This window comes from Saccharopolyspora montiporae (assembly GCF_015209505.1).
Taxonomy (GTDB): domain Bacteria; phylum Actinomycetota; class Actinomycetes; order Mycobacteriales; family Pseudonocardiaceae; genus Saccharopolyspora; species Saccharopolyspora montiporae.
Window position 1 is genome coordinate 1 of record NZ_JADEYC010000020.1, and the last position, 48,602, is coordinate 48,602.

Consider the following 48,602-nt stretch of genomic DNA (forward strand, 5'->3'; position numbering starts at 1 on the left):
TGCGCGACTTCGTCGCCGCTTGGGACAAGGTCATGAACCTCGATCGGTTCGACCTGGCGTGATCCCGGCGTGCGGTCCACCCGCGGGTGGACCGCACGCCGGGATCACGCCAGGTCGAACCGATCGAGGTTCATGACCTTGTCCCAAGCGGCGACGAAGTCGCGCACGAACTTCTCCCGGGCGTCGGCGGAGCCGTAGACCTCGGCGACGGCGCGGAGTTCGGAGTTCGAGCCGAAGACCAGGTCGGCGCGCGTCCCGGTCCACTTGACGCGGCCGGTCGAGTCGTGCGCCTCGAAGGTCGTCGAGGTCTCGTCGGTCGGCTTCCACGTCGTGTCCATGTCGAGCAGGTTGACGTAGAAGTCGTTGCTGAGCGCACCCGGCTGGTCGGTGAGCACGCCGTGCGGCGAGTCCTGGTAGTTGGTGCCCAGCACGCGCAGACCGCCGAGCAGGACGGCCATCTGCGGCACGCTCAGCGACAGCAGGTTCGCCTTGTCGATGAGCAGGTGCTCACCGGGCAGCGCGACGCCCTTGCCGAGGTAGTTGCGGAACCCGTCGGCGGCCGGCTCCAGGTGCGAGAACGACTCCGCGTCGGTCTGCTCCGCGGTCGCGTCCCCGCGGCCCGGGGTGAACGGGACCGTGATGTCGGAACCGCCGGCCTTGGCGGCCTGCTCGACACCGACGACACCACCGAGCACGACCAGGTCGGCGAACGAGACCTGCTTGCCGCCCGCGGCGTTGAACGCCTGCTGGATGCCTTCCAGCGTGCCGATGACAGCCGCGAGCTGCTCGGGCTCGTTGACCTCCCAGCTGCGCTGCGGCTCCAGCCGGATGCGGCCGCCGTTGGCACCGCCGCGCTTGTCGCTGTCCCGGTAGGACGATGCGGCCGCCCACGCGGTGGAGACCAGCTGGCGCACGGTCAGCCCCGACTCGGCGATCTTGCCCTTGAGCTCGGCGATCTCGGCGTCACCGATCAGCGCGTGATCCGGCTTGGGGACCGGGTCCTGCCAGATCAGCTCCTCGGACGGGACCTCGGCCCCGAGGTAGCGGTCGATCGGGCCCATGTCGCGGTGGGTCAGCTTGAACCACGCCCGCGCGAACGCGTCCGCGAACTGCTCCGGGTTCTCCCAGAACCCGCGCGCGATCGGCTCGTAGATCGGGTCGACCTTCAGCGAGAGGTCCGTGGTGAGCATGTTCGGCGCGATCTTCTTGGTGGAGTCGTGCGCGTGCGGGACGGTGCCCTCGCCCGCGCCGTCCTTCGGCTTCCACTGCCAGCCGCCGCCGGGGCCCTCGAACAGCTCCCACTCGTAGCCGAACAGGTTCTCGAAGAAGCCGTTGCTCCACTGGGTCGGCGTGGAGGTCCAGGTGACCTCCAGACCGCTGGTGATCGCGTCGGCGCCCTTGCCGGTGCCGTAGCTGCTGCTCCAGCCCAGGCCCTGCGCCTCCAGCGGAGCCGCCTCGGTGTCCGGGCCGAGGTTGGAGTCCGGGGCGGCGCCGTGCGTTTTGCCGAACGTGTGGCCGCCGGCGATCAGCGCGACGGTCTCCTCGTCGTTCATCGCCATCCGGCCGAACGTCTCGCGGATGTCCCGCGCGGCGGCGACCGGGTCCGGCTTGCCCTCCGGGCCCTCCGGGTTGACGTAGATGAGACCCATGTGCGTCGCACCCAGCGGCTGCTCCAGCTCGCGCTGCTCACCGCCGGAGATGCGCTGGTCGCTGCCGAGCCAGGTGGTCTCGGAGCCCCAGTAGACGTCGGTCTCGGCCTCCCAGACGTCCTCGCGACCGCCGGCGTAGCCGAAGGTCTGCAGACCCATCGACTCCAGCGCCACGTTGCCGGTCAGGATCATCAGGTCGGCCCAGGACAGCTTGCGGCCGTACTTCTGCTTGACGGGCCACAGCAGCCGGCGCGCCTTGTCCAGGCTGACGTTGTCCGGCCAGCTGTTCAGCGGGGCGAACCGCTGCTGGCCGGCACCGGCACCGCCGCGGCCGTCGCTGACCCGGTAGGTGCCCGCGCTGTGCCAGGCCATCCGGATCATCAGCGGGCCGTAGTGCCCGAAGTCCGCGGGCCACCAGTCCTTGGAGGTGGTCAGCACCTCCTGGATGTCCTGCTTGACCTCGGCGAGGTCCAGGCTCTTGAACTCGGCGGCGTAGTCGAAGTCCTCGTCCATCGGGTCGACCGCGGGCGAGTTCTTGGACAGGATCTTCAGGTTGAGCCGGTTCGGCCACCAGACGCTGTTGCTGTCCCCCTGGGTCGGGTGCGGCAGGCCGCCGCCGTGCGCAACCGGGCAACCGCCGGTCGTGGTGTCAGGGCTGTCAGTCACCGGAAATCCTTTCGGGATCATGGGCGTGTTCAGGAACGGATCCGGGCGTGCATGCCGGGCACAGCCCCCAGAAGACGACCTCGGCCTCGTCGATGGCGAAACCGCGGGCGTCGGATTCGGTCAAGCAGGGCGCGGCGCCCACGACGCAGTCGACGTCGGAGATCACGCCGCACGAGCGGCACACCACGTGGTGGTGGTTGTCCCCGACGCGGGCCTCGTAGCGCGCCACCGAACCCGTCGGCTGGATGCGGCGCAGCAGGCCCACCGCGGTCAGCGCGCGCAACACGTCGTAGACGGCCTGGTGCGAGACCTTGGGCAGTTCTCCGCGCACGGCGTTGATGACCGAATCCGTGTCGGCGTGCGGATGCTCGTGCACCGCGGACAGCACTGCTACCCGGGGGCGGGTCACGCGCAGCGCGGTCTCGCGGAGCATGCGCTCGAAGTCCGCAGTCGTCGGCATGCGCCACAGCTTGCCGGATAATCTGGAACTAATCAAGTCTATCCGGGCGCGCAGTGGCGAACCGCGGACGCGAACCGGCTGCGGCCCCCTGATCCGCCCGGGAAACCGAGGCCGGCGGGTCAGCCCGGGTGGGTCTCGCCGCCGACCGGGGCGAGGACTTCGCCGGTGTAGTAGCTCGACAGGCGCTCGGACGCGAAGAACACGTAGGACGGAGCGATCTCGTCGGGATGCCCCATGCGCTGCATCGGGGTCTGCCCATCCTTCCACCTTCTCTGTGCTGAACATGGAGGGGATCAGCGGTGTCCACACCGGACCGGGCGCGACGCAGTTGACGCGGATTGCGCGGGAGGTCAGCGACTGGGTGAAGGTGTGCACGGCGCCCTTGCTGGCCGAGTAGTCCATCAGCCCGCCGTTGCCGCGCAGCCCGTTGACCGAACCGGTGTTGATGATCGCCGAACCATCCGGGAGGTGCCGCAGCACGGCACAGCCAGAAGACGGCGTACACGTCGGAGGTGCGGTCGAACCGCTCGGTGGTGATCTCGGCCAGGTCGGTGCGCGGCGCCTGCGCACCCGCATGGCTGACCAGCACGTCCAGCCCGCCCATCCGGTCCACGGCCTGCTGCCCGACGTCCTCACCCGCGCCGGCGTTCGGCAAACGCGGGGCTCCCGCCGCCGCCGACCGCGCCGCGCCCGCGGTGCGGGACGAACACCAGGTCAGGAAGCTGCGCGTGCGGCGTGTCGGTAGGCTGACGGTCCCCGAGGCGCGGAGGGAGACCGTTGAGCTCGACCAGCGATGAGTCCGCCGAAGCACCGGATGCCCGGCCCGCGGCCGTCGAGCCGGGCGACCACTCATCGGCACCGGTGCGGGTGTGGCCGCCAGCTGCGCTGGGCCTGGTGATCAGTGCGCTGTGCGCGGTCGGGTTCGCCGCGCTGGCCGGCCAGGTCTCCCGACCGGGCCGGGTGGTGCGGTTGGACCACGGCGTGCTGAACGCGGTCGCGCTGCGCCGGTCCGAGCCGCTCGTCGACGTGTGGGCGGTGCTGACGTGGGTCGGCGACGGGCTGGTCGTCGTTCCGCTGGCCGTGCTCGTGGGCGCGCTGCTCGCCCGCGCCGCCCGCTCGTGGTCGCCGTTCCTGCTGCTGGTGCTCGCCTCGGCCGGGATCGGGCTGGCCGTCGAACTGCTCAAGCGAATCATCGCCCGGCCGCGTCCGCCCGTCCTGGAACACGTGTCCGTGGAGGACGGGTTCGGCTTCCCGTCCGGGCACACCGCGCACGCCGTCGCGGTCTACCTGATGATCGCGCTGCTGGCGTCGGCGATCCTGCGCTCGGGGTGGGCCAGGGCGGCCATCGCGGTCGCCGCGGTCGCGCTGGTCGGCACGTCGATGCTCTCCCGCGTGGTGCTCGGGGTGCACTCCCCTTCCGATGTGTGGGCCGGTCTGCTGCTCGGCGTGGGATGGACCGTGCTGCTGCTGAGCCTCTGGAAGCTGGTCGAGAGCGGTCGCCGGGCCCGGCGCGAACAACCTGGCCCGGCGGGCTGAACGACTCCGCGTTCCCGTGCCTCGTGGCTGAGCCATCGGCGCGGTGACGCGCAGGTACCGCGACGGGTTGACCGCCGCCCTCCGGGGTCCACGCAGCGCTCGGCGGACCGCGAACGGCTTCACCGCCGTCGATCTGGTCTCGGCGCCCGTCATCGCCCTCAGCGTGGTCGCCCTGGCGGCCCTCCTGCTCTACGCCGACCGGGCGCCGGCGCTGCGCAACCGCGTCGCCCCGCGCATCCCAGCCGGCGCGGCGCCGGTCGTGACCACCACCGTGACGGCCAGGAGCAGGCGTCCCGGCACCCACCCGCCGTCGTCGCCATGCCCCGGTCGGCCGCCTACCTGGGAGCGGCCGCTTGCCTCGTTCCCGCCGCGGTCATCCTTCGCCACGACCCTCCGACGCGCCTGGCCCGTCGACCCCCGCAGGAGCGCGCAGCACCGTCAGCGTTGACACGTCCGCACAGCTCGCCGAGATGCCGCCCTCATGGCTGGGGCGGTATGGCGATGCCGTAATCGTTGATCTTGCGATAGATCGTCGCTCGCGAAATCCCGATGGCGCGCGCGGCTCTGCTCCGGTTCCCGCCGTGTTCGGTCAGGCTCGCCACGACGGCGTCGCGCTCCATGGATTCAAGCGGGGTGAGCACGCGCCGGTTTTGGCTGAAGCACTGCGCGGGGAGATGTTCGGCAGTGATGAGCTGGTCGTTGGTCTTGCGGGCGACGGATCCGATGACGTCGGCGAGCTCTGCGACGTTTCCCGGCCACGAACGGCGTTTGAGCACGTGCAGCGCGTCCGTGGTGAAGTTCGCACCCGCCCGTTTCGTCGCGCGCCGCAGCAGCAGCGCCGCGATCTCGTCGAGGTCGTCGATGCGGTGGCGCAGCGGCGGTACCTCGATGGTCTGCGTGAAGAAGTTCGCGATGTCGTCGAAGCCGTGGGTCGTGGGATGCGACCTCGTCGCGGCCACCCAGATGCGGCGGTCCTCGGTGGCGGCTTCCGTGAGGATGTGCCGCAGGCGTTCGCGATCGGAGGGACCGGCGTCATCGAGGTGGACGACGAGCAGGCTTCCCGAGTCCTGGGTCGCGGTGTCCTCGGCCGCCTTCCAATCGGCGGTGTTCACCGTGCGCATGTCGAGCGCGTGCACCTGCTGGGACGGGTTGTTGGAGCGGTGGATCGCCCGAGCCAGGGCGCTCTTGCCGGTCCCGGCTTCGCCACCGAGGAGCGCCCAGGCGTTGTTGCGGTAGTGCTCGTGGAGCGCGCGAGCGCACTTCTGGAGCGCGGTGCTCGATCCCCCGATCCCCGGCGGAGGCGGGGATGGCCGCGAAACGGCACCGGAGGCGAGGGCGGACTGCGCGTTGCGCTGGAGGCGTGCCACGGTGGCGAAGTTCTGGTCATCGAGGTTCTTGGCGTGCACGCGACATCGCTGCCCGTCGAGCAGTTCGATCTCGAACGGGCTGTCCGAACGGCGCGCGCTGCGTTCGCGGAGGCGCTCGACGAGCAGGTTCTGGTCTTGCGTGCTGAGGTCGGCCCTGGCCTGGTCGTTGACCATGAGCACGTCGTCGCTGACCGCCAGCACGGCGTCTTGGCAGCGACGGGTGATGCGCAGGTATTCCTGCAGCAGGTGGATGTCGTGGCCGCGGTGCTGGTGCAGCAGGGCGGTCTGGATGTTCTGGGCCGCACCGGTGGCCATGCTCAACAGCAACGGGTTCGCGTCCTTGGCGAAGCAGGTGATGTCGACGACGCCTGCTACCGACCCGGTCAACGGATCCAGCACCGGGACGCCTGCGCAGGTGAGTTCGATCAGCGGCCCGGTGAAGTGCTCTTGCTCGTGGATGTGCGCCGGTTGCCGGGCTTCGAGCGCGGTACCGATTCCGTTGGTGCCGACGAACTGCTCCGCATACGTGAATCCGGGGGCGAGGTAGACGCTGTCGAGGTGGTGGCGCAGGTCCGCTTTGCCGACGCGACGGTCGAGGATGCATCCCCGCGGGTCGGTCAGCACGACGGCCACCGGCTGGTCGGCGATCTGGTCCTCCAAACCGCTCATGAGTGGCCCGGCCGCGCTGACCAGCGAACCGTCCGCGTCGACGTCATCGCGGTACGGCACTTCCAGGCTGTCGCAGCTCACTTGCCATTCAGCGGATCGCTGCCACGAGGAGAAGACGAGTTGCCGGGTCTGGACGGATTCGTTGCTGAGGAAGCGTTCTCGCGCCTCGCGGTGGGCATGACCTGGTGTGGTGGGAGTGTCATGCCCCGGCGGAGACGAGCGGTCAGAACGGGTGCTCATCGCGAGACTCCTACGGGTGGCCACGGAGATGGCCGCGCGGTGCACCGGGCACCGCACGCCGACCGGTGTGACTCCGATCATAGTACGCGACCGAGGTCGCGCATTGTCTCATATTGAGATGTCGCCATGCGTTGGCCGCATGTGTAATTCGTGCCATACCGGGCGCCGCGACGACCTACCCGGATTCGCCGCACGCACGTAGGAGGCAGGGCGTGAGCCGACAAAGCTTGAGCAAAGCGCACCAGAAGATCACGGAACTGTCCTGGGAACCGTCCTTCAAGACCCCGGCGCAGCGGTTCGGCACGGACTACAAGTTCGAGAAGTCGCCGAAGAAGGACCCGTTGAAGCAGATCATGCGCTCCTACTTCCCCATGGAGGAGGAGAAGGACGATCGCGTCTACGGGGCCATGGACGGCGCTATCCGCGGGAACATGTTCCGCCAGGTGCAGGAGCGCTGGATGGAGTGGCAGAAGCTGTTCCTGTCGATCATCCCGTTCCCGGAGATCTCGGCAGCACGAGCGATGCCCATGGCCATCGACGCGGTACCGAACCCGCAGATCCACAACGGCCTGGCCGTGCAGATGATCGACGAGGTCCGGCACTCGACGATCCAGATGAACCTCAAGCGCCTGTACATGAACCACTACATCGACCCGGCCGGGTTCGACATGACCGAGCAGGCGTGGGCCAACAGCTACTCCGGGACGATCGGCCGGCAATTCGGCGAAAGCTTCATCACCGGGGACGCCGTGACGGCGGCCAACATCTACCTGACGGTCGTGGCCGAGACCGCCTTCACCAACACGCTGTTCGTGGCGATGCCCGGCGAAGCCGCGGCCAACGGGGACTACCTGCTGCCGACCGTGTTCCACTCGGTGCAGTCCGACGAGTCCCGCCACATCAGCAACGGCTACTCGATCCTGCTGATGGCGCTGGCCGACGAGGACAACCGCCAGCTGCTGGAACGCGATCTGCGGCACGCGTGGTGGAACAACCACTGCGTGGTCGATGCCGCGATCGGTACGTTCATCGAGTACGGGACCAAGGACCGCCGCAAGGACCGCGACAGCTACGCGGAGATGTGGCGGCGCTGGATCTACGACGACTACTACCGCAGCTATCTGCTGCCGCTGGAGAAGTACGGACTGGAGATCCCGCACGATCTCGTCGAAGAGTCCTGGAACCGGATCGTCAACAAGTTCTACGTGCACCGCGTGGCGCAATTCTTCGCCACCGGCTGGCCGGTCAACTTCTGGCGCATCGACCCGATGACCGATCAGGACTTCGAGTGGTTCGAGGAGAAGTACCCCGGCTGGTACGCCCAGTTCGGCCGCTGGTGGGAGGAGTACAACCGGCTGCGCTACCCGGGCCGCAACAAGCCGATCGCCTTCGAGGACGTGGGCTACGAGTACCCGCACCGCTGCTGGTCGTGCATGGTGCCGTGCCTGATCCGCGAGGACCTGGTCGTGGACAAGGTCGACGGGCAGTGGAAGACCTACTGCTCCGAGACCTGCCACTGGACGGATGCGGTGGCCTTCCGGCCGACCTACGAGGGTCGTGCGACCCCGAACATGGGACGGCTCACCGGTGTTCGCGAATGGGAAACCCTGTATCACGACTGGGATCTCGCCGACGTGCTGCAGGACCTGCAATACGTGCGCGACGACGGCAGGACGCTGATCCCGCAGCCGCACTTGGACCTGGACGACCCGAAGAAGCTCTGGACGCTGGACGACATCCGGGGCATCCGCTTCGCGAGCCCGAACGTGACGCTCAACGAGATGTCCGACGAGGAGCGCGAACAGCACGTGGCCGCGTACCGGGCCAACCCGAACGTGTCCGGCTGAGCGACATCCCGCGCGATCGCCCGTCGGCGGGCGATGCCGGGTGGCCGGCCGCGGCTCCGCCCGCGGGTGGCCACCCGGACGACCGGGCGAGCACGTCGCTGCCCAACGAGGAAGTGAGATCATGGGTGAAGCTCACCGCATCCGCTTCGAGCCGGTCGACATCGAGATCGAGGCGACCGAGGACGAGACCGTGCTCGACGCCGCGTTCCGGCAGGGAATCATGCCGCTGCACGGCTGCAAGGAAGGCCAGTGCTCCTCCTGCAAGTCGTTCCTGCTGGACGGCGACCTGCAGATGGACCGCTACTCGACCTTCGCGCTCGCGGACTACGAGAGCGAGGAGGGCTATGTCCTGCTGTGCCGGGCCCACGCCTACAGCGACCTGGACATCGAGCTCATCAACTACGACGAGGACATGCTCCGGGCCGGGCTCCCGGTCGTCACGGTCACCGCTCGCGTCGAGGCGATCGAGGCGTTGACGCACGACATCAGCCTGTTGCGGGTTCTGGTCAGCGGGCCCGATCAGTTGCGATTCCATCCCGGGCAGTACGTGGACATCGGGATCCCGGGCAGTCCGGAGCACCGATCGTTCTCCATGGCGAACCTCCCGAACGATCGCGACAGCGGACTCGATTTCATCATCAAGCGCTATCCCGGAGGGAAGTTCTCCGGTTTACTCGAAGGTGAGCTTTCCGCGGGCGACCCGCTGGAGATCACCGGACCGTACGGCACCTTCACCCTGCGCGCTTCCTCGGAACGCAGGTTGGTGTTCATCGGCGGTGGCGCTGGCATGGCACCGATCCTGTCGGTGCTGCGCCAGATCGCGGCCAAAGGCGGGTTCGACCGGGAGGTGGTCTTCTACTACGGCGCCCGCACCGAGGCCGACCTGTTCCTGCTGGATGAGATGCGCGCGCTCGACCGGCACATCCCGAACTTCCGGTTCGTCCCGTGCCTGTCCGACACCGCCGACGCGGATTGGGACGCGCTCGGTGTCGACGGTTGGTCCGGAACGGTCACCTCCGTCGCTGACGAATCCGAGGCGGCGCTGGCCGAATCCGATGTCTACATGTGCGGCCCGCCGCCGATGATCGACGCAGGACTCCAGGTCCTGGAGGCGAGATCGGTCCCGCAGGAGCAGATCTTCTACGACAAGTTCACCGTGTCCGCCGAGGCGGGATGACGAGTCGGCGCGCAGGAACCGACTGACTCAACGCTCCCGCCACGTTCACAAGGGATGGTCCGTATGGCGATCCAGGACAAGAGCAAGCAACGCAGCTTTCCCCAACCCGAGTTCACCGATGCCGAGGCCGGCGCGGTGGAGTTCCCGAGCTCGCAGAGCCGCAGCTTCAACTACTTCGCCCCGAAGAAAAAGCGGGCGACCGTCTACGAGGACGTCACGGTCGACGTGCAGCCGGACACCGATCGCTACCTCAGCCAGGGATGGATATACGCCTTCCGCGACGGCCCGGGTGGTTATCCGCTCGACTGGACGAATCTGAAGTCCTCCGACTGGCACGCGTTCCGGGATCCCAACGAGGAGTGGGAACAGACGATCTACCGCAACAACTCGAATGTCGTGCGGCAGGTCCAGAACAACCTGGCGAACGCGAAGACGGCCAACGCGTACGCGGGGTGGTCGCGCGGCTGGACGCGGTTCGTGGAGCAGCACCTGGGCGCGTGGATGCACGCCGAGAACGGGTTGGGCATGCACGTGTTCGTCGCGGCGCAGCGGTCCGGACCTACGAACATGATCAACACGGCCATCGCCGTCAACAGCGCGCACAAGCTCCGGTTCGCGCAAGATCTCGCCCTGTACAACCTGGACCTGAGCGAGTCCGTCGACGGTTTCGACGGGACGGCGCACCGCGACGTCTGGCAGTCGGAGCCCATCTGGCAACCGACCAGGGAACTCGTGGAGAACCTGACGGCCATCGAAGACTGGGGCGAGGCGCTGTTCGCGACCAACATCGTCTTCGAATCCCTGATCGGGGTGCTGTTCCGCAGCCACCTGGTGATGCAGATCGCGGCCCGCAACGGCGACTACGTCACGCCGACCATCGTCGGAACCGGTGAGAACGACTATGAGCGCGACCTGAAGTACACCCGCGAGCTCTGCACCCACCTCACCGGGGACACCGCCCACGGGCCGGCGAATCGCGAGGTGCTCCAGCGGTGGGCCGACAAGTGGACTCCGATGTGCCGCGATGCCGCGCACGAACTGCAGCCGATCTGGTCGCAACCGCAGGAGAAGGTCATCACCTTCCGGGATTCCTGGGACAAAGCTGTGCACGGCTTCCGCAGCATTCTGGCCACATTCGACCTCGACGAGCCGAAGGAGTTGACGGGATGAGCGCGAAGAGGAGATCGACCGGGAACGAGACGGCTTCGGACCTGTGCGGCGTCACGCTGATGAACAACCAGAACGGGCACGCGGTCGCCGAGATCATGGCGCGCAAGGACGACGTCTCAGTGGACCACCTGCCTTCCATGATCCGGGTAGACGGTCGAGGCACGCTGGTTTTCGACTTCGACGAGATCACCGAAGAGCTGGGAACCGAGTTCGACCAATCCGACTTCGAGGAGATCATGTCCACCCACTACGGGCGCATGGTGCACCTCGATGACAAAACGATCTTGTTCGCCAAACCCGAGGACGCCGCCGAGTACATCGATTTCGATCTGCAACCCGTCCGGTAGCGAACCCGCACCGGGAGCGGCCGCCGGACGGAGCAACCCCCGGCAGCCGCTCCCGGGGCCGAGGACCCCTTCCCCTCCCCTTCTTTGGAGTTGCGACGAACGATGCCACCGCGAATCAACACTCCGTTGCTCGAAGGAGTCTGGCAGGCGCTCGAAGGGGTCGGGCTCCAGAGTTGCGCGAACCCCGACCCGGCCGGGGGCCGTATCACCGCCCTGTCCGTCGACCGCGACGAGCTCCGGGTACTGCTGCGCGTATCTGCGGTCGTGCTGCACCGCGACGATGGCCGAATCCTCACCGAAGTGGAGGACGTGCGTCGCAGGATCCCGGGACTGTCCGGGATCAGCGTGGAGGTCAAACCCCACCTGGCCGCGTCCACGCCTTCCGGAGGAAAGGGGGCGCAGCTCTGCGGACTGCCTCCGCCCACCGAGCACGGGTCCTGCTTGAGCAGGGCTCAGCGCGACCGGTCCCTGCTGGGCTGGTTCGTCGAAGAGGCCGAACTCGGAGCTGCGCACCACTCGAACGCACGGGAAGATGAAGGCCCCACCGCACGGGTCCTGATCCGGGCCGGGCTCGCCGCATCGGTCGAGGAAGGAACCGGTGTTCCGCGCAGTCCGCTCGGCGCGGCCTGAGCGGAGAGGGCTCGTTCCTTCGCACGTTTCCGCGACATCACAGCTACACGAGAAGGAATGCGGTTATGCCAAAGGATCTTCGCTTCAACGTCGACGCGCGGAAGTTGCTCGTATCGGGGGTGGACGCGCTCGCCGATGCGGTCAAGGTCACCTTGGGGCCCAAGGGGCGCAACGCGGTGATCGAGAAGCTCACCGGCCCGCCCAGCATCACCAACGACGGCGTGACCATCGCGCGGGAGATCCAGTTGAAGGACCCCTTCGCCGACATGGGAGCCCAGTTGGTCAAGGAGGTGGCGAACAAGACGAACGGCGTAGCCGGTGATGGCACGACCACGGCAACGGTTCTGGCCCAGGCCCTCGTCCACGAAGGGCTGCGCGCCGTGGACGAAGGTTCCAATCCGATGGTGCTCAAGTCCGGGATCCAGCGCGCGGTCAACGCGGTGATCGCGAACCTGCGCGCCGAGGCGCTCCCGGTCTCGGGCAGGCAGGACCTGGCGCACGTCGCCACGCTCTCGGCCAACAACGATCCCGAGGTCGGCGAAACCGTGGCGGTGGCCATGGAGCACGTCGGCACGACGGGGGTTGTCACCGTGGAGGAATCCCCCGCGTTCGGTCTCGACGTGGATTTCGTGGACGGCTTCGAGTTCGACCACGGCTACATCTCGCCGTACATGGTCACCGACCAGGACCGGATGCAGACCGTCTTCGACGACGCCTACATCCTGCTGACCAACGAGAACATCGACCACGTCCAGGCGCTCATGCCCGTTCTGGAGCAGGTCACGCGCACCGGCAAGCCGCTCGTCGTGCTCGCCGAAGACGTCCGCGGTCCAGCCCTGGGAATGCTGGTGCACAACAACGTGCACGGCACGTTCCGCTCCGTCGCGGTTCGATCTCCCGGTTTCGGCCATCGGCGGCTCGAACAGCTCGGCGACATCGCGGCCTTGTGCGGCGGCCGCGTGATCAGCGCGGACGCGGGCCTGTCCCTGGACTCGGTGAAGCTGGAGCACCTGGGCCGGTGCGCGAAGATCACCGTCACGGACAACAGCACGACGATCGTCGGTGGATCCGGCGACGAGTCGCTCGTCTCGGCGCGCATCGAGCAGCTCAAGAACGAGCTCGAACGAGCCGAGAACCCGCACGATCAGGACACGCTGCAAGAACGGATCGCACGGTTGTCCGGCAGCGTGGCCGTCCTGCGCGTGGGTGCGGCCACCGAGGTGGAGCTCCAGGAAAAGCAGCACCGCGTGGAGGATTCGGTCTCGGCGACGCGTGCCGCTACGGAGGAGGGCATCCTCGCCGGCGGTGGCACGGCACTGGTCAAGGCCGGCGCCGCGCTGGATTCGACCGACGTCGGCGGCGATGTCGCTCTCGGTTACGAGATCGTCCGGCGCTCCCTGCCCGAACCGCTGCGCTGGATCGCCATCAACGCCGGTTACGACGCCGACGAGGTGCTCGAGCGAGTCGCCTCCTCCCCGAGCGGAGCCGGCTTCAACGCGCTGACCGGCGAATACGGCGACATGTTCGCCTTCGGGATCACCGATCCCCTCAAAGTCACCCGCTCGGCGTTGGAAAGCGCTGCCTCGATCGCCTCCCTGCTGTTGACGACCGAGACGCTCCTCGTCGAGGAGAACCTGCAGAACCCGGGGGCGATCACTGCCCCGGGCTTCGGGGACCTGGCCGAGGGCATGGTGCGCCCTTCCAACATCGCCTGAGCCGGCCGGCCGCCACCACCCGGAGCTGCCGGCCCCCGGTCGGCGGAAGCTCGTGGGGCTTCGGTTGTGTCGCGGCGACCGCAGCCCCACGAGCGCCACAACACCCTGAACGCCGCAGCGCCCACTCGGAGGCCATCATGAAAGCGATCCGTCTGCACTCCTACGGCGAGAAGCCGGCTGTCGAGTCCGTGCCCGACCCGGCCGTCGGGGCGCCGCTGGACGTGCTCGTCGACGTCGGCGCGGCGGGCGTGTGCCGCACCGATCTGCACATCATCGAAGGCCAGTGGGCGCAGAAGAGCGGCGTGGCGCTGCCGTACGTCATCGGCCACGAGAACGCGGGCACCGTCCGGGAAGTCGGCTCCGCGGTGAACAACGTGCGGCCCGGCGACAAGGTCATCCTGCACCCGCTGGTGACCTGCGGGCTGTGCCGGGCGTGTCGCAGCGGCGATGACGTGCACTGCGAGAACTCCACCTTCCCGGGGATCAACGCGGACGGCGGCATGGCCGAGATGCTGCAGACCAACGCCCGGGCGGTGGTCAAGCTGGACGACGGGTTGGCGCCTGCCGATGTGGCCGCGCTCGCCGATGCCGGCCTCACCGCCTACCACGCGGTGCGCAAGGCGCTGCCCCTGCTCTACCCGGGGGCGCACGTGGTGATGATCGGCGCCGGTGGACTCGGGCACATCGGATTGCAGTCGCTGGTGGCCCTCACCCCCGCTGAGATCACCGTGGTGGACCGTTCACCGGAGGCCCTCGAACTCGCCGCCGGGCTCGGGGCACAGCACACAGTCACCGCCGATGGCGGGCAGGTCGACGCCGTCCTGGACATCACCGGCGGCAAGGGCGCCCAGGTGGTGCTCGACTTCGTCGGGGAGAACGGCACGGAGGCCGACGGGGTCGCGATGACCCGCAACGCGGGCTCGTACTTCGTGATCGGGTACGGCGGGGCGGTCAACGTGCCCACGATCGACATCATCTCCCGCGAGATCAACGTGATCGGCAACCTCGTCGGCTCCTACAACGACCTCGAGGAGCTGATGACGCTCACCGCGCAGGGCAAGGTCTCGCTGCGCACCCGCACCTACCCCCTGGACGGAGCGCTCGACGCGCTCGCCGACCTCGACGCCGGGCGCATCCCCGGCGGCCGAGCCATTCTCGTTCCCTGACCGTCGCCACCACGGAGGACACCATGTACGCCAAGGACGGAGCCGAGTACTTCATCGTCGACAGCCACGTCCACTTCTGGGACGGGACCCCCGCGAACCAGGCCAACCGGTACGGCGAGGGCTTCCTGAACTGCTTCTACGACTACCACCGCAACCTGAGCCCGGAATCGGAGCTGTGGACGTTGGAGCAGTTCCAGAAGCAGACCGAGGACAAGGTCCTGCACGACCTGTTCGAGGTGGGTTACGTGGACAAGGCCATCATGCAGCCCACCTACCTCACGGACTTCTTCGTCAACGGCTTCAACACCACCGAGCAGGACGGTGCGCTCGCTGAGAAGCACCCGGACAAGTTCATCGTCAACGGCGCTTGGGATCCCCGCGACGGCGAACCCGGTCTCGCAGCGCTGGAGCAGCTCGCCGAACGCTGGCAGCTCAAGGGGATCAAGCTCTACACCGCGGAGTGGAAGGGCGAGTCCAAGGGCTGGAAGCTCTCGGACCCGTGGTCGTACCGCTACCTGGAGAAGTGCCAAGAGCTCGGCATCCGCAACATCCACGTGCACAAGGGACCGACGATCTACCCGCTGAACCGGGACGCCTTCGACGTCGCCGATGTCGACGACGTGGCCACCGCTTTCCCTGACCTGAACTTCATCATCGAGCACGTCGGGCTGCCGCGGCTGGAGGACTTCTGCTGGATCGCCACCCAGGAGCCCAACGTCTACGGCGGGCTCGCGGTGGCGATGCCGTTCATCCACAGCCGCCCGCGCTACTTCGCCCAGATCATCGGGGAGTTGCTGTACTGGCTGGACGAGACCCGCATCACCTTCGCCAGCGACTACGCGATCTGGACGCCGAAGTGGCTGGTGGAGAAGTTCGTCGACTTCCAGATCCCGGAAGACATGCAGGGCGAGTACGGGACCCTCACCACCGACATCAAGCGCAAGGTCCTGGGTCTCAACGCCGCCGCGCTCTACGACATCGAGGTGCCGGCCGGGATGCGCGCCGGCGAGCCCGAGGTGCCCGCTTCTCGCGATCCGATCGCTGCGGAGCGGAACGAGGGGGCGATGACGCCATGACCGCCGCGGTGAGCTTGAAAGGTGAGGTGTGGCGCGCGCTGGGCACCGTGCTCGACCCCGAGCTGGACCAGCCCGTCACCGAGTTGGAGTTCGTGGCCGAGGTGCGCGTCGACGGTGCCGACGTCGACGTCGATCTGCGGTTGCCCACGTACTTCTGCGCGCCGAACTTCGCGTTCTTGATGGTCGCCGATGCGCACGACGCGGTGAGCGAGCTGGACGCGACGGCGCGGGTGCGGGTGCGGCTGCTGGACCACTTCGCCGCCGAGGAGATCAACGCAGGAGTGGCGGCCGGGGACGGTTTCGACGCGGCCTTCCCCGGTCTTGCTACCGGCGAACTCGCGGAACTGCGCACGACGTTCCTGCGCAAAGCGCATCTGGCCTACCAGGAGCAGCTCGCGCAGCAGCTGCTGCGCGACGGGGTCGCACCCGAGGAACTGGTGGCCCGGCGGCTCGCCGAGGTCCCGGCCGGTGCGGCGTTGGAACGGCTGCGCCGGCGCCGCGACCAGCTCGGGCTGCCCTCCGGGCCGGATGCTCTGCTCCTGATCGACGAGCGAGGCGATGCCGTCGACGTCGAGGAACTGCCGGTGCGGCTACGGTTCGCCCGCACCACGCGGGTCAGCATCGAGGGGAACGCCGGCTGGTGCCGCGGTCTGCTGGGCACCCGATATGGGCGTTCCGCGGGCTGAACCCGATCAGCCGCCGGAGCCGTAGGGCCTGGTCAGGATCTCCAGGTTGTGCCCGTCCGGATCCTCGAAGTACAGGCCGCGGCCGCCGTCCCGGGTGTTGATGCTGCCGGGTTGTTCGTGATGCGGGTCCGCCCAGTAGGCGACACCGCGGTCCTGCAGCCGGTCGAAGATCGCGTCGAACTCGGTCTCGCTGACGAGGAAGGCGTAGTGGCTGGAGACGACGTCGCCGCAAGTGTCTTGGAAATCGAGGGTGACGTCGTTGCCCGTTCGGACCGTCGTGAACGGTCCGAAGGTTTCCGGTGCCGGTAGCGCCAGCACATCGGCGAGGAAGCGCGCGGACGCGTCCTTGTCCGTCGCGGAGATGATCGTGTGATCGAGTTGCACCGACATGGTCGACCCCCTGGTGCCGCGGGTGCGCTTGTTCCCAGCGTAGGAGCTTGCGCACCCTCGATCGAGGGGTGCGGCGCGCTCAGGCGGGCAGCGGACCCGGCGGGGTGAGGGCGGACAACCGGTTCCGCACGCGGTCGAGCAACTCGTGCAGCAGCCCGTTGATCCGGTGCGGGTGTTCGACGATCGCCATGTGCCCCGCGTCGTCGAGCATGGCCAGGTCGGCCCCGGGGATGGCCCCGGCCAGCGCAGTGCTGTCGTGCGGGGCGATGGTGTCGTCGCGCCCGGCGCCGACGACCAGGACCGGGATGCTGCCGAGCCCGGGCAACGCGGCGAACTTGTCGTGCGTGAGAAATTCCGGGATCAGCGCCAGCAGCGCTTCGATCGGACGCGCGCGGGTCAGCTGCAGCACGAAGTCGACGACCCCGGGCCGCAGGTGCGCCGGGATCCGGGTGCGGGACAGCAGCCGGGCCGCGTGGCGCAGCACGTGGCAGCAGCTGCGGGTGACGCCCATCCGCGCGAGCGCGCGCAGCACCAGGTTGGCGATCTCCGGCGGGATGACCAGTCGCGCGTTGACCGGGCCGGCCGAGGTGGTGACCAGGGCCGCACCGGCCACCCGCTCGCCGACGAGCTCGGGGCGCTGCTCGGCCAGGGCCATGATCGCCATCCCGCCCATGGAATGCCCGATGAGCACCACCGGACCGTCCGGGCAGGTCTGTTCGAGGACGGCGGCGAGGTCGGCGCCGAGCTGGTCGATGGTCATCGACGCCAGCGATCCGGCGTCGGACCGGCCGTGGCCGCGCTGGTCGTAGGACACGAGCCGGAGGTGCTCGCCGAGCGCGTCCCGCTGGAAGCCCCACGCTTCGCGGTCCATCACGTAGCCGTGGCAGAACACCGCGGTCAGCGGGGCGTCCGGATCCCCGTCGACGCGCGCGTGCAGGAGCGTGCCGTCGGGGGCCCGCACCACGACCGGTCCGGGTGGATCCGGCGCGGGGGCGGGTGGAACAGACGTGCGGGCGGCGGGATCCACCCGCCGCCCGCGGCGTCGAAAGGAGGTGGTGGTCCGCCGGAGCCGCTGGGCTCCGGCGGTCACCGCCCGCCGCAGTGCAGCGGCGGACCGAGGCGGGGTCACCAGGGGCTCACGCCGCCGTAGAACTTGTCCGCGGAGAGCTCGTGCTGCTTGCGGTAGACACCGTCGCCGTCGAAGCTGCCCTCGCCGTTGGTGTTGCCCTCGATGGTGGTCACGGTGTCCCCGTTGACCTCCTCGACGATGGCGATGTGCGAGCTGGAGCTGGCGCTCTCCGGGCCGGTGCCGAACAGCAGGACGTCGCCGGGCTTGGCGTTGGACAGCTCGTCGCTGCCGTAGGCGGTGCCCTTCTCCTGGCCCTGGGTGTAGACGTTGCCGGTGAAGGCGTATTCGTCGTTGTTGACGTCAACGCCGCCCTGGCTCCACATCTCCATGGCGAACAGCGAGCACCAGACCACGCACTGCGAGGAGTACGGCGAGCAGTTGTCACCGGTCTCCTCGGTGCCGATCTCGGCGCGGGCGGCTTCCAGGATCCGCTCACGCTTGGCGGCGTCTTCCTCGGCGGCCTGCTTGGCCGGGTCCGGCGCAGGGGCCGGCGCGGGAGCCGGGGCCGGGGCGTTCTGCCCGCCGAACAGGTCCTGCAGGAGGCTGGTCGACAGCAGGCCCAGCGCGGCCGGCTCGGCACCGACGTTCGGGGCGGCGCTCTGCTGCGCGGCGGCGGGTGCGGGGGTCTGCGCCTCAGCGGCGCCGGCCACCAGGGGCTGGCCGATGCCGGCGAAGACGCCGGTGGCGGCCAGGACGGTCATGGCCTTGCGCGCAGTGCTCTTGGTGCGGCTGCGGGCGGGTTTCGCGGAAGAGGACTCGGGCGCGGCGGTCAGGGCGCGCTCGCCCTCCGTGCGGAACTCGGGCATGATCACCTTTCGGATCTCGGGGGAGGTTCGGCCACCAGCCCGCCGGGGGTGCGGACTCGCCTCTCGGGGGTTGAGGCCCGGTGACCGAACCGGACGTTGCGAACGTAGCGGAGCGTCACCGGCGCATCAACCAATCACCTGATCAGGAGAGTCGAAAACCGAAACCGGCCCGGTGATCAACACATACCGTGTCCACACTTCGGTGATCGGCTCCGGGCGGCGCCGATCGGCGTTCCGGCACCGGTCGACACCCGGCGCGTCCGGCGTTCTCCCTGGTCACCCTCTTCCGCGTCGCGATCACCCGGTGTGGCGTCCTCGATCCGGAACGGGATGGTCCTGGAAAACTCCCAGGTCAGCCGGGAGGCCCCCGAAGATCCACCGGGCCTCCGGGTGAGCTCCGGCACAACCCCGGAGCGCACCGGACGAGTCGGACTCGCGACCGGGATGTCAGCCCGCACCGGCATGATCCGGACCCATGACCGGGATCGAGCGCGGCACCCCGCCGCTGACCGCCGACGAGCGGACGAATCTGGAGAGCTGGCTGGACTTCTACCGCGCGACGCTGCTGCAGAAGTTCGAGGGGCTGACCGAGGAGCAGGTCCGCACGGCGGCCGCGCCACCGTCCCCGCTCACGCTGCTCGGCCTCGTGCAGCACATGGCCGAAGTGGAGCGGAACTGGTTCCGCCGGGTGCTGCTCGGCGAGGACGTCCCGCCCGTCCGGCCGAAGGACGGCGACGGCCGTCACGACGGCGGGTTCGCGCTGACCGAGGACGTGTCCGCCAGGACCGCGCGCACGACCCTGCAGGACGAGATCGCCCGGGCCCGGGCGAACTGCGCCGGGTGCGACCTCGCGCAGACCGGTTCGTTCGGCCGGGGCGCGGTGTCGCTGCGATGGATCTACACGCACATGATCGGCGAGTACGCGCGCCACTGCGGGCACGCGGACCTGCTCCGCGAACGCATCGACGGCACCACCGGCGTGTGACGGCGGTGGTGCCCCCACGGGCGGTTTGCCGGCCTGAACCTGCCGACACCCCGGCCCGGCCCGGACGCCCCGTCGATCGCCGAAGCCGGGGCCGGTCGGTTGCTGGGCTGAGTCGGGTAGGGATGCGCCGCGCGGCGCCTCAGAAGTCGATCTCGGCGCGGTGCTCGTCGGCGAGTTTCTGCAGGTGGTCGACGCTGTCCGAGCGTTCCAGCGCCGCACCGCGCAGCTTGTCCCAAGCGTCGACGAACAGCTCGAAGTCGTCCTGGTCGTCGAGGTAGAGCCCGCCGGCGACGTGTTCGACGAAGGCGAAGTCCCGGGTGCCGTCGGCGAAGCGCATCAGCGTGAAGTCGTTGGGGATGTGCGCGAGTCGCGCGGTGAACGGCAGCACGTGCACCGAGACCTTCGGATAGCGCCGCTCCAGGTCCAGCAGGTGCTCCAGCTGGTCGAGCACGACGGAGGGCTTCTGCCCGCCGGGGATCCGCAGGAACGCGCCCTCGCCGAGGATGAAGCGGTAGGCCGGCGGGCGCGGGAGGTCGAAGACCTGCTTGCGGTCCAATCGGTTGCGCAGCAGCGAGGTGACGTCGTAGGAGCGGTTCTCGCCGAACTGCGTGAGCATGTAGTGCTCGGACTGCAGCGGCCCCGGGATCCGCTCGCCGTGCCAGCTCAGGATCTCCGAGGCCGCTGGTTCGAGGTCGGTGAACGTGCGGAACCACTGCGGCACGGCCGAGCGGTAGCCCGACCACTGCCCGCGCTGGGAGGTGTTGGCGCGGGCCAGATCCCGCATGAGGTCGGCCTCGGAGGGCGCAGCGCCGAACGCGTCGAGCATCCGGTTGAGGTCGGCCATCTTCACCGCGACCGCACCCGACTCGATCTTGTTGACCTTGCCCTGGCCGCAGGCCAGCAGTTCGGCCACGTCCTGCTGGGTCATCGCGGCCGCGATCCGGGCCCGCCGGAGTTCGTTGCCGAGTTGCCTGCGGCGCGAGGTCACCGTGCTCGGCACTGGCCCCTCCGCTTCACGCTGTCACTACCTGCGGTGTCCCGATCACTCTAGTGCACCGCGCGCGGTCGTGTGCGGACGTGGAACCTCACCGAACGTGAACAAGATTATTCGATTAAGCCGAAGAAGAATATTCCCGTGTCAGGCCCCGTCGAAGCGCCCGGACCGCGCGGCACCCAGGAAGGCCTGCCAGGAACCGGGGCTCACGGCCAGCCGCACGTCCCCGGTCCAGCGCTTCGTGTCCCGCACGCCGACGGCGTTCGGACTGGTCAGGTTCACCTCGACACAATTGCCACCGTTCGGCCCGCAGGCCCGCGCGGTGCGCCACCCGTCCGCCCGGAACCCACCGGTGCCGTATTGCGAGCGCTCCCGTTGCATCTGTCCTCCGTCCCAGCGACTCGACAGTGATCATCATGGCACCCTAAGATTAATCTCAACAACACGGGAACGCATCTCGCCGCTTGCCGGGCGCCGCCTCGCGGGACAGCGCCGGGTCGGCGCCGCTACGTGATCAGACGCCACGACGAGAGGGTTGTGTTCGCATGCACCCGTTCCACTGGGTCCCCGCAGACGGTCAACGGCACGCCAGCTGCGACCAGCGCCCCAAGGGCGGATACCGCTCGGGCCAGCGCGTGACGACGCTGTGCGGGCGCGGAGTCCCCGCCGAAGCGGGCGATGTCGCCTGGCTTTGGGAAACCTGCGGCGACTGCAACGTGCATGCACACCGCATGGCGGCCGCCCCACTCCCCCGCTGAGCCGCACCCGAACAACGAAACGCCGCCCCGTACGCCCGTTTCCGGGCCGGGGCGGCGTTGTCGCGTTCTCGCCGGGAAGCGGTCAGGGCTTGTATGCGACTCCGGCCCACACCACCGAATCGTTGGGCTCGTCGAAATCGATCACCGGGGCGTTGTCGTCGCTCTCCTCCGGATGCCACAGCGGAGTCCAGGTCGTGCCCGGCTCGACCAGCGGCAGATCGCCGAACAGCGCGTCGATCTCCTCGTGCGAGCGCCACAGCACCGGCGTGGCCGAATAGTCGTACATGCGGCCGAAATCGGCCATCTCCCGAACCCTGCTCTCCGGGACGTCGTCATCGGTGCCGTGCGAGATGACGAGGTACGAGCCGGAGTTGAGCAGTTCCCGGTACCGGGCGACGACCTCCGGCCCGCAGTCGGTGCCGTCCGCACCGGGCTGCGTGACGTGCAGGACGGCGATCAGCAGCAGCGCCACCGGCTGATCCGGGTCGATGACGCCGCTGGCCGCGATCTGCTCCCACAGCTCGTCGGGATCGCGCAGGTCCGCCTGCAGCACCGCGTGCCGATCGGTGACCTCCTGCTGCTCCAGCAGGATCCGGGAGTGCGCGACGGCCACCGCCTCGTTGTCGATGTAGACCACGTGCGAGTCCGGCGCGACTTCGTCGGCGACCTGGTGCGTGCTGCCCATCGTGGGCACCCCGGAGCCGATGTCGACGAACTGCCGGATCCCGCGCTTCACCAGGTAGCGCACCACCCGGTACAAGAAGAGCCGGTTGGCGAGCGCGGCGGGGCGCACGAACGGGTACCGCTCCAGCGCCTTCTCGCCGAACACCCGGTCCACCGCGTAGTTCGCATTGCCGCCGAGGTAGTAGTCGTAGACCCGCGCGACGTTCGGGTGGTCCAGATCCACGCCCTCCAGCGGGAACGCCTCCGACTTCGATTCGCCCACCGCGCTCTCCTCTCCTGCGGGCACCGCTCGTGCTGCACTGCCGGTGATGATCCGGGTGCCCACTGTAGGCGGCCGAACACCGCAGGTGGAAGGCGCCGCGATCCGCCGATGACCTGCGGCCCGACGTTCGGGAGCGCCGCGGTTCACCGCATTCGCGGCGGTATTGCGATCACGTCACGTCCCGGCGTCGCGGGAGTGGCGACGCAGGCGCGGAGCGGCGAGTGCCGCCGGGGCGTCAGGACTTCGCCCGCTCGGCGTTCTCCTTGACCCGGGCGGATGCCTTGAGCCGCGCCGCCTCCTTGCGGACCTCGGCCTGGGTGGCGCGCTCCTGCTGCAGCCACTCCGGCATCTCGTCCTTGAGCTCCTTGATCTGCTCGGTGGTCAGCGGGTCGGTGAGACCGGCGCGGGCGAGCCCGCCGATGGACACGCCCAGCCGCGCGGCGACGATCTGCCGGGGATGCGGCCCGTCGCGGCGCAGCTCCTGCAGCCACTCGGGCGGATCGGCCTGCAGGGCGTTGAGCTCGTCGCGCGTGACGACCCCCTGCTGGAACTCCGCGGGGGTGGCCGGCAGGTACACGTTGAGCTTCTTCGCCGCCGTGGCCGGCTTCATGGTCTGGGTGGTCTTGCGCGACGCCATGCCCCCAGGGTACCGACCGGGAACGTCCTGCTCGCAGCCACGCCCGGTATCCTCGGCGGTGTGCAGGAAGCCGCCACCGAACCACCGTTCGCCCTCGCCTGCGTGCCGGGCGTGACGCCCGACAAGTGGCTGCGCAGGTGGTCGCGGCGGCGCCCGCAGGTCCCGCTGGAGCTGACCCAGCTGCCCGCGGCCGATGCCGCGGACGCGGTGCGCGACCGGACGGCGCACGCCGCGCTGCTCCGGCTGCCCATCGACCGCACCGGCCTGCACGCCATCCCGCTGTACACCGAGACGACCGTGGTGGTGGCACCCAAGGAGCACGTGGTGACCGCGGCCGAGGAGCTCACCGCCGCGGACCTGGCCGATGAGATCGTGCTGCACCCGCTCGACGACGCCCTCGACTGGACCGGACCGCCCGGGCTGCCCGCCATCGAGCGCCCGGCCACCACGGGTGATGCCATCCAGCTCGTCGCCGCCGGGGTGGGCCTGCTCGTCGTACCGCTGTCCCTGGCGCGCCTGCACCACCGCAAGGACCTCACCTACCGCCCGCTCACCGACGCCCCGCAGTCGCAGGTGGCGCTGTCCTGGATCGAGGGCGAGACCACCGAGCTCGTCGAGGAGTTCATCGGCATCGTCCGGGGACGCACCGAGAACAGCACGCGCGGGCGCCAGGAGCAGGGTGCGTCCGCCCAGCCCCCGGCAGAGGGCACCAAGAAGCGCACCGGCGGCAAGTCGGCAACCGGCGGGGGCAAGAAGCAACCTCCGGCGGGCAAGCGCCGCGGCGGCCCGGCACGCGGCGGCAAGCGGGCCCGCCGACGTTCCTGACCGGCCGGCCGCGGCGGGGCAACAGCACGCGTGATCGCCGCTGGATCGGGCGTTCCGCCCACCACGGCATCCCGCTGACGGCGGTGACCGACGTTCCGCGCTGACCGTTGCGGGGCGGCCCGCATCGCCCGGCGAACGCGTATCGTGTTGATCACGTCATCGGCCGTCACCAACCGGCTCGGAGGAAGTCCGTTGCCCCACGAGAACAAGCACACGGGCGATGCCGACAAGCTGGTCCAGGCCGACACCGTGCAGGGCGGTGTGCACTTCCACGACCACCGCACCCGGGTCCGGCGCCGGACGTGGCTGGTGGTGTTGGTATGCGTGCTCGGCCTGGTAACCGCCTCGGCCGTGGTGCTGATCCGGTTCCAGCAAGCGCCTTCTACGGGGGTGGCACCGGGGCAAGCCCAACCCCGTGGTGCTGGTGTTCCGCACGGCGAAGAACCCGCTACGTCCGACGAGGCGTTCGTGCGCGCCGGTGATTGCCCGGCGCCCGCGGCCCCGGCCCGAAAAAGCGACCAGGGCCGGTTGTTCAACTTCATGCGGACCAACGACGACACGGTGGTCCAGAACAACCAGACAGCGGACTTCGAGCGCAGCCGCTGGATCGGCATCGGTGGCCGGGCGCAGGGACAACCGGTCGCCGCGTGCGGCGCGAACGACCGCATGGTGGTGCTGGCGATCGCCGAGGGCGAGCTGAAGATGCACTCCGAGATCACGGAGCACGACGGCGAATCATTCAACTCGCCGGAAGCCCCCCGGTGGAACGCGGTACCTGCCCCGCGAGGCAGCGGTGGCCTGGTAGGAGTACCTGCTGCCGTCCGTGACGCCCAGGGCGCGTTGGCGATCGTCGCCAAGGGCAACAACGGTTCCGTGTGGGAGAGGCGGCAGAACCAACCTGACGCGGGCTGGATCGAACTGCCGCGCCCGGTGGACGACGATCCCGCGATCCCGGCGGAAGACGATCCTTCCATCGTGCTGGACAGCGAGAATCGGCTGCGCGTCTTCACGGCGGCGCGAGGAGAAGCACGAGCGTACACCCAAGAGCCGGGTTCCCGAACGTGGCAGCGATCCGCAGACCAGCCCGGCACGATCGACGATCCCGCGTCAGACATCCGCACCACCCCGTCTGTGAGCCAGGACGGGAGCGGATGCCTGCACCTGTTCGCCGTGACGGGCACCGGCACGATCGCGAGGACCAAGGAGAACGACTGCAGCGACGCGACCTGGGGCGACTGGACCGACATGGGGATGGGGCATTCCGGCAACCGCTTCGTGCAGGAGAGCCCGATCACGACCCGCGGCCCGGATGACGACATCGTGGTCTTCGCCGTGGACTCCGCGCACGAGTTGTTCGAGAGCCGGCAGGACCTGGGCGCGGAAGGTGAATGGAAGCCCTGGACCACGCACGACGACGTCGTGCAGCACCTGGTGGCCGTGACGCCCGATATTCAAGACAAGCTGGTCGCGCACGGGCTCGGCGCGGACGACGACGGGAACGTCAGCCTCTGGGTTCAAAACCAGGACCCGGAATCGGAGGCAGGCGACTGGACGGAGTGGTCGCGGCGGATCAGCGGTGCAGGAGTTCTGCACTCGGATCCGAACTGCATCCCCCAGGAGGAGTGCTGATACGCGGAGGCGGGTGAACCCGCGGGCGACAGCCGCGATGCACCCGAAGGGATGGCACCACTCGGACGCGGTTGTCCGCGATGGCGATCGGGCTCGGGCCCGGAGGCCGCGTTGCGCAGCATCGACGAGATCGTGCTTGACCCGCTGGGCGACTCCCTCGACCGCGCCCGGCCGCCCGTCATCTGTCCACATCGGACGCAACTGGCCGCGCACTGCGTGAAACACCGCCGTCCGGGCGCAGATACGGACATCCAGCCGGACGAGCGAATCCGGCGAACGGGCCACCGGTGCAGCAGTACCGAACCCCTGACCTGCGCCACCCCGTTTCACCGCAGGCATGTTGTGGGTGCCGCCACACGACACATACCGGATGCGTATCGTGATGAGATCATCATTGGCTGTCACGGACAGGGGGCAGTGCGATGGCCAACGAGATCCACAACACGGGCGACGGCAACAGGTTCGTGCAGGCGGACACCGTCTACGGCGGCATCAACGACTACCGCCAGGTGCACACCCGCGGGCGGCGCCCCAGCAGCGGGAAGCGACTGGCCATGGCCTGGGTGTGCACGATCGGCCTGCTCACCTCCTCCGCGGTGGCCTTCGACCAGACCGCCTGGATGTTCCTGCCCGGGGCCGGCGCGGAGGAACGATGCCTCCTGCCTTCAGCCCCCGTGCGCTCGGACAAGGACGCCTACCTGACCAACTTCGCGCGCAGCGTGTCCGGCACCGTCCTGCAGAACAACCAGACCCAGTACGGAAGCGATCGCAGCGGGTGGGTCGACATCGGCGGCCGGGCCGAGGCGCAGCCGGTGGCCGCCTGCGACGCGCGGGGGCGAACGGCGGTGCTGACGACCGGCGGCGGAGCACTGCAGATCAACCCGGACGTCGGGGCGCGGGTCAAGGGCGAGTCGGTCGGCCCGCCCGACCGCGTGCAGGGAGTGCGCGACCAGTGGCGATCACTGGGTGGGCTCTCCCTGGTGGGCGAACCCACCGCGGCCCGGGACGCCGAGGGACGGCTGGTCGTGGTGGTCCGGGACAGCGGCGGGTCGCTGTGGGAGACGCATCAGCACCTGCCGGGCATGGACCACTGGAGCGAGTTGACCGAACTGCCCGGCGACCCGGTGCGCGATGATCCGGTGCTCCGCGCGGACGGCAACGGCGACCTGCACAGCTTCGCGCTGACCGCGCACCGGACGGTCCGGGTCGACGCCCGGACCGACGGCGGGCGGTGGCGACCGGACCGGATCCCGCCACCGGCGGACGACGGCGCGGTTCTCGCCACCACTCCGTCGGTGATCGAGGGCGGCGACGGGTGCTTCCAACTGCTGTCCGCGACCGATCGGGGCGCGATCGCGGTGAACAGCGAAACGAGGTGTAACAGCGGCTCGACCGCGTGGCAGGGCTGGGGCATCTGGGACCGGAGTCCGCGCCAGGAGCCCTTCGTCGCCGAAAGCCCCATCATGACCAAGGACGCCAACGGCACGCGCGTGGCCTACGTACTGGACGAGGCGGGATCGGTCTACGAGACCGTGTACCTGGCCAGCAAGAACAGTTCCCCGAACGAGCGGTGGGGAAGCTGGATCACGCGGAGCAACGCCCCCGGTGACGGCAACCCGCCCTACGTCACGGACCTTCTCGGCGCGACCCTGGACGCGGGGGGACAGCTCGTCGTGCACGCGGTCGACTGGGACGGCCGGGTCATGCACACGCACCAGAAGGGCCGGCCGGAGAACGGCTCGGCCCGGTGGAGCTCGTGGACGCAGACATCCGGCGCCACCGGCCTCCTCCAGGTGCCGTAGCGCAGTGCCGCGGTCAGCCCGCGAAGCGCTGCGGCAGCTGCTCCAGCGTGCGGGTGATGCTGGTGGCGTTCTTGCCCGGAATCCCCATCATTTCCAGGACCTTGGCGTGCTTGGTCCCGGAGTAGTCGAAGGTCTCGGTGACGGTCGTTCCTCCGGAACCGGTCTCCGCGAGATCCCAGCGCCAGGTGTGGCCGAAGGGGTGGCGCCACTCGATCGCCCGGCCCTCCTCGAAGGCCACCACGGTGCTGGTGATCCGGTAGGGCACGCCGAACTGGCGCATGTTCACCGCGAACGCGGTGCCCTGGCCGAGCCGCTCCGGACCGGACACCGTGTCGCGCAGCGTTCCGGAACCGTCCAGCTCGCCGTGCCGCCGCGGGTCGGCCAACACCTCGAACAACTCGTGCGGAGTCGCGTCGACCACGACCTGCCGGGCGATGCGCCGGGTACCGGCATCCAGTTCGGTCACCACAGAATCGGTCATGCGCCGAACCTAACCGGGCGGCACCGCCACGTCACCGGGTGGCGGGCAGCCGTGATCGCACCGATGCCCGGCCCGCGGGTCAGCGGGCGGTGAACCCGCCGTCGACGCGCAGTTCCGCCCCGTTGACCATCGCCGCCTCCGCCGAGGCGAGGTAGGCCACGGCGGCGGAGACCTCGCGCGGCTCGGCGAAGCGGCCGACCGGGATCTCCTGCCGGTGCGCCTCGCCCGCCGGGTTGTCCCAAGCCGCGCGGCCGAGTTCGGTGAGCACGACGGTCGGCGACACGGCGTTGACCGTGATCCCGGACCGGCCCCACTCCAGCGCGAGCGTGCGGGTCATCCCCAGGATCCCGGCCTTCGAAGCGCAGTAGGCCACGTGCCCGTCGAGCGCGACACCGGCGGCCTGCGAGGCGAGGTTGATGATCCGCCCGCCCCCGGTCCGCAACATGCCGCGCCCGACCTGCCGGCACATCAGGAAACTGCCGGTCAGGTTGACGTCCAAGGTCGTGCGCCAGTCATCGCCGGCCAGCTCCGCGGCGGGGCCCAGCAGTGCGACGCCCGCGGAGTTCACCAGGACATCGATGCGGCCGTGCTGCTCGGTCACCTCCTGCACGCACGTCCGCACCGAGTCCTCATCCGTGACGTCCACCCGGTGGCCGGAGGCGCAGTCCACCGGGAAGTCCGCCCGCCGGTCGGCCCCGGCGACCACCGCACCCCGTTCGGTCAGGGTGCGGGCGACCTCCGCGCCGATCCCGGAGGCGGCCCCGGTCACCAGGGCGATCCGACCGTCGAGTGCGAACATCACGGCTCCTCCTCGTGCTCGATCAGACGGCCGGGGCGTTCACTGCCCGGCGACGCGCCGATTTGTCGTCCTCGGGCACCCGCAGGAAGTGGACCATGATGAACGCCGCCGCGTAGAGCAGGACGAACGCCCAGACCACCGCGGTGTTGCCCAGACCCAGGGCGTAGACAACCGTGACGACCGCGGAGCCGAGGAACGCCGATCCGCCTGCCGCGGTGGTGTACATGGCCATGGCCGCGCCCTTGAAGTCCGGTGCCAGCGCAGGCATGATCGCGCCCATCGGGACGAATCCGGCCAGCAGGCAACCGAAGACGCAGCCCGCGGCGACGGAAACCCAGAAGCCCCAGGTCGATCCGGCCGGGACCCAGTGCGGCACGTACCACCAGGCCAGCAGGCCCACTGCGGAGCCGAGCACGCCGAACCACTGCACCGTCTTGCGCCAGCCCCACCGGTCGCCGATGGCGCCGAACATCGCGTTGACCAGGATGTTGGTCGCGTAGACGAACACGCTCATGGTCAGCCAGCGGCTCTGCCCCCAGCCGAGCTGTTCGGCGATGACCGCGGGCAGGATGATGAACATCCCGTACTGCGGCGCGGTGTTGATCCAGCGCACCAGGAAGCCCATCAGGATCTTGGGCTGGCGGAAGGTCAGCCGCACGCCCTCGGAGATGACCTGCCCGGCCGGCACGCCCTGCGGCGCGAGCCGCCGATCGCCGTTGGAGTCGTGCACCGCGAACTGCGCGAGCAGGAAACCGATGAGCACCAGCACGGACGAGGCGATCATCGCGCCGGTCTCGCCGCCGGTGCCACCGCCGAAGGCCGGGATGGCACCGAGCGCGAACAGCGAGCCCAGCGTGGGCAGACCGCCGGTGAACATGACGTAGAACCAGCCGACCGCGGCGCCCTTGCGCTCGGTCGGTGCCACCACGTTGACCCAGACGAGGAAGGCGAACGCGAACAGCGGGTAGCCGAAGCCGCGCAGGAAGTAGGTCAGGAACACCAGCGGCAGGCTGCCGATGGAGAGGCTGATCAGGAACAGGACCTCGAAGCCCAGCCAGACCGCTGCGCCGAGCTGCATCACGCGACGCGGCCCCCACAGGTCGGCCAGCGCACCGGACAGGTAGCTGCCCACGAACACGGCCACGCCGTACATGGAGATGATCGCGCTCACCGTGCCGGTGGTGCTGCCGAGCACGCCTTCGATGTGCGGCGAGATGAAGTTGGTCTCGGTCCCGTTCCCGGTCATGAAGATCAGGACGGCGAGGAAGCCCCAGCGCAGGGGGTGGGGTATACCGATCCGGTCGAGCGCGGTCTCGGTGCGTGGCTGGGCTGCGTCGGTACTCATCACGGCGTTTCCGGATTCGCTAGTGGGTCCAGGGACGGTCCATCGGAGGGCGACCGCTTAACGTCCTCCGGTTTAACTATCACGTCCATGTTGTGAGTTTGTGTGTGGAGCAGCTTGGCTCCTCGCCCCAGGCTTGTCAAAGCCCAATCTCGACCCGACGTGACGATCTCGGTCATAACCTGGGAAAACGGCACGCCGGACGTCGACCGCGACGAATCCCGGACCGATCCAGAACCGGCGCGCGGGCCTCCGGGGCAGCGCACGATGCGCGCCCCGCCGACAACGGCTCTCGCACCGGGCATGTCCGTTTCAACATGATCGTTGTTAAAACGACATCGCCCGCGTGGACCGCTCAGCGGCCGCGCGGGACCTCGCGGGTGGCCGGACCCGTGTAACCGGCGAGCAGGGTCCGCGGGATGGGGCCCTTGATCCGGGTTCCGCTGCCCCGCTCCTCCCACGCGTGCGCGAGGATGCCGACCGATCGGGCCAGCACGAACAACCCGCGGCCGAGTTCGGGCGCGAAGCCCAGCTCCGCGTAGACCACCGCGGTGGCCCCGTCGATGTTCATCGGCACCGGGCGGGTTCGCCCGTCGGCCAGTGCCGCTTCCACCGCCAGCGCTGCGCGCAGGTGCTCGCCGTCGACCACTCCCTCGGCGACCGCGTCCTCGACGAGGCCCAACAGCGGGTCGCGCCGCGGATCACGCGGGTGGAACCGGTGCCCGAAACCGGGCACGTAGCGGTGCCGGCTCACCGCATCCGCGGCAGCGTCCTGCACACCGGCACCGTCCCGGACGCGCTGCACCAGCTCGTCGAGCAGCTGCATGCACTGCTGGCCCGCTCCCCCGTGCACATCGCCGAGCAGGTTGGTCCCGGTGGCGACCGCGCTGTTCAGCCCGACCCCGCAGGTGGCGGCCATCCGGGCGGCAGCGATCGACGGGGCCTGCGGACCGTGGTCCACGGATGCGGTCAGCGCGGCTTCCAGCAGCTTCGACCGCCGTCGATCGGGCAGGTCACCGCGCAGCAGCAGCCACACCGCGTCCACGAACGACGCGTGCTCGATGAGCTGCTCGACCGGGTAGCCGCCGAGGTCGATCTCGCCGGGAACGATCCGGGTCAGGTCGGTGGACCACCACTGCCCCGCTTCCGCGCTCATACGACCCCCTGTTCGCGCAGCGCCGCGATCTCCGCGGCGTCGTAACCGATCTCGCCGAGCAGTTCCGCGGTGTGCTCGCCCAGCAGCGGCGGTGCTCCCCGCGGTGCGCGCGGTTCGCCGTCGACCCGGGTGCCGCCGCCCGCGACGGGCACGGTGTCCGCCGGCCTGCCCGGGAACGGCACGTCGTGCAGGAACTCCCGGTCCTGGAGCTGGTCCAGCGCGAGCACCTCGGCGATGTCGAGCACGCGAGCGGCCGGAACGCCCGCCGCGGACAGCGTCTGCTCCCAGTGCAGCGCGGTGGCCTGCCGGAGCCGGTCTTCGAGCTGCTCGCGCAGGGCGTCGCGGTGCCGCTTGCGCGTCTCGCGGTCCGCGAACCGCTCGTCCCGAGCCAGCTCGGGCGCACCGATCAGCCGGCAGAGCTCCTCGAACTGCCCCTGCTCGTTGGCGGCGATGTTCAGGTGGCCGTCAGCGGTGCGGAACGTGCCCGACGGTGCGGCCGTGGCGTTCTCGTTGCCGATCGGCGCGGAGGGGTGGCCGGCGATGAGGTGGTTGGACACCACCCAGCCCAGTGCGGTGATGGCGGTTTCCAGCATGGACAGGTCGAGCGCGGCGCCGCGGCCGGTCCGCTCCGCGCGGACCAGGGCCGCGGAGACCGCGAAGGCGGCCGCCATCCCGCCGAGCGTGTCACCGATGGGGAATCCGGCGCGCAGCGGCGCGGTCTCCGCGGTACCGGTCACGCTCATCATGCCGGACAAGCCCTGGATGATCTGGTCGTAGGCGGGGCGGTCGCGCATCGGGCCGGTCCGCCCGAACCCGGAGATGGCGCAGTAGACGAGTTTCGGGTTGAGCTCGCGCAGGTGCTCGTCCGGGAAGCCGAGCCGGGCGAGCACCCCCGGGCGGAAGTTCTCCAGCAGGACGTCGGACCGCGCGATGAGTCGCTCCAGGATCCGCCTGCCAGCCGCGGACTTGAGGTCGAGGGTGATCGAGCGCTTGCCCGCGTTCTGCGCGAGGAACGAGGTGCCGAGCAGCTGCTCGTTGAGCGCGGCGTCGGCCCCCAGTTTGCGGGCGAGGTCGCCGCGGTGCGGGACCTCGACCTTGACGACCTCGGCGCCGAACAAGGCCATCTGGTAGCTGGCGAACGGCCCAGCCAGCACGTTCGTCAGGTCGAGCACGCGCACCCCGGCCAGCAGGTCCGGCGGGTCGGCCTCCGCGGTTGCCATGGCTACGCCTCCGCTCGTCCGGGCAGGTGCGCGGTGACGCCGGCGCGGGATACCTCCTGCGCGGCGGTACGCACGTGGGCGGCGAAACGGCGCACCGCGTCGTCGGTGAAGCGCGGTGTGGGACCGCCGATTCCGATAGCCGCTACCACACTGCCTTTTTCGTCAACGACCGGAGCGAAAATCCCGGATGCGCCCCGTTCCCGCTCGCCGTGCGTGACAGCGCAGCCGTCCGCGCGGGCGCGGTCGATCCGGGAACGCAGCTCGGCTGCCGAGGTCCGGTGCGGCGCAGCGGCCACGACGCGCTCCAGCAGGGCGTCATCGGCAGCGGCCAGCAGGATCCGGCTGGCCGCGCCCGACCACAACGGGAGTTCGTCGCCGACCCGCACGACGTGCCGCAGGTTCTGCGGGCCTTCCTGCTGCGCCACGCACACCCGGTGCAGACCGCTGCGCACGTAGATGTTCACCGTCTCCCCGCAGCGCCGGACGAGGTCACCCATCACCTGCCGCGCCGCCGGGGTCGGCTGCCAGGCGGACCCGGCGAGCCGCGACCAGCGCAGCAACCCCGGGCCGGGAGCGTAATTCCCGGATCCCGTGGGCCACAGCAGTCCGGAACGCTCCAATGTGGACACCAAGCGCAGTGTGGTCGTCTTCGCGAGCCCGCTGGCCTCGGACAGCTCCCGCACCGACCACTGCGAGGTCTCCTCGGTGAACAGGGACAACAGGTCCAGTGTCCGCAGCACGCTGCGCACCCCGCCGTGCTCGGCGACATCGTCCCTGCTGTGCATACCGGGCCCCCGGTGCGACTATTGCCACTCGTGCGAGTGATCCTTACAGTAGCTCCGACCGCTGGACGGATCAACGGGACCGCACTGCGGACCTCCGCCGAGCGAGGCGTTCAACGACGTACGCCGAGGAGCACCGGATGCCACCACCCGCCACGCCTCCCGGACAAGCCCCCGAGAGCGGAGAACAGCCCGAGAGCGCGGTCCGCACCACCCGCCGGCGCCTGCTGGCCAACACCGGAGCACTGCTGCTGGGCGCGGCCGCCGTCGGCCTCGGATTCGCCGACGCCCGCAGCAAGACCACCGGCGGCGCCGGGCCGCGGGATCGCCTGCACATGCTGGTCCCGGCCGCGCCCGGAGGCGGGTGGGACACCGTCGCGCGCGAGGTCCAGGCCGTCGCGCAGGAACACGCGCTCACCGACACCATCGAAGTCCTCAACGTGCCGGGAGCCGCGGGCACCATCGGCCTCGCCCGGCTGATCAACCAGGTCGGGCGCGGCGACACGCTGATGATGACCGGGACCGTGATGATGGGCGGCATCGAGACCACCGGATCCCCGAACACTCTGCGCGACGCCACCCCCATCGCGCGGTTGGCCGATGACTACGCCGTGCTCGCGGTGCCCGCCGACTCCCCCGCCGAACGCGTCGAGGACCTGCTCGACGCCTGGCGCGCGGACACGGCAGGCGTGGTCGTCGGCGGCGGTTCGGTCGGGGGAACCGACCACCTGCTCGCCGGCATGCTCAGCGGTTCGGCCGGGGCCCAGGCCAGCGAGCTCAACTACATCCCGTACGCGGGCGGCGGTGAAGCGGTCGCCGGAGCCCTCAACGGCAGCCTGGACGCCATCGTGTCCGGCTACACCGAACTCTCCGAGCAGCTCAAGACCGGCCAGCTGCGGGCACTGGGCATCTCCGCGCCGCAACGGATCCCGGAGATCGACATCGCCCCGTTCCGCGAGCACGGCGTGGACGTCGAATTGGCCAACTGGCGAGGTCTTTTCGCTCCCCCGGGACTGGATCCCGAACAACGCGCGGAACTCGAGCAGCTCACCACCGAAATCCACGACACCCCCGAGTGGCAGGACACGCTCACGACCAACATCTGGCAGGACACGTTCCAGATCGGCGACGAGTTCGAAGGATTCGTGGACACCGAGACCTCCCGCATCCAGCGGATCAGCAGAGAACTGGGGTTGTCATGACGGCCGATCTCGACGACGGGGCGGACCCGTCGGCACGGCGCGGCCCGCGCAGCGGCGAACTGCTGGTCGCAGCCGTGATCGTCGGCATCGGGGCGTTGTCCCTGGTCGGGGCCGTGGTGATGGACGTACCGGACACCGCCGGTTTCCTCGGTCCGCGCTTCTTCCCCGCCCTCATCGGCGCCGCCCTGCTGGCGCTGGGCCTGGCGCTGGCCGCGCGCGAACTGCGCGGCAGCAGCGCAGCGGAGGAACCCGCGGGCAGTCCGGACTGGAAGCCGCTGGGCCTGGTGGCCGCGACCTTGGTGCTGCACCTGCTGCTGCTCGACGTGCTCGGGTGGATCCTCGCGGGAACGGCGCTGTTCTGGGGGATCTCGTACGCGCTGGGCAGCAGGAGCGTCCTGCGCGACCTGGCCATCGCGCTGGTGGTCGCCGCGGCGGTGCAACTCGGCTTCTCGGCCGGGCTCGGGCTGAACCTCCCCGGCGGCGTGCTCCTGGGGGTGATCTGAGGTGGACGCGTTCTCCCTGCTGCTCGGCGGTTTCGCCGAAGCGCTGACCCCGATGAACCTGCTGTGGTGCCTGATCGGCGTCGTGCTGGGCACCGCGGTGGGCGTGCTGCCGGGGCTGGGCTCGGCGATGGCGGTGGCCATGCTGGTCCCGGTCACTTTCAAACTCGACCCCACCGGCGCGTTCATCATGTTCGCGGGCGTCTACTTCGGCGGGCAGTTCGGCGGTGCCACCACCGCGATCCTGCTCAACACCCCCGGGCAGAGCTCTTCGCTGGTGACCGCGTTCGAGGGCTACCAGATGGCCCGGCGCGGGCGCGCGGCCCAGGCGCTGGCCACGGCCGTGATCGGATCCTTCCTGTCCAGCATCGCGGCCGTCGCCCTGGTCTCGTTCTTCGCCCCGAGCCTGGTGGACCTGGCGGTGAACTTCGGTCCCGCCGAGTACTTCGCGTTGGCGGTGTTCGCGTTCCTGGCCACCTCGGCGGTCGTCTCCGGGGACGCGCTGCGCGGGCTCGCCTCGCTCGGCATCGGCCTGGCGTTGGCGGTGGTCGGCATCGACGAGCAGAGCGGCGCGACGCGGCTGGCGTTCGGTTCCCCGCAACTGCTGGACGGGATCAGCATCGTCGTCATCACCGTCGGTCTGCTGGCCATCGGCGAAGTGCTGCACGTGGCTTCCACGGCGGGAAAGCGCCCGGCCACCGGCACCATCGAGTCCGGGCGGCCCTGGATGAGCCGGGACGACTTGCGCCGCTCCTGGCGCCCGTGGATCCGCGGCACCGCGGTAGGCCTCCCGTTCGGCGCGATTCCCGCGGGCGGTTCGGAGATCCCCACCTTCCTGTCCTACGGCGCGGAGAAGCGCCTGGCCGCGCGCCGCGGGAGCAGCGAGTTCGGTTCCGGGGCCATCGAGGGCGTCGCCGGACCGGAAGCCGCCAACAACGCGACGGTGGCGACCTCACTGGTCCCGCTGCTCGGGCTCGGCCTGCCGACCTCGGCGACGGCGGCGATCATGCTCGGCGCCTTCCAGCAGTACGGCATCCAGCCCGGTCCCCTGCTGTTCACCGAAGAGGCCGACCTGGTGTGGGCGCTGCTGGCGAGCCTGTTCGTGGGCAGCGTGATGCTGCTGGTGCTCAATCTGCCGTTCGCGCCGATCTGGGCCAAGCTGCTCAAGATCCCGAACAACTACCTCTACGCGGGCATCGTCGTGTTCGCCACGCTCGGGGTGTACGCGGCGAAATCCTCGTTGACCGACGTGATCCTGATGTACTGCATCGGGTTCCTGGGCCTGCTGCTGCGCCGCTTCGACTTCCCGATCGCCCCGGTGCTCATCGGCGCGATCCTGGGGCCGTTGGCGGAGAGCGAACTGCGCCGCGCGATGGCCATCAGCCAGGGCGAGATCGGCATCCTGTTCGACAGCCCGATCGCGCTCGGGCTGTACGGGATCATCCTGGCCGCTCTGGTGATCAAGGTGGTCGGCACGCTGCGCGCCCGCACGACCAGACAGCGCGAGGACCGGAAAGCGGGCGTGTGACCCGGTTTCCGCGCGGATCAGCCCGTGGGGTCCTCGAACGCGAGCCGCACGGATGAGGCACCGCGCAGGGCGGCGACCTGCTCGGCCTCGCCCTGCAGCGCCGCGCGGTGCTCGGCGGGCAGCGGGCCGAACGGCGTGACCGTCAGCGCCAGCGTGCGGCCGCTCTTCTTCGGCCGCCAGAGCCCGGCGATCCGGCCGTCGGCGAGCACGGTGCCCGGTTCGCCGACCGCCTTCCACACCCGGCGGTGGTGCCGCTGGTCGAGGATGGTGTCCCGGTCCCGCAACTGGGTGTACGGATCGCGCGGCGGCAGCAGCCGCACCCCGCGCGGTTCGGGCGGGGACCGCAGGACGTCCAGGTCACCGGCCAGCGCCCACGCCTGCCGCCCGCCGAACTCCACCGGGGCGAGCTCGTCGTCCAGCAGGCGCCACCACGGTTCGACGTCCCCGGTGCGCACTCCGAGCCAGCCGGCGAAGTCCCGACTGGTCGACGGCCCGTAGCAGTGCAGGTAGCGGCGCAGCAGCGCGGCGCGCGCCCGGTCGGGGGCGACTTCCGGCAGCGGGGCGCCCAGCCAGTCCTCGACCAGGGCGAACGGCGCCTTGCCCCCGCTGCGCGGTGCCAGGCACACGATGCCGCGCAGGGTCAGGATCCGGATGCAGAAGTGCACCACGGCCTCGCCCAGCGGCAGGTTCGTGCCGTGCGGGCCGATCGCCCGCCAGGTGGCGCGGGGGGTGGGCGGCAGGTCGTGCGCGACGCGTTCGGCCAGCTCCGCGCCGAGTTCGCCGATCGCCAGCCGCCGCCCGGACAGCACCGGACCGATGTGCCCGGCGATGCGGTCCACGGTCTCGTCCAAGCCCATCCCGAGGTCGCGCAGCGCCCGTTCCGCACCGATGATCAGCTGGAGCCGGCCCCGCTCGGTGGCGGGCAACGCGCCAGCGGTGAACACGGGCGCGTCCCCGGTCGGGAAGTAGAACGGCGCGCCGCGCACGGACCAGGTCTGCAGCAGGCTCCGGTCCTGCTCGACGAGGTGGTCGACGTGCTCCTGCGTCACATCCGCGACGCGGGCGTGCCACGCGAGCAGCGCCGAACCCGGTGGGCTGTTCTGCGTGCCGCACGCCCCCGCCACCTCGGGTAGCTCGGCCAGCGGTCGGCGCTCGGTCAGGTGGTGCGCGTGCAGCCGGAACGCTCGCACCTCGTCGGCACCCACCGGCACGGCCGGGCCGCCGGTGCTCGTGCGCTCTGCCATGCCGCGCCTCCCGGGCTCGATCGTGCGCACCCGGTCACCGGCGCGCCGGCTCCTAGCCTGCCGCGTCGAACAGCTCCGCGCGCAGCCGGGGCGGGTGCGGCCCGTAGCCGTTGGCGGCGGCCGCGCGGCGCCGCGCGCCGGGCACGACCGTCAGCGCGGCGAGCAGCACGGGACGGTCAGGTCAGTACGGAAGCCCCTCCGCTGCGGCCGCGAGCGCTGTGCGCAGGCAGTCGATGATCTCGGTGTCCGGTATCGAGGGGTCGTCGGCGAAGCGCTGCGCGAACTCCTCGGCGGCCGCGCGCAACGCGCCGTTGAGCGTGGCCGCGTGCACCCGGACGCGCAGATCGTCCGGATCGGCGCCGCTGCGGCCGGCCAGCAGCGCGCAGAGGACCGGCAGAGCGTCGTCGTGCGCCTGCAGCCAGACCGCGCGCAACGCCGGTTCGGTCAGCGTCATCCGGATCAGGTCCAGGACAGCGGGATCAGCAGCCCGGAGCGTGGCCTCCCCGCACGAGTCCAGGAGGAAGTCCGGCAGGTCGGTGCGCGGCGGCCAGCCGCGCAGCTCCGCGGTGGCGGCGTCGAGCCCCGCGGCCAGCAACGGGCGCACGCAGCTTTCCTTGGTGGGGAAGTGCCGCCACAGCGTGCGGGTGGAAATTCCTGCTGCGCGCGCGATCTGGTCGCCGGTGGTGGCGGCGACACCACGCGCGAGGAACAGCCGGACGGCCTCGCGGGCGACCTCCACGCGCAGCGCGTCGCGGCGCCGTTCGCTGAGCGATCGCTGCGGGTGCGGCCGTTCGGCCGCCCCGTGCACTCCGAATGCCACGTCGTCCACCGCTGCCCGCCGATCCTGCGTGGTCTGCCCCGGACACTGTACCCAGCGACCGCCAACTGACACCGAACGACGTCTTGTCACTCAGTGCCAGTGATCTTAAGCTCATGCCGCACCCCGCCCGGGACACCACGAGTGACCGGGCGGGCCGACGGATCGTGGACACGACGGCGGATCCCCGGCCCACCGGCCGGAAACCGCGCCCGGACCAGAGCACGAACAGCCGCACTCCGACCTTCTCGGTGCCCTGCCGCCCGCTGCGCAGGTGCGCCCGCTCTCTCCTCACCGACGACGCTGGGAGTCCGCCGCATGCGCCCACTCACGCCCTCACCACCCGCATCCAGCACGTTCCGACGCACCCGGCGCCGATCCCGCGCTGCCGGCGCGGTGGTCGCCGCACTCGTCGCCACGATCACGCACCTCGCCCCGGCCGCAGCCGCCGAGTCGGACGAAACGTCCCGCGGCGTACCGATTCCCGAGTTCTACCACCCGCCGGCATCGCTGCCGCCCGGCGACGGGGACCTGGTGCGCTCCGAACCGCTTCCGCTGGCGATCAGCCTCCCGAGCCTGGACGGGCGGACGTTGCCCGGAACCGCGACCCGGCTGATGTACAAGTCAACCGACGCCACCGGCGAACCCGTCCCGGTCACCGGCGCCTACCTCGAACCCGCAGCCGAGTGGCGCGGAGAAGGACCGCGCCCGCTGGTTGCCGTGGCACCCGGAACGATGGGGCAAGGCGACCAGTGCGCCGCATCGATGGGACTGGAACAGCCGCTGCGCATCAACGGCGACACCGTCTCGGTCGGTTACGAGGACATCGTGATCTACCGGCTGCTGGCCGCAGGCGCTGCGGTCGTGGTCACCGACTATACCGGCCTGGGCACCACCGACCGGCTGCACACCTACGTCAACCGGGTCGACGGCGGGCACGCGCTGCTCGACGCCGTCCGGGCCGCACGCGCCCTGCCCGGCACGTCGCTCGCCCCGGAGTCGCGCGTCGGACTCTACGGCTACAGCCAGGGCGGCGGCGCCAGTGCCTCCGCCGCCGAACTCCAGCCCGACTACGCGCCGGACGTCCCGCTGGCGGGGGCCTACGTCGGCGCACCGCCCGCCGACCTCGCCGAGGTGCTGGCCGGCGCGGACGGCAGCGCGCTGACCGGGGCGCTCGGCTGGACCGTCAACGGGCTCCTGCAGCAGAACCCGCACCTGCGGGAAGTCGCCGACCGCCACCTTGGGGCGGACGGCCGGGCAGCGCTGCAGGATCTCGGCACCATGTGCGTCGGTGACGCCCTCGCCGGATACGGATTTCAGGACAGCAGCCAGTGGACGCGCAGCGGCCTGCCCCTAGAGTCCATCGTGGACGGAGAACCGCTGATGCAGGAAGCACTGGACGAGCAGCGCATCGGCCGCGGCAAGCCCGCAACCCCGGTGCGCGTCGTCACCGGCGCGCATGACGACATCGTGCCGCACGCCCAGACCCGCCGGCTCGCCGCGGACTGGTGCGCCCAGGGAGCCGACGTCAGCTACGTGGAACTCGACCTTCCGCCGCTCGGGGACGGGATACTCACCAACCACCTGGCGCCGCTGCTCACCGACCAGGGCCCCGCGGTTTCCTGGCTCACCGAACGACTTTCCGGCCACCCCACCGAACCGACCTGCTGACCCGACGCGCGGACGACCAGCCCGACACACAACGACAGGGAGTACCGATCTATGACCACCACCAGGCGCACCGTGCTCGCCGGAGCCGTCGGCATGGCGGCCGCGAGCTTCGTCGGCACCCGTCCGGCTTCGGCACGCGTCCGGTTCACCCGCGAAGAACACCGGGCCGTCGTCATCGGGTCCGGTTTCGGCGGCGGGGTCGCGGCACTGCGCCTGGCCGAAGCAGGCGTGCCGGTCACCGTCCTGGAACGCGGCCGCCGCTGGCCGACCGGGCCCGATTCGGACACCTTCCCCACCATGTCCGAACTGGACAAGCGAACGCTCTGGCACGGAACGTTCCCGGAAGCGGTCCGACCGCTCGTGGACCTGCTCGGCACACCACTGGACTTCTCCCCGTACCTGGGTCTGCTGGAACCCGTGCTGGGCAGGAACGTGCTGAGCATGTGTGCGGCAGGTGTCGGCGGCGGATCACTCATGTACCAGGGCATGTCCCTGCAGCCCGCCGAGGACGTGTTCAACACCTGGCTGCCCGAGCAATTGGACTACCGGCGGATGGACGCCGTGCACTACCCGCGCGTGGCGCGGATGCTCAACCTGGCGACCGCACCGGAGACGCTGGTCGACTCGCCGAGCTATTCCGCGGCACGCACCTTCCGCGACGGTGCGAGGGCGGCAGGATTCGGGGTGGAGAAGATCCCGATGCCGATCGACTGGGACTACGCGTTGGCCGAGTTGCGCGGCGAGATGAAACCGTCCTACACCAACGGGGATTGCGCCCTCGGCGTCAACAACGGCGGCAAGCACTCGGTGGACGTGACCTACATCCGCCAGGCCGAGGCGACCGGCCGGGTCACCGTGGCGACCCGGCACGACGTGACATCCATCGCCCGTGCCGCCGACGGCCGGTGGCAGGTGCACGTCAACCGGACCGACGACACCGGGGAGGTCATCGAGCAGAAGGTCCTCACCACCGGTTCGCTGTTCCTGGCCGCCGGCAGCATCAACACCAGCAAGCTCCTCGTGCGCGCCGGAGCGACCGGGGCGATTCCGGACCTGCCCGATCAGCTCGGCCGCGATTGGGGCACCAACGGGGACCGGATCTACGCGTGGTCCGACGCCACGCAGGGTTTCGGTGCGGAACAGGGCGGTCCGGTCGTCTACGGCAGCATGGACTGGTCGGATCCGACCGGTGCGAACACGATCATCCAAGCATCGGTGCCACCGCTGGGCGTGGACGCCAACACGACCATGCTCGTCGGGTTCGGCGTCAGCGATGGGCGCGGGGAGTTCAGCTACGACTCGCGCACCGACTCCGTCTGCCTGGACTGGCCCCGCGACGGGGACGACGACTGCTACCGGCGCATTGACGAACGCGTCAAGGCGGTCACCGGCGGATCCGGCATCCTCACCGACACCAACGCCCTGGTGAACAGCACGTGGCACCCGCTCGGCGGTGCCGCGATGGGCGGCGTGTGCGACCTGCAGGGCAGGGTGCACGACCAGCCGGGGCTCTACGTGCTCGACGGTGCGCTCATCCCGGGCACCACCGGGGCGTGCAATCCCTCGATGACGATCGCCGCCGTTGCGGAGCGGGCGATGGATGCCATCACCGCCCGGGACGTCGGCCGGCGCATCTGACCACCATGCCGTGCGGGGCGCGAGGGCGGTGCGCTCGGCCCCGCACGGCCGTTCGGCGGCCCGCGGTCGTGGAGTCCGTCACCAGCCCCGCGCGACCCAGTCGTCGAAGTGCGGCAGCACCGCGCCGATGGTGGTGCTCTCCCCGTGCCCGGGATGCACCCGGGTCGATGCCGGCAGTCCGAGCAGGCGCTGCCGGATCGAGTCGGTGATCGTCGGGAAATCGGAAAACGACCGGCCGGTGGCACCGGGGCCGCCGGCGAACAACGTGTCCCCGGTGAACACCACGTCCAGCCCCGGGCAGTGCAGGCACACCGACCCCGGGGAATGGCCCGGCGTGTGCAGCACCTGCAGCTGTACCTGCCCGACGGTGATCCACTGCCCGTCGGCCAAGTACCGGTCCGGGCAACGGTCGGGGTGGGTCAACCGCCACACCGCGAGGTCGTCCGGATGCAGATGCAGCGGTGCCCCGACGGACCGGGCGAGCTCGGGGGCGATCCGGATGTGGTCGTCGTGCGCGTGGGTGGCCAGCACCGCGGTCACCGCGCGCCCGGCCACCAGCTCCCGGATCGCATCGATGTCGTGCGGGGCGTCGAGGACGGCGCACTCCTGCTCGTCGCCGACGACCCACGCGTTGTTGGCGACCTCGTGCACATCCCCGTCCAGGGAGAACGTGCCCGTCGTGGTCGTGTGGTCGACGCGCGCGCCCATCAGAACGCCACCACCGAACGCAGCACCGCTCCGGCCTGCATCTTCTCGAAAGCGCCTTCCACGTCGTCGAGCGGGATCTCCTCGGTCACGAACTCCTCCAGCGGCAACCGGCCCTGGTGGTGCAGCTCGGTGAGCATCGGGAAGTCGCGCTCGGGCAGGCAGTCGCCGTACCAGCTCGACTTGAGAGCGCCGCCGCGGGCGAACACGTCCAGCAGCGGCAGTTCCAGCCGCATGTCCGGGGAGGGCACCCCGACCAGCACCACCGTGCCCGCGAGGTCGCGGGCGTAGAACGCCTGGGTGTAGGTCTGCGGCACGCCGACCGCGTCGATGACGAGGTCCGCGCCGTTGCCGTCGGTGAGCTCCCGGACTGCCTGCACGGTGTCGTGGTCGGTGGCGTTGACGGTGTGCGTGGCGCCGAACCGCCGCGCCCAGTCGAGTTTCGCCGGGTCGGTGTCCACCGCGATGATCTTGCGGACACCGGCCAGGTGCGCTCCGGCGATCGACCCGTTCCCGACTCCGCCGCAGCCGATCACGGCCACCGAATCCCCCGGTCCTGCGCCGCCGGTGTTGACGGCCGCCCCGATCCCGGCCATGACACCGCACCCGAGCAGGCCGACGACCGCAGGCCGGGCCGCAGGGTCGACCTTGGTGCACTGGCCGGCGTGCACGAGCGTCTTCTCGGCGAATCCGCCGATGCCCAGCGCCGGGGACAGCGGCGTCCCGTCCGGCAAGGTCATCGGCTGCGTGGCGTTGCGCGTGTCGAAGCAGTACTGCGGGCGTCCGCGGCGGCAGGCCCGGCAGGAGCCGCACACGGCGCGCCAGTTGAGCACGACGAAATCCCCGGCGGCGACGTCCTGCACGCCCTCGCCGACCGCGTCGACGACACCGGCCACCTCGTGGCCGAGCAGGAACGGGTATTCGTCGCTGATGCCGCCCTCGCGGTAGTGCAGGTCGGTGTGGCAGACGCCGCACGCCTGCACGCGCACGACCGCTTCGCCGGGACCGGGATCGGGGACGTGGATCGTGGTGACCTCGACGGGTTTTCCCTTGCCGGTCGCCACGACACCGCGTACTTCGGTCACGAGCAGGTCTCCATTCGGCTGGATCGGTGGTAGGGGTCGGTGACCGGACGTGCGCAACTCCCGGTCGTCGTGCGCGTGGTCAGGAGCAGACCGCGTAGTCGTTCGCCGCAGCACCGGGCGCTGCGGGCACCGTCGTGCGGTACTCGGTCGCGGCGTCCGCGAGCCAGTCGGCGGTGTAGCGGGCGAAGGACGACCGCACCAGCAGCCAGAAGCTGGGCAGCTCCGCGTCCCGGCAGACCACGACGACCCCGGTGCGCGCCAGGAGCGTCTGCGCGCAACGGCCTTCGCCGAACGCTCGCGGGTGCAGGTCCAGCGCGCACCCCTGGTTGAGCAGGTCTCGGGACATCGGTCCGGACACCCCGATGATCGTGCGCTGGGCGGAGACGTCGACGACGGCGCCGTGGTCCTCGCCCAATGCCGCGGTCAGGGTGGCCTGCAGCGCACCGGCCGTGCCTTCGCGGCCGACGAGCAGCCATTCGTCCGGGCCGAGGGCGAGCACGAGCAGGTCACCGGTGTGCACCGCGCTGTCCGGCTGATGGGGCAGCATCGCACCGATCGCGGTGGAAATGCGTTCCGCCGCACTGCTCTTGGGGTCCACGCGCAGCCCGATCTGGGGCGTGAACGCGATCTCGGTCAGCCGCACGGCCTGCGGAGCGGAGTCCCGGTCGAGGGCGTGCGTGCGGGAGGTGAGCGGGGATTCACCGTAGAGCTCAGCCATCGCGCCGCGCTCCTTCCTTGTCGTAGAAGACGGGTTCGGTGACCTCCAGCGGGATGAGCCGTCCGCCGACCGGGCTGTAGATCGTCTCGCCGATGCGTTCGCGGCCGGCTTTGACCAGCGCCAGAGAGAACCCCTGGCCGAGCACGGAACTGCGGTAGCTGGAGGTGACGTGCCCGAGCATCGGCACCGGGGGCGCGGGCAGCTCGGTGGTCGCCACGAGCTGCGACCCCTCCGGAACGACGACACCGGTGTCGCGGGGAAGCAGGCCCACGAGGTGCTTGCGGTCGCTGCGCGCCGTGTCCACGCGGCTGAACGAGCGCTTGCCGAGGAAGTCGTCCTTCTTCTTCGACACCGCCCAGCTCATGCCGAGGTCGTACGGGGTGACGGTGCCGTCGGTGTCCTGCCCGACGATGGGCAGGCCCTTCTCGGCGCGCAGCACGTGCATCGTCTCGGTGCCGTAGGGCGTGATGCCGAACCGCTTCCCGGCGTCGTGCAGGGCTTCCCAGACCTCGCGGCCGTACCACCAGGGGATGTTGATCTCGAAGGCCAGCTCACCGGAGAAGCTGATCCGGCACACCCGCGCGCTGCGTCCGGCGACCGTGCCGTCCCGCCAGTCCATGAAACCGAACGCGTCGTTGTCCACGTCGATGTCGGTCACCCGGGCGAGCACATCCCGCGAGTGCGGGCCGGCGAGGGCGATGGTGGCCCAATGCTCGGTGACCGAGGTCAGGTGCACGCGCAGGTGGGTCCACTCGGTCTGCAACCAGTCCTCCAGCCACTCCAGGACGGCGGCGGCGTTGCCGGAGGTCGTCGTGAGCAGGTAGCGGTGCTCGGCGGTGCGCATCAGGGTGCCGTCGTCGAAGACCATGCCGTCGGCGGTGCACATCACCCCGTAGCGGATCCGGCCGACCCGCAGCGTGCTCATCTTGTTGGTGTAGACGAGATCGAGGAACTCGGCCGCATCCGGACCCTGCACGTCGATCTTGCCGAGCGTGGACACGTCCTGCATGCCCACCCCGGTGCGCACGGCGCGGCATTCGCGCAGCACCGCCGCCTCCATGTCCTCGCCGCGCCGCGGGTAGTACCAGGGCCGCTTCCACTGGCCGACGTTCTCGAACGGTGCGCCGTGCTCAACGTGCCAGTCGTGCAGGGCGGTGACCCGGATCGGGTCGTAAAGGTCGCCGCGGTCGCGTCCGGCCAGCGCGGCGAACGTCACCGGCGTGTAGGGCGCCCGGGACGTGGTGGTGCCGATGTCGGCCACATCGCGGCCGAGCAGCTCGGCGATGATGCCGGTGGAGGTGGTTCCGGACGTCTTGCCCTGGTCGTGGGCGGTTCCGATCGTGGTGTACCGCTTGACGTGCTCCACGTTGTCCATGCCCGCTCCGACGGCGCGGCGGATGTCGGCGACGGTCGCGTCGCGCGCGAGGTCGACGAACTGGGTGCCGCCCTCGTTGTCGATCGGGCTGGGCAGGAACCACGGTCCGCGGTATCCGGCCAGGACCGGCGGGTGTTTCGCGTCCGGCAGCGTGCCGGGTTCGGCCGCGAATCCACAGGCGCGCGCGGCCTCCGCTCCGGCATCGGCACCGGTGCGCAGGCACGCGGCGGTGGTGAACGCACCGGCGGCCGCGCCGGCCGAACGCACCCGCCGGTCGTCGGGTTCGGGCAGGAAGGACGCGGTGTCCTCGTCGAACCGCACCGCTCCCCCGGATTGCCCGTGCAGCTGCACCGCGGGATTCCATCCCCCGGAGACCAGCAGCAGGTCGCAGCGCACCACGCGCCGCACGTTCATCGCGTGCGTCGCGCCGTGACTCAGGTTGGCCAGGTAGGCCCCGGTGACGCGTTCGGTCCCGGACGTGCCGGCCACGGTGGCGCTGTGCCGGATGGTGATCCCGCGCTGCACGCACAGCGAGGCCCAGTAGGTGGAGACGACGTCCCGGGCGTCCACGATGGCGGCGATGTCGACCCCGGCGTCGTGCAGGTCGATCGCGGCCGCGTAGGCACTGTCGTTGGTGGTGAACACGACGGCGCGCGATCCCGGCAGCACGCCGTAGCGGTGCAGGTAGGTACGCGCGGACCCGGCCAGCATGGTGCCAGGGCGGTCGTTGCCGGGGAAGACGAGCGGGCGTTCGTGCGCACCGGTGGCCAGGACGATCTCCCGGGCGCGGATGCGCCAGATGCGCTGGCGGCTGGGCGCGTCGTCACCGCGGTGCTGCACGGCCACCGCGTAGTTGTCCTCGTAGTGACCGAACACGGTGGTGCGCTCCAGCAGCCGCACCTCGGGGTGCGCGGCCAGTTCGCGGACCGCGCGCTGCACCCACACGGTCGCCGGTGCCCCGTCGAGGAGTTCGCCGGTGCCGAGCAGGCTCCCCCCGGACTCGGTGTCCGCATCGGCGAGGATCACCCGGGCTCCGCTGCGCGCGGCGGTGACGGCGGCCGCGAGCCCGGCGGGGCCCGCGCCGACGACGAGCACATCGCAGTGCGCGTGCATCGCGTCGTAGCGGGCCGGGTCCGGTTCGGTGGCCAGGCTCCCCCGACCCGGCAGCCCCGCGGCCTCCATCCCGTCGCGGAGTGCCAGCGTGGTCGCGGTCAGCATCGGTTCCGGGAACGGCTTCTCGACCTGCACCAGCGCGTTCGGCTCCTCGGGCCCGGCGGCCATGATGCCGCGAGGGCGCCCGTACTTGATGCTCGTGGTGACACCGTGCACGCCGTTGGCCAGCAGGGCCGAGGCCAGGGTGTCGCCGCGGTAGCCCTGGTACTCGCGGCCGTCGAAGCGGAAGTGCAGCGGGCGGTCGCGGTCGATGCGTCCGCCGCGCGCGAGCCTGAATGCGTTGCTCACCTCGTCACCGTCCTCGCGGGGCTCGTGCGGTCGTCGGTGCGGATCTCGTGGGTGCGGGTGTCCCGGTGCAGGGTGAACCAGCGCCGGCAGCCCATCCGGTGCGACCACCGCTCGGCGAACGTTCCCTTCGGATTGTCCCGGAAGAACAGGAACTGGGCCCATTCCTCGTCGGAGACCGCCTGCGGGTCGTCGGGATAGCGCACGTGGGCTTGTCCGCCGTAGTGGAACTCGGTCTCGTTGCGGGGCCCGCACCACGGGCAGGGCAACAGCAGCATGGGTTGGACCTCCTCCTAGTGCGCGACGCCGGCCGCCCCGTGCTCGTCGATCAGCGCCCCGGTGGTGAACCGCTCCAGGCTGAACGGGGCGTTGAGCGGGTGCGGTTCGTCGTGCGCGATCGTGTGGGCGTAGCACCAGCCGACGCCCGGTGTGGCCTTGAAACCACCGGTGCCCCAACCGCAGTTGATGTAGAGCCCCTCGAACGGCGTCAGTCCCATGATCGCCGAGGCGTCCGGGGTGACGTCGACCGTTCCGGCCCAGGTGCGCAGCACGTGGGCCCGGGCGAACATCGGGAACAGCTCCACCGCTGCGGTCATTTCGCGTTCGATGGTGTGGAACGCGCCGTGCCGGGAGTAGGAGTTGTAGGAGTCGATACCGGCGCCGAGGACGAGTTCTCCCTTGTGCGCCTGGCTGACGTAGACGTGCACGGCGTTGGACATGACCACGGTGGGATGCACCGGTTCGAGCAGCTCGGAGACCAGCGCCTGCAGCGGGTGGCTCTGGATCGGCAGTCGCAGGCCGAGTTCATCGGCGAGCACGGAAGTCTGCCCGGCGGCGGCGAGGGCGACCTTGCCCGCGTGGATCGTGCCGCGCGTGGTGCGCACGCCGACGACGCGGTCGCCAACCCGCTCGAATCCGGTGACCTGGCAGTTCTGCACCAGGTCCACGCCCATGCGGTCGAGCGCGCGGGCCAGGCCCCAGGCGACGTGGTCGTGCTTGGCGATGCCCGCGCGGGGTTGCCAGGTCGCGCCCAGCACCGGGTAGCGCAGGTCCGGGGAGGTGTTCAGGATCGGGCAGATCTCGGCGACCTGCTGCGGATCGACCCATTCGGCGTCGATCCCGTTGAGCTTGTTGGCCTCCACGCGGCGCACGCTGTCGCGGACTTCCTGCAGCGAGTGCGCCAAGTTGAGCACCCCGCGCTGGGAGAACAGCAGCGGGTAATCGAGTTCGTCCTCCAGCCCTTCCCAGAGCTTCAGCGCGTGCTCGTAGAGGCCGGCGCTCTCGTCCCAGAGGTAGTTGGAACGGATGATGGTGGTGTTGCGGGCCATGTTGCCGCCGGCGAGCCAGCCGCTCTCCAGCACGGCGATGTCGGTCATGCCGTGGTTGACCGCGAGGTAGTACGCGGTGGCGAGGCCGTGGCCGCCGCCACCGACGATGACCGCGTCGTAGGAGGACTTCGGGTCCGGGTTGTGCCAGAGCCGGTCCGGGTGCTCCGGCAGGTCGGCACCGGGTGTGCGGGGCATCAGAAGCCTCCGTTCAACGTCGGGTAGAGGGGGTTGGCCTTGGCCAGCGCCTCGAC

The 48,602-nt window shown here is 70.2% G+C and carries 45 protein-coding genes and 1 pseudogene; 20 read left to right on the plus strand and 26 right to left on the minus strand.

The features are described 5' to 3' along the window. Window positions 1-104: 104 nt before the first annotated feature. The 4 genes and pseudogenes from katG to IQ251_RS19775 all read right to left on the minus strand — a co-directional run. Window positions 105-2,315, minus strand: a complete 2,211-nt coding sequence (gene katG / locus IQ251_RS13045; protein ID WP_193928825.1) for a catalase/peroxidase HPI — start codon at window positions 2,313-2,315, stop codon at window positions 105-107. Then, on the minus strand, window positions 2,308-2,775 hold the full coding sequence (locus tag IQ251_RS13050) for a Fur family transcriptional regulator (protein ID WP_193928826.1): 468 nt from the start codon (window positions 2,773-2,775) through the stop codon (window positions 2,308-2,310). The genes katG and IQ251_RS13050 overlap by 8 nt, the downstream gene beginning before the upstream one ends. Before the next feature lie 119 nt (window positions 2,776-2,894). Continuing rightward, window positions 2,895-3,020 carry a hypothetical protein gene (locus tag IQ251_RS20020; protein WP_255526600.1) on the minus strand — a complete coding sequence of 42 codons (126 nt, stop codon included), beginning with the start codon at window positions 3,018-3,020 and terminating at the stop codon, window positions 2,895-2,897. 70 nt (window positions 3,021-3,090) lie between these two features. Further along, a pseudogene (locus IQ251_RS19775) lies at window positions 3,091-3,351 on the minus strand (SDR family NAD(P)-dependent oxidoreductase); the annotation flags it as partial. Window positions 3,352-3,552: 201 nt separating this feature from the next. Here IQ251_RS19775 and IQ251_RS13060 point away from each other — a divergent pair. Continuing rightward, window positions 3,553-4,311: a phosphatase PAP2 family protein gene (locus IQ251_RS13060; protein WP_228046766.1), complete on the plus strand. Its 759-nt coding sequence runs from the start codon at window positions 3,553-3,555 to the stop codon at window positions 4,309-4,311. A 479-nt stretch (window positions 4,312-4,790) separates the two neighbouring features. Here the strand turns inward: IQ251_RS13060 and IQ251_RS20285 are convergent, their stop codons facing one another. After that, the gene (locus IQ251_RS20285; protein ID WP_502362406.1) at window positions 4,791-6,668 is read right to left on the minus strand and encodes a sigma-54-dependent Fis family transcriptional regulator; all 1,878 of its coding nucleotides are present in this window, start codon (window positions 6,666-6,668) and stop codon (window positions 4,791-4,793) included. Window positions 6,669-6,799: 131 nt separating this feature from the next. On the opposite strand from IQ251_RS20285, the gene IQ251_RS13070 reads away from it, so the two are divergent. The 9 genes from IQ251_RS13070 (at window position 6,800) to IQ251_RS13110 (ending at window position 16,401) form a co-directional block, all read left to right on the plus strand. Continuing rightward, window positions 6,800-8,434 carry a ferritin family protein gene (locus IQ251_RS13070; protein WP_193928829.1) on the plus strand — a complete coding sequence of 545 codons (1,635 nt, stop codon included), beginning with the start codon at window positions 6,800-6,802 and terminating at the stop codon, window positions 8,432-8,434. A 121-nt stretch (window positions 8,435-8,555) separates the two neighbouring features. Further along, the gene (locus tag IQ251_RS13075) at window positions 8,556-9,611 is read left to right on the plus strand and encodes an FAD-binding oxidoreductase (protein ID WP_193928830.1); all 1,056 of its coding nucleotides are present in this window, start codon (window positions 8,556-8,558) and stop codon (window positions 9,609-9,611) included. Window positions 9,612-9,674: 63 nt separating this feature from the next. Continuing rightward, window positions 9,675-10,781, plus strand: coding sequence for an aromatic/alkene monooxygenase hydroxylase subunit beta (locus tag IQ251_RS13080; protein ID WP_193928831.1), 1,107 nt, complete (start codon window positions 9,675-9,677; stop codon window positions 10,779-10,781). Next, window positions 10,778-11,128, plus strand: a complete 351-nt coding sequence (mimD, locus tag IQ251_RS13085) for a propane 2-monooxygenase effector subunit MimD (RefSeq protein WP_193928832.1) — start codon at window positions 10,778-10,780, stop codon at window positions 11,126-11,128. Before IQ251_RS13080 ends, mimD begins: the two co-directional genes overlap by 4 nt. 126 nt (window positions 11,129-11,254) lie before the next feature. Beyond that, window positions 11,255-11,758, plus strand: a complete 504-nt coding sequence (locus IQ251_RS13090) for a hypothetical protein (protein WP_193928833.1) — start codon at window positions 11,255-11,257, stop codon at window positions 11,756-11,758. A gap of 65 nt (window positions 11,759-11,823) precedes the next feature. Then, the gene (groL, locus tag IQ251_RS13095; protein ID WP_193928834.1) at window positions 11,824-13,473 is read left to right on the plus strand and encodes a chaperonin GroEL; all 1,650 of its coding nucleotides are present in this window, start codon (window positions 11,824-11,826) and stop codon (window positions 13,471-13,473) included. Between the two features lie 137 nt (window positions 13,474-13,610). Further along, a complete protein-coding gene (locus tag IQ251_RS13100; protein ID WP_193928835.1) occupies window positions 13,611-14,639 on the plus strand; it encodes an NAD(P)-dependent alcohol dehydrogenase in 1,029 nt (342 codons plus the stop codon). A 23-nt stretch (window positions 14,640-14,662) separates the two neighbouring features. Further along, on the plus strand, window positions 14,663-15,715 hold the full coding sequence (locus IQ251_RS13105) for an amidohydrolase family protein (RefSeq protein WP_193928836.1): 1,053 nt from the start codon (window positions 14,663-14,665) through the stop codon (window positions 15,713-15,715). An 8-nt stretch (window positions 15,716-15,723) separates the two neighbouring features. Continuing rightward, on the plus strand, window positions 15,724-16,401 hold the full coding sequence (locus tag IQ251_RS13110) for an iron-sulfur cluster assembly protein (protein WP_370591375.1): 678 nt from the start codon (window positions 15,724-15,726) through the stop codon (window positions 16,399-16,401). 6 nt (window positions 16,402-16,407) lie between these two features. Here IQ251_RS13110 and IQ251_RS13115 read toward each other — a convergent pair whose 3' ends face one another. From IQ251_RS13115 to IQ251_RS13125, 3 genes are all read right to left on the minus strand, one after another. Beyond that, entirely contained in the window at window positions 16,408-16,791 is a 384-nt protein-coding gene (locus tag IQ251_RS13115; RefSeq protein ID WP_193928838.1) for a VOC family protein, read from the minus strand. Window positions 16,792-16,870: 79 nt separating this feature from the next. Continuing rightward, on the minus strand, window positions 16,871-17,755 hold the full coding sequence (locus IQ251_RS13120) for an alpha/beta fold hydrolase (protein WP_193928839.1): 885 nt from the start codon (window positions 17,753-17,755) through the stop codon (window positions 16,871-16,873). Window positions 17,756-17,916: 161 nt separating this feature from the next. Further along, window positions 17,917-18,726, minus strand: coding sequence for a CHAP domain-containing protein (locus IQ251_RS13125; RefSeq protein ID WP_228046768.1), 810 nt, complete (start codon window positions 18,724-18,726; stop codon window positions 17,917-17,919). A gap of 475 nt (window positions 18,727-19,201) precedes the next feature. Between IQ251_RS13125 and IQ251_RS13130 the strand changes: the two genes are divergently transcribed. After that, complete coding sequence (locus tag IQ251_RS13130; protein ID WP_193928840.1) at window positions 19,202-19,711, plus strand: DinB family protein; 510 nt, start codon at window positions 19,202-19,204, stop codon at window positions 19,709-19,711. A 139-nt stretch (window positions 19,712-19,850) separates the two neighbouring features. Here the strand turns inward: IQ251_RS13130 and IQ251_RS13135 are convergent, their stop codons facing one another. Beyond that, the gene (locus IQ251_RS13135) at window positions 19,851-20,711 is read right to left on the minus strand and encodes a helix-turn-helix domain-containing protein (RefSeq protein WP_193928841.1); all 861 of its coding nucleotides are present in this window, start codon (window positions 20,709-20,711) and stop codon (window positions 19,851-19,853) included. Window positions 20,712-20,849: 138 nt separating this feature from the next. Next, window positions 20,850-21,086 carry a DUF397 domain-containing protein gene (locus IQ251_RS13140; protein ID WP_193928842.1) on the minus strand — a complete coding sequence of 79 codons (237 nt, stop codon included), beginning with the start codon at window positions 21,084-21,086 and terminating at the stop codon, window positions 20,850-20,852. Window positions 21,087-21,250: 164 nt separating this feature from the next. Here IQ251_RS13140 and IQ251_RS13145 point away from each other — a divergent pair, with 164 nt between their 5' ends. After that, complete coding sequence (locus tag IQ251_RS13145) at window positions 21,251-21,463, plus strand: HC3 family zinc finger protein (RefSeq protein WP_193928843.1); 213 nt, start codon at window positions 21,251-21,253, stop codon at window positions 21,461-21,463. An 82-nt stretch (window positions 21,464-21,545) separates the two neighbouring features. Here the strand turns inward: IQ251_RS13145 and IQ251_RS13150 are convergent, their stop codons facing one another. Then, window positions 21,546-22,409, minus strand: a complete 864-nt coding sequence (locus IQ251_RS13150) for an SAM-dependent methyltransferase (RefSeq protein WP_193928844.1) — start codon at window positions 22,407-22,409, stop codon at window positions 21,546-21,548. 235 nt (window positions 22,410-22,644) lie between these two features. Continuing rightward, window positions 22,645-23,046: a DUF5997 family protein gene (locus IQ251_RS13155; RefSeq protein ID WP_193928845.1), complete on the minus strand. Its 402-nt coding sequence runs from the start codon at window positions 23,044-23,046 to the stop codon at window positions 22,645-22,647. Between the two features lie 60 nt (window positions 23,047-23,106). Here IQ251_RS13155 and IQ251_RS13160 point away from each other — a divergent pair, with 60 nt between their 5' ends. The 3 genes from IQ251_RS13160 to IQ251_RS13170 all read left to right on the plus strand — a co-directional run bounded on the left by IQ251_RS13160 (window position 23,107) and on the right by IQ251_RS13170 (window position 27,302). Continuing rightward, window positions 23,107-23,871, plus strand: coding sequence for a LysR family substrate-binding domain-containing protein (locus IQ251_RS13160; RefSeq protein ID WP_193928846.1), 765 nt, complete (start codon window positions 23,107-23,109; stop codon window positions 23,869-23,871). Window positions 23,872-24,063: 192 nt separating this feature from the next. After that, window positions 24,064-25,500 carry a DUF8189 domain-containing protein gene (locus IQ251_RS13165; RefSeq protein WP_193928847.1) on the plus strand — a complete coding sequence of 479 codons (1,437 nt, stop codon included), beginning with the start codon at window positions 24,064-24,066 and terminating at the stop codon, window positions 25,498-25,500. A gap of 422 nt (window positions 25,501-25,922) precedes the next feature. Further along, window positions 25,923-27,302, plus strand: coding sequence for a DUF8189 domain-containing protein (locus IQ251_RS13170; RefSeq protein ID WP_193928848.1), 1,380 nt, complete (start codon window positions 25,923-25,925; stop codon window positions 27,300-27,302). Window positions 27,303-27,315: 13 nt separating this feature from the next. Here IQ251_RS13170 and IQ251_RS13175 read toward each other — a convergent pair whose 3' ends face one another. The 6 genes from IQ251_RS13175 to IQ251_RS13200 form a co-directional block, all read right to left on the minus strand. Continuing rightward, complete coding sequence (locus tag IQ251_RS13175; RefSeq protein ID WP_193928849.1) at window positions 27,316-27,783, minus strand: SRPBCC family protein; 468 nt, start codon at window positions 27,781-27,783, stop codon at window positions 27,316-27,318. Window positions 27,784-27,862: 79 nt separating this feature from the next. After that, complete coding sequence (locus IQ251_RS13180; protein ID WP_193928850.1) at window positions 27,863-28,582, minus strand: GolD/DthD family dehydrogenase; 720 nt, start codon at window positions 28,580-28,582, stop codon at window positions 27,863-27,865. A gap of 22 nt (window positions 28,583-28,604) precedes the next feature. Further along, complete coding sequence (locus IQ251_RS13185; protein ID WP_193928851.1) at window positions 28,605-29,927, minus strand: RbtT/DalT/CsbX family MFS transporter; 1,323 nt, start codon at window positions 29,925-29,927, stop codon at window positions 28,605-28,607. Between the two features lie 352 nt (window positions 29,928-30,279). Then, entirely contained in the window at window positions 30,280-31,080 is an 801-nt protein-coding gene (locus IQ251_RS13190; protein ID WP_193928852.1) for a citryl-CoA lyase, read from the minus strand. Then, complete coding sequence (locus IQ251_RS13195; protein ID WP_193928853.1) at window positions 31,077-32,300, minus strand: CaiB/BaiF CoA transferase family protein; 1,224 nt, start codon at window positions 32,298-32,300, stop codon at window positions 31,077-31,079. The genes IQ251_RS13190 and IQ251_RS13195 overlap by 4 nt, the downstream gene beginning before the upstream one ends. Before the next feature lie 2 nt (window positions 32,301-32,302). Then, a complete protein-coding gene (locus IQ251_RS13200; protein WP_193928854.1) occupies window positions 32,303-33,085 on the minus strand; it encodes an IclR family transcriptional regulator in 783 nt (260 codons plus the stop codon). A 137-nt stretch (window positions 33,086-33,222) separates the two neighbouring features. Between IQ251_RS13200 and IQ251_RS13205 the strand changes: the two genes are divergently transcribed. The 3 genes from IQ251_RS13205 to IQ251_RS13215 are packed head-to-tail and all read left to right on the plus strand — an operon-like array spanning window position 33,223 to window position 36,312. After that, on the plus strand, window positions 33,223-34,284 hold the full coding sequence (locus tag IQ251_RS13205) for a Bug family tripartite tricarboxylate transporter substrate binding protein (RefSeq protein ID WP_193928855.1): 1,062 nt from the start codon (window positions 33,223-33,225) through the stop codon (window positions 34,282-34,284). Further along, entirely contained in the window at window positions 34,281-34,787 is a 507-nt protein-coding gene (locus IQ251_RS13210) for a tripartite tricarboxylate transporter TctB family protein (RefSeq protein WP_193928856.1), read from the plus strand. The genes IQ251_RS13205 and IQ251_RS13210 overlap by 4 nt, the downstream gene beginning before the upstream one ends. A gap of 1 nt (window position 34,788) precedes the next feature. Beyond that, window positions 34,789-36,312: a tripartite tricarboxylate transporter permease gene (locus IQ251_RS13215; protein WP_370591376.1), complete on the plus strand. Its 1,524-nt coding sequence runs from the start codon at window positions 34,789-34,791 to the stop codon at window positions 36,310-36,312. Between the two features lie 17 nt (window positions 36,313-36,329). On the opposite strand, the gene IQ251_RS13220 is transcribed toward IQ251_RS13215, so the two are convergent. Continuing rightward, window positions 36,330-37,556, minus strand: a complete 1,227-nt coding sequence (locus IQ251_RS13220; protein ID WP_193928857.1) for a winged helix DNA-binding domain-containing protein — start codon at window positions 37,554-37,556, stop codon at window positions 36,330-36,332. Window positions 37,557-37,737: 181 nt separating this feature from the next. Further along, window positions 37,738-38,376, minus strand: a complete 639-nt coding sequence (locus IQ251_RS13225; protein WP_370591377.1) for a TetR/AcrR family transcriptional regulator — start codon at window positions 38,374-38,376, stop codon at window positions 37,738-37,740. A gap of 393 nt (window positions 38,377-38,769) precedes the next feature. On the opposite strand from IQ251_RS13225, the gene IQ251_RS13230 reads away from it, so the two are divergent. After that, a complete protein-coding gene (locus IQ251_RS13230) occupies window positions 38,770-40,044 on the plus strand; it encodes a lipase family protein (protein WP_370591378.1) in 1,275 nt (424 codons plus the stop codon). 51 nt (window positions 40,045-40,095) lie between these two features. Beyond that, a complete protein-coding gene (locus IQ251_RS13235; RefSeq protein ID WP_193928859.1) occupies window positions 40,096-41,682 on the plus strand; it encodes a GMC oxidoreductase in 1,587 nt (528 codons plus the stop codon). A 78-nt stretch (window positions 41,683-41,760) separates the two neighbouring features. Here IQ251_RS13235 and IQ251_RS13240 read toward each other — a convergent pair whose 3' ends face one another. The 6 genes from IQ251_RS13240 to IQ251_RS13265 all read right to left on the minus strand — a co-directional run bounded on the left by IQ251_RS13240 (window position 41,761) and on the right by IQ251_RS13265 (window position 48,546). Next, window positions 41,761-42,390 (minus strand): MBL fold metallo-hydrolase, encoded by a 630-nt coding sequence (locus IQ251_RS13240; protein ID WP_193928860.1) that lies wholly within the window; start codon window positions 42,388-42,390, stop codon window positions 41,761-41,763. Then, window positions 42,390-43,472, minus strand: a complete 1,083-nt coding sequence (locus IQ251_RS13245; RefSeq protein ID WP_193928861.1) for an S-(hydroxymethyl)mycothiol dehydrogenase — start codon at window positions 43,470-43,472, stop codon at window positions 42,390-42,392. The genes IQ251_RS13240 and IQ251_RS13245 overlap by 1 nt, the downstream gene beginning before the upstream one ends. Window positions 43,473-43,551: 79 nt before the next feature. Next, window positions 43,552-44,190, minus strand: coding sequence for a sarcosine oxidase subunit gamma (locus tag IQ251_RS13250; protein WP_193928862.1), 639 nt, complete (start codon window positions 44,188-44,190; stop codon window positions 43,552-43,554). Continuing rightward, the gene (locus IQ251_RS13255) at window positions 44,183-47,026 is read right to left on the minus strand and encodes a 2Fe-2S iron-sulfur cluster-binding protein (RefSeq protein WP_193928863.1); all 2,844 of its coding nucleotides are present in this window, start codon (window positions 47,024-47,026) and stop codon (window positions 44,183-44,185) included. Before IQ251_RS13255 ends, IQ251_RS13250 begins: the two co-directional genes overlap by 8 nt. After that, window positions 47,023-47,301, minus strand: coding sequence for a sarcosine oxidase subunit delta (locus tag IQ251_RS13260; RefSeq protein WP_193928864.1), 279 nt, complete (start codon window positions 47,299-47,301; stop codon window positions 47,023-47,025). The genes IQ251_RS13255 and IQ251_RS13260 overlap by 4 nt, the downstream gene beginning before the upstream one ends. Before the next feature lie 15 nt (window positions 47,302-47,316). Then, a complete protein-coding gene (locus IQ251_RS13265) occupies window positions 47,317-48,546 on the minus strand; it encodes a sarcosine oxidase subunit beta family protein (protein ID WP_228046771.1) in 1,230 nt (409 codons plus the stop codon). Between the last annotated feature and the right edge of the window lie 56 nt (window positions 48,547-48,602).

Coding starts and splice junctions, on each gene's coding strand:
- IQ251_RS13050 (WP_193928826.1), bottom strand. CDS start 2,775: ATGCCGACGACTGCGGACTTCGAGCGCATGCTCCGCGAGACCGCGCTG.
- IQ251_RS20020 (WP_255526600.1), bottom strand. CDS start 3,020: ATGCAGCGCATGGGGCATCCCGACGAGATCGCTCCGTCCTACGTGTTC.
- IQ251_RS20285 (WP_502362406.1), bottom strand. CDS start 6,668: ATGATCGGAGTCACACCGGTCGGCGTGCGGTGCCCGGTGCACCGCGCG.
- IQ251_RS13075 (WP_193928830.1), top strand. CDS start 8,556: ATGGGTGAAGCTCACCGCATCCGCTTCGAGCCGGTCGACATCGAGATC.
- IQ251_RS13080 (WP_193928831.1), top strand. CDS start 9,675: ATGGCGATCCAGGACAAGAGCAAGCAACGCAGCTTTCCCCAACCCGAG.
- mimD (WP_193928832.1), top strand. CDS start 10,778: ATGAGCGCGAAGAGGAGATCGACCGGGAACGAGACGGCTTCGGACCTG.
- groL (WP_193928834.1), top strand. CDS start 11,824: ATGCCAAAGGATCTTCGCTTCAACGTCGACGCGCGGAAGTTGCTCGTA.
- IQ251_RS13100 (WP_193928835.1), top strand. CDS start 13,611: ATGAAAGCGATCCGTCTGCACTCCTACGGCGAGAAGCCGGCTGTCGAG.
- IQ251_RS13105 (WP_193928836.1), top strand. CDS start 14,663: ATGTACGCCAAGGACGGAGCCGAGTACTTCATCGTCGACAGCCACGTC.
- IQ251_RS13115 (WP_193928838.1), bottom strand. CDS start 16,791: ATGTCGGTGCAACTCGATCACACGATCATCTCCGCGACGGACAAGGAC.
- IQ251_RS13125 (WP_228046768.1), bottom strand. CDS start 18,726: ATGCCCGAGTTCCGCACGGAGGGCGAGCGCGCCCTGACCGCCGCGCCC.
- IQ251_RS13130 (WP_193928840.1), top strand. CDS start 19,202: ATGACCGGGATCGAGCGCGGCACCCCGCCGCTGACCGCCGACGAGCGG.
- IQ251_RS13140 (WP_193928842.1), bottom strand. CDS start 21,086: ATGCAACGGGAGCGCTCGCAATACGGCACCGGTGGGTTCCGGGCGGAC.
- IQ251_RS13145 (WP_193928843.1), top strand. CDS start 21,251: ATGCACCCGTTCCACTGGGTCCCCGCAGACGGTCAACGGCACGCCAGC.
- IQ251_RS13155 (WP_193928845.1), bottom strand. CDS start 23,046: ATGGCGTCGCGCAAGACCACCCAGACCATGAAGCCGGCCACGGCGGCG.
- IQ251_RS13170 (WP_193928848.1), top strand. CDS start 25,923: ATGGCCAACGAGATCCACAACACGGGCGACGGCAACAGGTTCGTGCAG.
- IQ251_RS13175 (WP_193928849.1), bottom strand. CDS start 27,783: ATGACCGATTCTGTGGTGACCGAACTGGATGCCGGTACCCGGCGCATC.
- IQ251_RS13180 (WP_193928850.1), bottom strand. CDS start 28,582: ATGTTCGCACTCGACGGTCGGATCGCCCTGGTGACCGGGGCCGCCTCC.
- IQ251_RS13185 (WP_193928851.1), bottom strand. CDS start 29,927: ATGAGTACCGACGCAGCCCAGCCACGCACCGAGACCGCGCTCGACCGG.
- IQ251_RS13190 (WP_193928852.1), bottom strand. CDS start 31,080: ATGAGCGCGGAAGCGGGGCAGTGGTGGTCCACCGACCTGACCCGGATC.
- IQ251_RS13195 (WP_193928853.1), bottom strand. CDS start 32,300: ATGGCAACCGCGGAGGCCGACCCGCCGGACCTGCTGGCCGGGGTGCGC.
- IQ251_RS13200 (WP_193928854.1), bottom strand. CDS start 33,085: ATGCACAGCAGGGACGATGTCGCCGAGCACGGCGGGGTGCGCAGCGTG.
- IQ251_RS13205 (WP_193928855.1), top strand. CDS start 33,223: ATGCCACCACCCGCCACGCCTCCCGGACAAGCCCCCGAGAGCGGAGAA.
- IQ251_RS13210 (WP_193928856.1), top strand. CDS start 34,281: ATGACGGCCGATCTCGACGACGGGGCGGACCCGTCGGCACGGCGCGGC.
- IQ251_RS13220 (WP_193928857.1), bottom strand. CDS start 37,556: ATGGCAGAGCGCACGAGCACCGGCGGCCCGGCCGTGCCGGTGGGTGCC.
- IQ251_RS13235 (WP_193928859.1), top strand. CDS start 40,096: ATGACCACCACCAGGCGCACCGTGCTCGCCGGAGCCGTCGGCATGGCG.
- IQ251_RS13240 (WP_193928860.1), bottom strand. CDS start 42,390: ATGGGCGCGCGCGTCGACCACACGACCACGACGGGCACGTTCTCCCTG.
- IQ251_RS13250 (WP_193928862.1), bottom strand. CDS start 44,190: ATGGCTGAGCTCTACGGTGAATCCCCGCTCACCTCCCGCACGCACGCC.
- IQ251_RS13260 (WP_193928864.1), bottom strand. CDS start 47,301: ATGCTGCTGTTGCCCTGCCCGTGGTGCGGGCCCCGCAACGAGACCGAG.
- IQ251_RS13265 (WP_228046771.1), bottom strand. CDS start 48,546: ATGCCCCGCACACCCGGTGCCGACCTGCCGGAGCACCCGGACCGGCTC.